This is a genomic window from Aggregatibacter segnis, from assembly GCF_003130075.1.
In the GTDB taxonomy this organism is placed as follows: Bacteria; Pseudomonadota; Gammaproteobacteria; order Enterobacterales; family Pasteurellaceae; genus Aggregatibacter; species Aggregatibacter segnis_A.
Window position 1 is genome coordinate 228,471 of the sequence record NZ_NRCW01000003.1, and the last position, 57,671, is coordinate 286,141.

56 protein-coding genes, 4 tRNA genes and 1 pseudogene (2 of these 61 cut by a window edge) are annotated in these 57,671 nt (G+C 42.7%); 41 read left to right on the top strand and 20 right to left on the bottom strand.

The window, feature by feature from the left end; genetic code table 11:
- From DK415_RS05010 to DK415_RS05040, 7 genes are all read right to left on the bottom strand, one after another.
- Positions 1–749, bottom strand: the 5' portion of a protein-coding gene (locus DK415_RS05010; RefSeq protein WP_109432718.1) for a class II glutamine amidotransferase. The gene continues 82 nt to the left of window position 1, outside the view; only the first 749 of its 831 coding nucleotides appear in the window; the start codon lies at positions 747–749; its stop codon lies beyond the left edge, outside the window.
- A gap of 200 nt (positions 750–949) precedes the next feature.
- Entirely contained in the window at positions 950–2,299 is a 1,350-nt protein-coding gene (gene gdhA, locus DK415_RS05015; protein ID WP_109432719.1) for an NADP-specific glutamate dehydrogenase, read from the bottom strand.
- Positions 2,300–2,572: 273 nt separating this feature from the next.
- The gene (argH, locus tag DK415_RS05020; protein ID WP_109432720.1) at positions 2,573–3,946 is read right to left on the bottom strand and encodes an argininosuccinate lyase; all 1,374 of its coding nucleotides are present in this window, start codon (positions 3,944–3,946) and stop codon (positions 2,573–2,575) included.
- Positions 3,947–4,060: 114 nt separating this feature from the next.
- A complete protein-coding gene (locus tag DK415_RS05025; protein ID WP_109432721.1) occupies positions 4,061–4,849 on the bottom strand; it encodes a glycosyltransferase family 32 protein in 789 nt (262 codons plus the stop codon).
- Between the two features lie 111 nt (positions 4,850–4,960).
- A tRNA-Val gene (locus DK415_RS05030) sits at positions 4,961–5,036 on the bottom strand.
- Positions 5,037–5,073: 37 nt separating this feature from the next.
- Positions 5,074–5,149, bottom strand: a tRNA-Val gene (locus DK415_RS05035).
- A 37-nt stretch (positions 5,150–5,186) separates the two neighbouring features.
- A tRNA-Val gene (locus DK415_RS05040) sits at positions 5,187–5,262 on the bottom strand.
- A gap of 172 nt (positions 5,263–5,434) precedes the next feature.
- Here DK415_RS05040 and gltX point away from each other — a divergent pair.
- From gltX to hemN, 10 genes are all read left to right on the top strand, one after another.
- Positions 5,435–6,880, top strand: a complete 1,446-nt coding sequence (gene gltX, locus DK415_RS05045) for a glutamate--tRNA ligase (RefSeq protein WP_109432722.1) — start codon at positions 5,435–5,437, stop codon at positions 6,878–6,880.
- A 78-nt stretch (positions 6,881–6,958) separates the two neighbouring features.
- Positions 6,959–7,034 (top strand) — tRNA-Ala (locus DK415_RS05050).
- Positions 7,035–7,307: 273 nt separating this feature from the next.
- A complete protein-coding gene (gene rppH, locus DK415_RS05055; RefSeq protein WP_109432723.1) occupies positions 7,308–7,916 on the top strand; it encodes an RNA pyrophosphohydrolase in 609 nt (202 codons plus the stop codon).
- A 2-nt stretch (positions 7,917–7,918) separates the two neighbouring features.
- A complete protein-coding gene (locus DK415_RS05060; RefSeq protein WP_109432724.1) occupies positions 7,919–8,716 on the top strand; it encodes a sulfite exporter TauE/SafE family protein in 798 nt (265 codons plus the stop codon).
- Between the two features lie 8 nt (positions 8,717–8,724).
- Positions 8,725–9,522 carry a prolipoprotein diacylglyceryl transferase gene (gene lgt, locus DK415_RS05065; protein ID WP_048750604.1) on the top strand — a complete coding sequence of 266 codons (798 nt, stop codon included), beginning with the start codon at positions 8,725–8,727 and terminating at the stop codon, positions 9,520–9,522.
- Entirely contained in the window at positions 9,519–10,370 is an 852-nt protein-coding gene (locus DK415_RS05070; RefSeq protein WP_109432725.1) for a thymidylate synthase, read from the top strand. The genes lgt and DK415_RS05070 overlap by 4 nt, the downstream gene beginning before the upstream one ends.
- Positions 10,371–10,433: 63 nt before the next feature.
- Positions 10,434–10,961 carry a tRNA adenosine(34) deaminase TadA gene (gene tadA / locus DK415_RS05075; protein WP_109432726.1) on the top strand — a complete coding sequence of 176 codons (528 nt, stop codon included), beginning with the start codon at positions 10,434–10,436 and terminating at the stop codon, positions 10,959–10,961.
- 99 nt (positions 10,962–11,060) lie between these two features.
- On the top strand, positions 11,061–11,621 hold the full coding sequence (yihI, locus tag DK415_RS05080; RefSeq protein ID WP_109432727.1) for a Der GTPase-activating protein YihI: 561 nt from the start codon (positions 11,061–11,063) through the stop codon (positions 11,619–11,621).
- A 13-nt stretch (positions 11,622–11,634) separates the two neighbouring features.
- Positions 11,635–12,069, top strand: coding sequence for a DUF2489 domain-containing protein (locus DK415_RS05085; RefSeq protein ID WP_109432728.1), 435 nt, complete (start codon positions 11,635–11,637; stop codon positions 12,067–12,069).
- A 16-nt stretch (positions 12,070–12,085) separates the two neighbouring features.
- Entirely contained in the window at positions 12,086–13,453 is a 1,368-nt protein-coding gene (gene hemN / locus DK415_RS05090; protein WP_109432729.1) for an oxygen-independent coproporphyrinogen III oxidase, read from the top strand.
- A gap of 106 nt (positions 13,454–13,559) precedes the next feature.
- Here hemN and DK415_RS05095 read toward each other — a convergent pair whose 3' ends face one another.
- Positions 13,560–14,003, bottom strand: coding sequence for a GNAT family N-acetyltransferase (locus DK415_RS05095; protein ID WP_109432730.1), 444 nt, complete (start codon positions 14,001–14,003; stop codon positions 13,560–13,562).
- Positions 14,004–14,177: 174 nt separating this feature from the next.
- Between DK415_RS05095 and tpiA the strand changes: the two genes are divergently transcribed.
- From tpiA to DK415_RS05160, 14 genes and pseudogenes are all read left to right on the top strand, one after another.
- Positions 14,178–14,969: a triose-phosphate isomerase gene (gene tpiA / locus DK415_RS05100; RefSeq protein ID WP_109432731.1), complete on the top strand. Its 792-nt coding sequence runs from the start codon at positions 14,178–14,180 to the stop codon at positions 14,967–14,969.
- A gap of 111 nt (positions 14,970–15,080) precedes the next feature.
- On the top strand, positions 15,081–15,938 hold the full coding sequence (gene menB, locus DK415_RS05105; protein WP_005701557.1) for a 1,4-dihydroxy-2-naphthoyl-CoA synthase: 858 nt from the start codon (positions 15,081–15,083) through the stop codon (positions 15,936–15,938).
- A 101-nt stretch (positions 15,939–16,039) separates the two neighbouring features.
- Positions 16,040–16,330, top strand: a pseudogene (locus tag DK415_RS09530) (nucleotidyltransferase domain-containing protein); the annotation flags it as partial.
- A 21-nt stretch (positions 16,331–16,351) separates the two neighbouring features.
- A complete protein-coding gene (gene menC, locus DK415_RS05110) occupies positions 16,352–17,353 on the top strand; it encodes an o-succinylbenzoate synthase (protein ID WP_109432778.1) in 1,002 nt (333 codons plus the stop codon).
- A 106-nt stretch (positions 17,354–17,459) separates the two neighbouring features.
- Positions 17,460–17,909, top strand: coding sequence for a type II 3-dehydroquinate dehydratase (gene aroQ / locus DK415_RS05115; RefSeq protein ID WP_109432732.1), 450 nt, complete (start codon positions 17,460–17,462; stop codon positions 17,907–17,909).
- Positions 17,910–18,056: 147 nt separating this feature from the next.
- Positions 18,057–18,506 carry an acetyl-CoA carboxylase biotin carboxyl carrier protein gene (gene accB, locus DK415_RS05120; protein ID WP_109432733.1) on the top strand — a complete coding sequence of 150 codons (450 nt, stop codon included), beginning with the start codon at positions 18,057–18,059 and terminating at the stop codon, positions 18,504–18,506.
- 41 nt (positions 18,507–18,547) lie between these two features.
- Positions 18,548–19,894: an acetyl-CoA carboxylase biotin carboxylase subunit gene (accC, locus tag DK415_RS05125; protein ID WP_109432734.1), complete on the top strand. Its 1,347-nt coding sequence runs from the start codon at positions 18,548–18,550 to the stop codon at positions 19,892–19,894.
- Positions 19,895–19,952: 58 nt separating this feature from the next.
- The gene (locus DK415_RS05130) at positions 19,953–20,228 is read left to right on the top strand and encodes a YhdT family protein (protein WP_048750614.1); all 276 of its coding nucleotides are present in this window, start codon (positions 19,953–19,955) and stop codon (positions 20,226–20,228) included.
- Positions 20,225–21,658 carry a sodium/pantothenate symporter gene (gene panF / locus DK415_RS05135; protein WP_109432735.1) on the top strand — a complete coding sequence of 478 codons (1,434 nt, stop codon included), beginning with the start codon at positions 20,225–20,227 and terminating at the stop codon, positions 21,656–21,658. The genes DK415_RS05130 and panF overlap by 4 nt, the downstream gene beginning before the upstream one ends.
- Positions 21,659–21,675: 17 nt before the next feature.
- Positions 21,676–22,560, top strand: a complete 885-nt coding sequence (prmA, locus tag DK415_RS05140) for a 50S ribosomal protein L11 methyltransferase (RefSeq protein WP_109432736.1) — start codon at positions 21,676–21,678, stop codon at positions 22,558–22,560.
- Positions 22,561–22,847: 287 nt separating this feature from the next.
- The gene (gene dusB / locus DK415_RS05145) at positions 22,848–23,810 is read left to right on the top strand and encodes a tRNA dihydrouridine synthase DusB (protein ID WP_109432737.1); all 963 of its coding nucleotides are present in this window, start codon (positions 22,848–22,850) and stop codon (positions 23,808–23,810) included.
- Between the two features lie 20 nt (positions 23,811–23,830).
- Positions 23,831–24,127 (top strand): DNA-binding transcriptional regulator Fis, encoded by a 297-nt coding sequence (gene fis, locus DK415_RS05150; protein WP_032997766.1) that lies wholly within the window; start codon positions 23,831–23,833, stop codon positions 24,125–24,127.
- Between the two features lie 159 nt (positions 24,128–24,286).
- On the top strand, positions 24,287–28,180 hold the full coding sequence (purL, locus tag DK415_RS05155; protein WP_162540471.1) for a phosphoribosylformylglycinamidine synthase: 3,894 nt from the start codon (positions 24,287–24,289) through the stop codon (positions 28,178–28,180).
- A 46-nt stretch (positions 28,181–28,226) separates the two neighbouring features.
- A complete protein-coding gene (locus DK415_RS05160; protein ID WP_162540472.1) occupies positions 28,227–30,074 on the top strand; it encodes an NACHT domain-containing protein in 1,848 nt (615 codons plus the stop codon).
- Here DK415_RS05160 and DK415_RS09460 read toward each other — a convergent pair.
- Positions 30,060–30,200: a hypothetical protein gene (locus DK415_RS09460; RefSeq protein WP_162540473.1), complete on the bottom strand. Its 141-nt coding sequence runs from the start codon at positions 30,198–30,200 to the stop codon at positions 30,060–30,062. The genes DK415_RS05160 and DK415_RS09460 overlap by 15 nt on opposite strands.
- A gap of 146 nt (positions 30,201–30,346) precedes the next feature.
- Here DK415_RS09460 and DK415_RS05165 point away from each other — a divergent pair, with 146 nt between their 5' ends.
- Entirely contained in the window at positions 30,347–30,898 is a 552-nt protein-coding gene (locus DK415_RS05165) for an REP-associated tyrosine transposase (RefSeq protein WP_109432740.1), read from the top strand.
- Positions 30,899–30,983: 85 nt separating this feature from the next.
- Here DK415_RS05165 and metK read toward each other — a convergent pair whose 3' ends face one another.
- From metK to DK415_RS05190, 5 genes are all read right to left on the bottom strand, one after another.
- Entirely contained in the window at positions 30,984–32,138 is a 1,155-nt protein-coding gene (metK, locus tag DK415_RS05170) for a methionine adenosyltransferase (protein ID WP_109432741.1), read from the bottom strand.
- Between the two features lie 201 nt (positions 32,139–32,339).
- Positions 32,340–32,609: a 30S ribosomal protein S15 gene (rpsO, locus tag DK415_RS05175; RefSeq protein ID WP_021615823.1), complete on the bottom strand. Its 270-nt coding sequence runs from the start codon at positions 32,607–32,609 to the stop codon at positions 32,340–32,342.
- A gap of 78 nt (positions 32,610–32,687) precedes the next feature.
- On the bottom strand, positions 32,688–33,452 hold the full coding sequence (gene menH, locus DK415_RS05180) for a 2-succinyl-6-hydroxy-2,4-cyclohexadiene-1-carboxylate synthase (protein WP_109432742.1): 765 nt from the start codon (positions 33,450–33,452) through the stop codon (positions 32,688–32,690).
- Between the two features lie 51 nt (positions 33,453–33,503).
- Positions 33,504–35,210, bottom strand: a complete 1,707-nt coding sequence (gene menD / locus DK415_RS05185) for a 2-succinyl-5-enolpyruvyl-6-hydroxy-3-cyclohexene-1-carboxylic-acid synthase (RefSeq protein WP_109432743.1) — start codon at positions 35,208–35,210, stop codon at positions 33,504–33,506.
- On the bottom strand, positions 35,201–36,508 hold the full coding sequence (locus DK415_RS05190; protein ID WP_109432744.1) for an isochorismate synthase: 1,308 nt from the start codon (positions 36,506–36,508) through the stop codon (positions 35,201–35,203). Before DK415_RS05190 ends, menD begins: the two co-directional genes overlap by 10 nt.
- Before the next feature lie 117 nt (positions 36,509–36,625).
- On the opposite strand from DK415_RS05190, the gene DK415_RS05195 reads away from it, so the two are divergent.
- Complete coding sequence (locus DK415_RS05195; protein ID WP_109432745.1) at positions 36,626–37,840, top strand: pyridoxal phosphate-dependent aminotransferase; 1,215 nt, start codon at positions 36,626–36,628, stop codon at positions 37,838–37,840.
- Positions 37,841–37,933: 93 nt separating this feature from the next.
- Here the strand turns inward: DK415_RS05195 and fadR are convergent, their stop codons facing one another.
- The gene (fadR, locus tag DK415_RS05200) at positions 37,934–38,659 is read right to left on the bottom strand and encodes a fatty acid metabolism transcriptional regulator FadR (RefSeq protein ID WP_109432746.1); all 726 of its coding nucleotides are present in this window, start codon (positions 38,657–38,659) and stop codon (positions 37,934–37,936) included.
- Between the two features lie 187 nt (positions 38,660–38,846).
- Between fadR and nhaB the strand changes: the two genes are divergently transcribed.
- Both nhaB and dsbB read left to right on the top strand, forming a co-directional pair.
- Positions 38,847–40,388, top strand: a complete 1,542-nt coding sequence (gene nhaB, locus DK415_RS05205; protein ID WP_109432747.1) for a Na(+)/H(+) antiporter NhaB — start codon at positions 38,847–38,849, stop codon at positions 40,386–40,388.
- Positions 40,389–40,412: 24 nt separating this feature from the next.
- On the top strand, positions 40,413–40,952 hold the full coding sequence (gene dsbB, locus DK415_RS05210; protein ID WP_109432748.1) for a disulfide bond formation protein DsbB: 540 nt from the start codon (positions 40,413–40,415) through the stop codon (positions 40,950–40,952).
- A gap of 60 nt (positions 40,953–41,012) precedes the next feature.
- Here the strand turns inward: dsbB and DK415_RS09505 are convergent, their stop codons facing one another.
- From DK415_RS09505 to folB, 3 genes are read right to left on the bottom strand one after another with little or no spacing between them, the layout of a single operon-like run.
- Positions 41,013–41,159 carry a hypothetical protein gene (locus DK415_RS09505; RefSeq protein WP_006717115.1) on the bottom strand — a complete coding sequence of 49 codons (147 nt, stop codon included), beginning with the start codon at positions 41,157–41,159 and terminating at the stop codon, positions 41,013–41,015.
- A complete protein-coding gene (gene mltF / locus DK415_RS05215) occupies positions 41,128–42,648 on the bottom strand; it encodes a membrane-bound lytic murein transglycosylase MltF (RefSeq protein ID WP_109432749.1) in 1,521 nt (506 codons plus the stop codon). The genes DK415_RS09505 and mltF overlap by 32 nt, the downstream gene beginning before the upstream one ends.
- Positions 42,649–42,671: 23 nt before the next feature.
- Positions 42,672–43,025, bottom strand: coding sequence for a dihydroneopterin aldolase (gene folB, locus DK415_RS05220; protein WP_109432750.1), 354 nt, complete (start codon positions 43,023–43,025; stop codon positions 42,672–42,674).
- A gap of 94 nt (positions 43,026–43,119) precedes the next feature.
- On the opposite strand from folB, the gene plsY reads away from it, so the two are divergent.
- On the top strand, positions 43,120–43,716 hold the full coding sequence (gene plsY / locus DK415_RS05225) for a glycerol-3-phosphate 1-O-acyltransferase PlsY (RefSeq protein ID WP_109432751.1): 597 nt from the start codon (positions 43,120–43,122) through the stop codon (positions 43,714–43,716).
- 67 nt (positions 43,717–43,783) lie between these two features.
- Here plsY and sodA read toward each other — a convergent pair whose 3' ends face one another.
- Together sodA and DK415_RS05235 are read right to left on the bottom strand one after the other, a co-directional pair.
- A complete protein-coding gene (gene sodA / locus DK415_RS05230; protein WP_109432752.1) occupies positions 43,784–44,428 on the bottom strand; it encodes a superoxide dismutase [Mn] in 645 nt (214 codons plus the stop codon).
- A gap of 145 nt (positions 44,429–44,573) precedes the next feature.
- Positions 44,574–46,838: an NADP-dependent malic enzyme gene (locus DK415_RS05235; RefSeq protein ID WP_109432753.1), complete on the bottom strand. Its 2,265-nt coding sequence runs from the start codon at positions 46,836–46,838 to the stop codon at positions 44,574–44,576.
- A 228-nt stretch (positions 46,839–47,066) separates the two neighbouring features.
- On the opposite strand from DK415_RS05235, the gene rsuA reads away from it, so the two are divergent.
- From rsuA to nrfA, 12 genes are all read left to right on the top strand, one after another.
- Positions 47,067–47,771, top strand: a complete 705-nt coding sequence (rsuA, locus tag DK415_RS05240) for a 16S rRNA pseudouridine(516) synthase RsuA (protein ID WP_109432754.1) — start codon at positions 47,067–47,069, stop codon at positions 47,769–47,771.
- A gap of 1 nt (position 47,772) precedes the next feature.
- A complete protein-coding gene (locus tag DK415_RS05245; protein ID WP_109432755.1) occupies positions 47,773–48,969 on the top strand; it encodes a Bcr/CflA family multidrug efflux MFS transporter in 1,197 nt (398 codons plus the stop codon).
- Between the two features lie 194 nt (positions 48,970–49,163).
- The gene (gene ccmA, locus DK415_RS05250; protein ID WP_109432779.1) at positions 49,164–49,799 is read left to right on the top strand and encodes a cytochrome c biogenesis heme-transporting ATPase CcmA; all 636 of its coding nucleotides are present in this window, start codon (positions 49,164–49,166) and stop codon (positions 49,797–49,799) included.
- A gap of 4 nt (positions 49,800–49,803) precedes the next feature.
- A complete protein-coding gene (gene ccmB, locus DK415_RS05255; RefSeq protein ID WP_006717132.1) occupies positions 49,804–50,469 on the top strand; it encodes a heme exporter protein CcmB in 666 nt (221 codons plus the stop codon).
- A gap of 10 nt (positions 50,470–50,479) precedes the next feature.
- On the top strand, positions 50,480–51,217 hold the full coding sequence (locus tag DK415_RS05260; protein WP_109432756.1) for a heme ABC transporter permease: 738 nt from the start codon (positions 50,480–50,482) through the stop codon (positions 51,215–51,217).
- A 17-nt stretch (positions 51,218–51,234) separates the two neighbouring features.
- A complete protein-coding gene (gene ccmD, locus DK415_RS05265) occupies positions 51,235–51,444 on the top strand; it encodes a heme exporter protein CcmD (protein ID WP_109432757.1) in 210 nt (69 codons plus the stop codon).
- Positions 51,441–51,959 (top strand): cytochrome c maturation protein CcmE, encoded by a 519-nt coding sequence (gene ccmE, locus DK415_RS05270; protein ID WP_109432758.1) that lies wholly within the window; start codon positions 51,441–51,443, stop codon positions 51,957–51,959. Before ccmD ends, ccmE begins: the two co-directional genes overlap by 4 nt.
- Positions 51,959–53,917, top strand: coding sequence for a heme lyase CcmF/NrfE family subunit (locus tag DK415_RS05275; RefSeq protein WP_109432759.1), 1,959 nt, complete (start codon positions 51,959–51,961; stop codon positions 53,915–53,917). The genes ccmE and DK415_RS05275 overlap by 1 nt, the downstream gene beginning before the upstream one ends.
- Positions 53,918–53,946: 29 nt before the next feature.
- Positions 53,947–54,495 (top strand): DsbE family thiol:disulfide interchange protein, encoded by a 549-nt coding sequence (locus tag DK415_RS05280; protein ID WP_109432760.1) that lies wholly within the window; start codon positions 53,947–53,949, stop codon positions 54,493–54,495.
- Positions 54,495–54,977, top strand: coding sequence for a cytochrome c-type biogenesis protein (locus tag DK415_RS05285; RefSeq protein WP_109432761.1), 483 nt, complete (start codon positions 54,495–54,497; stop codon positions 54,975–54,977). Before DK415_RS05280 ends, DK415_RS05285 begins: the two co-directional genes overlap by 1 nt.
- On the top strand, positions 54,974–55,894 hold the full coding sequence (ccmI, locus tag DK415_RS05290) for a c-type cytochrome biogenesis protein CcmI (protein ID WP_109432762.1): 921 nt from the start codon (positions 54,974–54,976) through the stop codon (positions 55,892–55,894). The genes DK415_RS05285 and ccmI overlap by 4 nt, the downstream gene beginning before the upstream one ends.
- Positions 55,895–56,370: 476 nt before the next feature.
- Positions 56,371–57,671, top strand: the 5' portion of a protein-coding gene (nrfA, locus tag DK415_RS05295; protein WP_204098399.1) for an ammonia-forming nitrite reductase cytochrome c552 subunit. Its footprint extends 223 nt past the window's final position; only the first 1,301 of its 1,524 coding nucleotides appear in the window; it begins with the start codon at positions 56,371–56,373; its stop codon lies beyond the right edge, outside the window.

A 57,671-nucleotide genomic window follows, 5' to 3' on the forward strand; every position in this document is an offset into this window, starting at 1 on the left:
CCGTTTTTGAAGAAGACAAATCCACCGTTTTCCATTTTTCTCCAGACTTCGTCTTTGGTGAGCGGTACGGTGGTAATGATCGTGACTTTATCGCCCTCTTTGGCGTATTCATTGAAGTCGATGACACCGTCATCATCAACACGTTGTGCTTTGCCAAATGGGGCTTTACGGGTGAGGTAGTGCAAATTGGTGGAACAACGGGCAATCATCCATTCGCCGTTAGACAGGATAAAATTGAAGGTGCCATGTTCTGCGAGTTTATTGCTGATATCTTGAACGGCTTGAAAAATTTCTTCTTCACTTGGCTTTTTGCGAAAGCGATTTTTTAATTGTTCTGCCATGTAACAGAAAGCAGTTTCTGAATCAGTGCTGCCGATAGGTTGACAGAAGGATTCGCTCATGTCGGGCAGTTCGGTTAAGTTGCCATTATGGGCAAGAACCCAATTTTCACCCCAGATCTCACGGATAAAGGGGTGGGTATTTTCAAGATTTACATCGCCTTGCGTCGCTTTACGAATATGCGAAATGACGTTGAGAGATTTGATGTGATATTGTTTCACGCAATCCGCGATAGGGGAAATGTGGCCCGGTTTATTGTCGCGGAAAATGCGTACACCTTTGCCTTCAAAAAAAGCGATACCAAATCCGTCAGAATGGGAATCAGTAAGTCCGGCACGATGACGAAATCCTTCAAATGAAAACACAATATCCGTCGGCGTATTGCAGTTCATTCCCAATAATTGGCACATAAATTTGTTTTAACCCTTGTGTAGAATAACCATAGAATAAGTGCAGATTTAACACCATAACTTCTCTAATTTCAATATTCCACCGACCTCATTTTTAGAACAAAATGTGCTGTCTCATAACAAAATTAGCTTAAAAAAATACCGCACTTTTTGTTGTTCTCAAAAGTGCGGTCGTTTTTCGAGGTGTTTTTTCGTGTCGATTAATACACGCCTTGTGCCAACATGGCATCAGCTACTTTAACGAAACCGGCGACGTTCGCACCCACCACATAGTTGATGTTACCTTGCGCATCGCTGCCGTATTTTTTACAGTTAGCATGAATGTCTAACATAATGCGATGCAATTTTGCATCCACCTCTTCTCTTGTCCAACTTAGACGTTGTGCGTTTTGCGACATTTCCAAACCGGAAGTGGCGACGCCACCTGCGTTTGCTGCTTTGCCCGGTCCAAATAATATGCCAGCTTCAATAAAGGCGTTGGTCGCTTCAATGGTGGTTGGCATATTGGCACCTTCGGCTACGACTTGCACGCCATTGGCAATCAAGGCTTGTGCATCGCTTAATGCTAATTCGTTTTGGGTGGCACATGGGAGTGCAATATCGACTTTTAAATGCCATGGTCGAGCGCCGGCGATATATTTCAATCCAAAGAGATCGGCGTAATCTTTTACACGACTGCGTTTGACATTTTTGATGTCCATTAAAGCGGCTAATTTTTCTTGGGTGAAGCCTTCTTCATCCACAACGGTGCCGGATGAGTCGGAACAGCTAATGACTTTAGCGCCTAGTTGCAGGGCTTTTTCAATCGCATATTGTGCCACGTTGCCGGAGCCGGAAACCGCGACGGTTTTGCCTTTCAAATCTTGACCTTTTTCTGCCAGCATAGCTTGGACGAAATAGACCAAACCATAACCGGTAGCTTCCGGACGAATTAAGCTTCCGCCGAAACTCAAGCCTTTGCCGGTAAAGACGCAGCCGGTTTGATTGGAAAGTTTTTTCATCATGCCGGTTAAATAACCTACTTCACGTGCGCCGACACCAATATCGCCTGCCGGCACATCTGTGTCCGGGCCGATGTGGCGATAAAGTTCAGTCATTAAGGCTTGGCAGAAGCGCATGACTTCCGCATCGCTTTTACCTTTCGGATCAAAGTCGGAACCGCCTTTGGCACCGCCCATTGGCAGCGTGGTTAAGGCATTTTTGAAGATTTGTTCAAAGCCTAAGAATTTTAAAATGGATTGGTTGACGGACGGGTGAAAGCGCATACCGCCTTTGAAAGGGCCGATAGCGCTGTTAAATTGAATGCGGAATGCGCGGTTGACTTGCACTTGGCCTTTGTCATCGGTCCATGCTACGCGGAATTGAATGATGCGTTCCGGTTCAACTAAACGTTCTAATAAGGCTTCAGCGCGGTATTTCGGGTTTTTCTCAAGGAATGGCCAAATGGAAGTTAATACTTCACGTACGGCTTGTAAAAACTCCGGTTGGTTTCCGTCACGTTGTTCGACTTTTGCTAAGAATTCTTCGAGTGAGGCAACTGCGTGAGACATAAGAATTTCTCCTGTGGATAGTATGTTGGTGTTTGCTTTATTTATTTTCGCTTGGCTATATTGCTAAGTCGGAATTACTATGCAACAGGAAATCATATGTTTTCAAATATTTTTATAAAAAATAATTAAATTATTTTGTGTTTTTAACTTATTTTATTTTTTATTTAAAAAATAAGTTTATTTATTAGATTGAATTTATTTTTTTTTGGGGGGTGAAAACAAAAGTGCGGTCATAAAAATAAGATTTTTTATGACCGCACTTTAGAAGAGATGTTAGGCGAATCTTGTTTTGGCTTCTGCAATGGCTTCCGCGATACGCAATGGAGACACTCCGCCTTTGGCGGCGCGTTTATCTAAGCAAGATTGTAAGGAAAGAATGTCGTATACATCGTCCGACACTTTTTCACAGAATTGACGAAATTCAGGAATCGTCAATTCTTCTAAGGCTTTGTGTTGCTTGATAGCATACACCACGGTTTCACCTACAATGTGATGGGAGTCGCGGAACGGTACGCCTTTGGCAACCAAATAATCGGCTAATTCCGTTGCGTTGGAATAGCCTTTCAGGGCAGATTCACGGGTGCGTTCCACGTTCACTTTGATGTCGTCTAATACTAATGACGCCATGTCTAAGCAATCTTGCCAAGTGTCCAATGCATCGAAAATGCCTTCTTTGTCTTCTTGCATGTCTTTGTTATAGGCTAATGGTAAGCCTTTTAAGGTCATTAACATCCCATTTAACGCACCGATAACCCGTCCCGCTTTGCCGCGAATTAATTCACATGCATCAGGGTTTTTCTTCTGTGGCATGAGGGAGGAACCGGAGGTTACGCGATCGGAGAGTTCCACAAAGTTAGATTCGCCGCTGTTGAAAATAATCATATCTTCGGCGAAACGGGATAAATGCACCATGCTCAGCGAGGCGGCAGAAAGTAGTTCGACGATATGATCGCGATCGGAGACGCTGTCTAAGCTGTTACGGGTTGCAAAAGCGAAATCCAAATCTTTGGCAAGTTGTTCGCGATCGATAGGATACGCCGTGCCGGCAAGGGCGCCACTGCCTAGCGGACAACTGTTCATGCGGCGGTAAGCATCGGCTAAACGCGAATAATCGCGATCCAACATTTCCACATAGGCCATGCACCAATGGGCAAAGGTAATTGGTTGGGCACGTTGTAGGTGCGTGTAGCCCGGCATCACGGCATCTTGGTTATTTTCTGCGGTAAGCACCAATTTGCGTTGTAACTCGCGAAGGGAATGTTGCAATTCGGCCACCCGCTCTTTACACCACATTTTGATGTCGAGCGCTACTTGGTCGTTACGGCTGCGACCGGTGTGCAGTTTTTTACCTAAATTGCCTACTTTGTTGATAAGTTTACTTTCCACCCAACTGTGAATGTCTTCGGCATCGTCTTGCAAAATCGCTTGCGGATTTGACCGCACTTCAATCAATAATTCGTTCAGTGCTTGTTCTAATTGTTGTTGTTCTTGTACGCTTAAAATATTGACGGAAACCAAGGCCTTCGACCAGCCGATGGAGCCCTCAATATCTTGCTCGGCAAGACGATAGTCAAAGCGTAATGAATCGTTAAAATTTTTAAAACGCTTGTCCGCGGCCTGCGTAAAGCGCCCACCCCAAAGTGCCATAGAATCCTCTGATTTGTGATTGGTGAAATTGGTTAAAAAATATATCACAGAAACAAAAAAGGCGATCAACAAAAAATTTGCTTTTTGTGACCGCACTTTTTGTATTATTAACAATTATTTTAATAAATCTTCGTTTTTAGCGTGAATCCATTTACCACGTTTTTTATCCATGTATTGAAAATACTCGTTAGCGAACGTGCCTTGGGCACAGGTAAATTTATCACGGCGCATATTTACGTCTTTGTTTTCCAGTGCTTTGTTTAACGTTTCCGGGCCGGTAAGAACAAATACCCCGCCGTCAACGCGACGATGTTCAATGTTGTCTACGATAATATCCAATGTTTCCTTTAAAAACGGATTGCCTTTGCGGCTGGCTAAGAAAAAATTGGTGTAACGCCCACGACGGGTGATGAGGACTTCGTCATCGTCCGGATCAATCATCGTATCTAAGCAGCCGACAAGATGACCATCGATATCCATATAAATACCGCCGTCTTGGTAGAGAGTGAATAAGCGCCAAAAATCCGCTTGTGCGGCACCGTCAGTCAGTTGGCTGTAAGCGGCAAATGTGCGTGGATCGGCATATTTTTCAATATACTCGCTACGCGCTTCAGTGCTGACATAGCGGTAATCGTAACTTAAGGAAAATAAGCGGTTGACCAAATAGTTGCAGTAAATTGGCAACGTCACTTTATTGCTGTAGTTGGTTTGCCAAATGACGCGATTAATTTTGCTTGGTTTGTCGGATTGGCGTTTGGCCGGGCTGAATTCAGGAATCGTAAAGCGCTTTTTGGGAAAAAGGGCGTGGAAAGGGTAGCTTAGGATTTTGACAATGTTCCCGGTTAAACGTAATAGACCGTTTGAAATTAAAAGTGCGGTCTGATTTTTTATTGTTTTTTGCATTAAATGAATCCGTTTATTCTGTTGAAAAACAGGCTGTACTTTATCACTTTACACAAAAATAATAAACGTCAGGAAGGCTTTGAAAGAGAAAACATTACATGGAAAGTAGAGTGGTGGGCGATACCGGTCTCGAACCAGTGACCCCCTCCTTGTAAGGGAGGTGCTCTCCCAACTGAGCTAATCGCCCACGTTAGAATCTTAAAATAGGGAAGTATGTAAAGAAGTGGTGGGCGATACCGGTCTCGAACCAGTGACCCCCTCCTTGTAAGGGAGGTGCTCTCCCAACTGAGCTAATCGCCCACGTTAGAATCTTAAAATAGGGAAGTATGTAAAGAAGTGGTGGGCGATACCGGTCTCGAACCAGTGACCCCCTCCTTGTAAGGGAGGTGCTCTCCCAACTGAGCTAATCGCCCTCAATGTTGTGAGCGTGCATTATAATTGCTCAATGATTTCAGTCAACAAATTTTTGCCAAAAATCCGTTGGTTGTTTTAAAAATAGGCATAAAAACAGATTTTTCCTTATGAATTCAAACAACTCGTAGTACAATACAGCACAATTATTTTTGCACAGAAAAAGGTTATAAAATGAAATTAGAAGCATTGTTTGATTTGGATCCAAACGTGAAGGTACGTACCCGTTTTGCACCAAGCCCAACCGGTTATTTACACGTTGGGGGCGCGCGTACCGCACTTTATTCCTGGTTATACGCTAAACACAATCACGGCGAATTTGTGTTGCGTATTGAAGATACCGATTTGGAACGTTCTACGCCGGAAGCCACTCAGGCGATTTTAGAAGCGATGGAATGGTTAGATTTGGCTTGGGAGCACGGCCCTTATTATCAAACTAAGCGTTTTGACCGTTATAACCAAGTTATTGATCAAATGATTGAACAGGGCTTGGCATACCGTTGTTACTGTACCAAAGAACGTTTGGAAACATTACGTCATACACAAGAACAAAACAAAGAAAAACCGCGCTATGACCGTCATTGTTTACACGATCACGCTGAACATTCTGCCGATGAACCGCATGTGGTGCGTTTTAAAAATCCAACTGAGGGTTCTGTGGTATTTGATGACGCGGTACGTGGACGCATTGAAATCAGCAACAGCGAATTGGATGACTTGATTATCCGCCGTACCGACGGTTCTCCGACCTATAACTTCTGCGTGGTGGTGGATGACTGGGATATGGGCATTACTCATGTTGTGCGCGGTGAAGACCATATTAATAATACCCCGCGTCAAATTAACATTTTGAAAGCCCTTGGTGCGCCGATTCCAGTGTATGCACATGTTTCCATGATTAACGGGGATGATGGACAAAAACTTTCCAAACGTCACGGCGCAGTGAGCGTGATGCAATATCGTGACGAAGGTTATTTGCCGGAAGCGCTTATCAACTATTTGGTGCGTTTGGGCTGGGGCCACGGTGATCAGGAAATTTTCACCCGCCAAGAAATGATTGATTTATTTGATTTACACTCTGTGAGTAAATCTGCCAGTGCCTTTAACACCGAAAAATTATTGTGGTTGAATCATCACTATATTCGCGAATTGCCAGCGGACTACGTCGCGAAACATTTAGCATGGCAATATCAGGATTTAGGCATTGACACGTCCAACGGGCCGGCATTAACGGAAATCATCGCCATGCTGGCGGATCGTTGTAAAACGTTACGTGAAATGGCGCTTGCCAGTCGTTATTTCTTTGAAGAGTTTGAATCTTTCGATGAAGCTGCGGTGAAAAAACATTTCAAAGCGGGCGCGGTAGAAGCTCTTGAAAAAGTAAAAGAAAAACTGACCGCACTTTCCACTTGGGATTTGCATTCTACTCACGAAGCCATTGAACAAACCGCTGCCGAATTAGAGGTTGGCATGGGTAAAGTGGGGATGCCGTTGCGTGTGGCCGTGACTGGCGCGGGGCAATCGCCGTCTATGGACGTCACCCTTGTGGGTATTGGACGTGATCGCGTATTAAATCGTATTCAACGATCCATTGATTTTATTAAGGCACAAAACGTTTAATATTTAATCTGATGGCAATGAATTAAAAATTTAATATTGACAGAGCAAGGGGCGGAATTTATCATAGCCGCCACTTACGGGGATATAGCTCAGTTGGGAGAGCGCTTGAATGGCATTCAAGAGGTCGTCGGTTCGATCCCGATTATCTCCACCAAATTTTAAACCTTATCAATAAAGTCAATTGATAAGGTTTTTTATTTTTTAGCGTTGTGCTTCATGCGTTATCAACGCAAATGCTATTAAGTTCTTGCATCTAAAGTTATCTCATCTAATGTGAAATTTATGCTTAAAAAGAGAATTTAAACATTTTCTGGGTTCTTTACATCCCCTTCTTTATTGTTAAATGAGTTGCCCGAAGGGGGAGTTTATGAAACAATTTGTCGCTATTCCAATTTAAAAAAATTAACTGAATTTTAAGGATACGATAGTGATCGATTTCGATGGCTACCGTCCGAATGTAGGCATTGTTATTTGCAACGACAAAGGGCAAGTGCTGTGGGCGAAAAGATACGGACAGAATTCCTGGCAATTTCCGCAAGGCGGGATTAATGATAGTGAAACGCCAGAACAAGCGATGTACCGAGAATTGTTTGAGGAAGTCGGATTAACACGCAAAGATGTGCGAGTGCTCTATGCCTCTAAGCATTGGCTGCGTTATAAATTGCCAAAACGACTGTTACGTTATGATTCCAAACCTATTTGTATCGGACAGAAACAGCGCTGGTTTTTATTGCAGTTAGTCAGTGATACTAAAAATATCAACATGCAATGCAGTAAAACACCGGAGTTTGATGGTTGGCGTTGGGTGAGTTTTTGGTACCCGGTGCGTCAAGTGGTTTCTTTCAAAAGAGATGTCTATCGTAAAGCAATGAAAGAGTTTGCTACGGTGTTATTTGATGAAAATAACAAAGACTTGTTATTGCGGGCAGACTCTAGCGCAGTAGAAGAGAAAAAGAATACCTTTTCAACCAAAAAACAAACCTATTCAAAGCATTCTAAACATTCTAAACATTCCTCACAGAAGTATAAGGGATAATTATGTTAACCTTTTTCCTATTTTGTTTGCTTGCCGGTTGTGTCGCCGGCTTTTTAGCCGGTTTATTCGGCATTGGTGGCGGCATGGTGATTGTGCCGATGATGGTTTATTTATTGCCAATTGTCGGTGTACCGGATTCGCTCTTAATGTCCACCGCACTTGGCACCTCCTTCGCGACTATCGTAGTTACCGCTTTTTCTTCCGCACAACGACACCACAAACTTGGCAATGTTGTTTGGTCCACCTTAAAGTATTTTGCCCCCGCATTAATGATTAGTGCCTTCATTTCAGGACAATACATCAGTAAATTGCCTCATGACATTTCCAGCAAGTTGTTTGCCTGCTTAGTTGTTTATTTAGCCGCTAAAATGATTTTGTCTATTAAGCCGAAAAACATCGACCCGAATAAAAAAATTACGCCTTTATCCTCGATTATTGGCGGTGCTTTGATTGGCATGGCATCAAGTGTTGCCGGTATTGGCGGTGGCGGATTTATTGTGCCGTTTTTAAATTCTCGCAACGTAGATATTAAAAAAGCTATCGGTACTTCGGCATTCTGCGGCATGTTGATGGGGATTGCGGGAATGTTAAGTTTTATGGTGAGCGGTTGGAATATGCAAGGTATGCCACCTTATTCAATCGGTTTCGTGTATTTCCCGGCTGTATTAGGCATCACAGTCACCTCATTTTTCACTTCTAAACTTGGTGCCAACGCAACGAATAAACTCCCAGTGCCGACTTTGAAAAAAGCCTTTGCCGCCTTTTTAATTGTGGTGGCGATTAATATGTTATTGAAATAAGGAACGTTATGAATTCAGATTACCTTGTATTACCGCATTTCGATCCGGCAATTTTTGAATTTGGTCCCATCGGTTTGCGCTGGTATGGATTAATGTATTTGCTTGGCTTTATTTTTGCTCGTTGGTTAGGTGTACGCCGTGCTCAACAAGCAAACAGCGGTTGGACAGTAGATCAAGTCGATTCTTTACTATTTAATGGTTTCATGGGCGTCTTTTTAGGCGGTCGAATTGGTGATGTCTTCTTTTATAATTTTGATCGTTTTTTACAGGATCCGCTGTATTTATTCCGAGTTTGGGAAGGCGGTATGTCTTTTCATGGTGGCTTAATTGGCGTGATTATTGCCATGGTCATTACTTCTAAAATACAAAAACGCAGCTTTTGGGCGACGGCAGATTTTGTTGCACCTCTCATTCCTTTCGGTTTAGGAATGGGGCGTCTTGGTAATTTCATTAATTTAGAATTATGGGGGCGTGCAACGGACGTGCCTTGGGCAATGATTTTTCCGACAGATCCGCTATTATTACCACGCCATCCATCTCAATTATATGAAGCTGTGTTAGAAGGTTTGGTGTTGTTCCTTATTTTGAATTGGTTTATTCGTAAACCACGTCCAATGGGATCGGTTGCCGGCCTCTTCCTCATCGGTTATGGCGTTTTCCGTTTTATGATTGAATATGTGCGCGAACCTGATGTAGAGCTGTTTCTTGATGTGATCACAAGAGGCCAACTTCTTTGTCTGCCAATGATGCTTGGCGGTGTTTTCATTATGCTTTGGGCATACAACAAAAGTGCGGTGAAAAAATGAAACAATATTTAGATTTGTGCCAACGCATTGTTAACGAAGGCGTTTGGGTAGAAAACGAACGTACCGGCAAACGTTGTTTGACCGTGATTAACGCCGGTTTGACTTATGATGTGGCAAACAACCAATTTCCGTTGATCACTACTCGTAAAAGCTATTGGAAAGCGGCTATTGCAGAATTTTTAGGCTATATTCGTGGTTATGACAATGCTGCCGACTTCCGCAATCTTGGCACCAAAACCTGGGATGCCAATGCCAATGAAAATCAGGCTTGGCTCAATAATCCGCACCGCAAAGGCACGGATGACATGGGGCGCGTGTATGGCGTGCAGGGCAGAAGCTGGCGCAAGCCAAATGGTGAACATCTCGATCAGTTGCGTAAAATCGTCAATAACCTCAGCAAAGGCATTGATGACCGCGGTGAGATTCTGACGTTCTATAATCCGGGTGAATTTGATTTGGGTTGTTTGCGTCCTTGCATGCACACGCATACGTTTTCTTTACTTGGTGACACGTTATATCTCACCAGTTATCAGCGCTCTTGCGATGTGCCGCTTGGTTTGAATTTTAACCAAATCCAAGTATTCACTTTCTTAGCATTAATGGCACAAATTACCGGTAAAAAAGCAGGGCAGGCATTCCATCACATTGTGAATGCACATATTTATGAAGACCAGTTGGCACTCATGCGTGATGTGCAATTAAAACGTGAGCCTTTCCCTTCACCGCAGTTGGAAATTAATCCGGACATTAAATCTTTAGAAGACCTGGAAACCTGGGTCACCATGGATGATTTCAAAGTCACGGGTTATCAATGCCACGAACCGATTAAATATCCGTTTTCCGTCTAACAAAGTGCGGTCGGTTTTAACAACGTTTTTAAAATCCACCGCACTTTTTATCTGAAGAACCTCATGACTGAATTGCAACATCAATTAGATGAACAATTTATGCGCCACGCCTTAACGCTGGCAGACAAAGCAGAAGCCTTGGGTGAAATTCCCGTGGGCGCTGTGTTAGTGAGCGAGGAGGGTGAAATTATTGGAGAGGGATGGAATTTATCGATCATTGATTCTGATCCCACTGCGCACGCTGAAATTGTCGCGTTGCGTCAAGGCGGGCAAACCTTACAAAATTATCGCTTGTTGAACACAACCTTATACGTCACGCTGGAACCTTGCACTATGTGCGCCGGGGCGATTTTGCACAGCCGTATTAAGCGCTTGGTGTTTGGCGCGGCAGACTATAAAACCGGTGCGGTAGGTTCCCGTTTTCATTTTTTTGATGATTATAAAATGAACCATGCCATCGAAATCACCGCTGGCGTGTTGCAACAGGAATGCAGTGAAAAACTCAGTGCGTTTTTTCAAAAACGCCGTGCGCAACAGAAAGAAGCGAAATTAGCGCAACAGTTGATGACTGAAGCGAAGTCTGATGATTAATAGTGCGGTCATTTTTTTCAGCATTTTTTAATATCCCTCGTTAAATTTCCTGCGGAATGATACAATCGCCGCTCAATTTTATTAGTCAAGAGATAAGTTATGTCCCGTCAGAAAAAGACCCGTCGCCTTACGGATATTATGCCAACCCGCAAATCCGATAAGAAACCGGAACAACCCCTTTCTGGTCGCAAAGCGACACGTTATGAACTGGATGCGAAAGCCCGTGAAGAGAAGAAAAAACGTAAACATAAAGGTTTGGGTTCCGGTTCTCGTCATAGTGCGCCGGAAAATAAAGCCGAGAATCAAGTAAAAGAAATTCAGGATCCACGAATCGGTAGCCGTAAAAAAGTGCCGTTGATGGTGGAATTTGTGAATAAACCGCAAAAGGCACCCGTTGCGCCTGTCGCAAAATCTGCGCCAAAAGCCACATTGGATCCAATGGTGGAATTAGAACAGTTAGAAAATAACGAATGTTTGAATCAGTTGTTGGATCAATTGGACGAAGGCAAAAAATTGTCCGCTGAAGATCAAAAATTTGTGGATGTGTGTTTGGCGCGTGTTGCGCAATTAATGGACGAATTAGGCATTGCGGATGATGAAGAAAATGACGAAGATTTATACCGCACTTTTGAACGAATCGACATCAACCAATTTAAATAAGTATCTTTAAATTATGTGGAAAACGTTTTTACTCATTGCAGCTGTCATCATCATTGCCGGTATGGTCGGTTATGCCGCGTATTTGTTGCTGGCGTTGCAAAAGCAGAAAAAAGCACTGTTGCAAGCACGCCGAAACCGTATTCATCGCATAAAAGAAAGCCTTGAAATTATTGCGAAAGCCATGTTGAACGGTGATTGTAATTTATCTGAAGGTGTATTGCGTTTGAAAATGCTACTCGAACCGGTGGGCATGAGTCTCAAACGCTATTCTGCCATGTGGCGATTGTATGAAACGGTCGAAGATATGCCGACCCATGAGGCTCGCAGAGAATTAAAAAAGAACGAAAGAATGCGTTTGGATTTACAGCGTGAAAGCACAGAAGCCGAGCTTGAAAGTAAGATTAAGTCAGAACTAAACCGACTTCTAACGGATATCCAAACATTATAAACGTGGGGAAAATTGAATGTCTGAGATCATTTGGGATTTAGCATTAATTCAAAAATATAATCAATCCGGTCCGCGCTACACATCCTATCCGACAGCGCTTGAGTTTAACGAACAGTATACGAATGAGGATTTTATTGCCGCGGCACAACGTTATCCAACACGTCCGTTGTCATTATATGTTCACATTCCGTTTTGCCACAAACTTTGTTATTTCTGCGCCTGTAATAAAGTCATTACGCGCCATCAGCACAAAGCCGACATTTACTTGGATTTTCTGGAACGAGAAATAAAAGAGCGGTCGAAATTATTTACAAATCGTGTGGCAACGCAAGTGCACTGGGGCGGTGGCACGCCAACGTATTTAACGGAAGCACAATCTGCCCGTTTAATGCAAATGTTGCGCGGCCATTTTAATATCGCCGATAACGCAGAAATCAGTATTGAAATGGATCCCCGTGAAATTGAGCTTTCGATGTTAGAACATTTGCGTAACATCGGGTTTAACCGCATCAGTATGGGCGTGCAAGATTTCAATAAAGACGTGCAGAAAGCGGTGAATCGCGAGCAGGATGAAACCTTTGTGAATGCGCTGTTGATGCGCGCTCGTGAGCTCGGTTTTCAGTCAACTAACCTAGATTTGATTTATGGTTTGCCATTCCAGAGTGTTGAGAGCTTTATGTTCACCTTGAAAAAAGTCATTGAACTCAACCCTGATCGATTGAGCGTATTTAACTATGCCCATTTGCCAAGCCGTTTCGCCGGACAAGCAAAAATAAAAGATTGGCAGTTACCGAAACCAGAGACGAAACTGGAAATTTTACAAAAAACCATCGAAACACTGGGCAGTGCAGGTTATAAGTTTATTGGTATGGATCATTTTGCCAAACCGGATGATGAACTTGCTATTGCACAGCAAAATGGCGTGTTGCACCGTAATTTCCAAGGCTATACGACGCAGGAAGAATGTGATTTGTTGGGGCTGGGTGTGTCGGCAATCAGCTTATTGGGGGATACCTATGCGCAAAATCAGAAGGATTTGAAGGAATATTATGCCGCGGTGGATACTAATGGCATTGCCTTGCATAAAGGTTTAGCCATGTCAGAAGAAGATTGTTTGCGTCGTGATGTCATTAAGCAATTGATTTGCAACTTTAAATTAGCGTATGCCCCATTAGAAAAACAGTACAATATTGATTTTAAACAACACTTTGCTGAAGATTTTGCCTTGCTAGCGCCTTTGGCTGCTGATGGTTTATTGGATATTGGTGAGGAGCAAATCATGGTTTCCGCAAAAGGACGTTTGTTGATTCGTAATATTTGTTTGTGTTTCGACACGTATTCACGCGCACAAGCAAAACAACAGCAATTTTCGCGGATTATTTAATTTGAAATGTCGGGGTAGGTTTTATGCCTATCTCTGCGCCTGTTTTCTAAAATAAAAAGTGCGGTTGAAATTCATCGGAAATTTCAACCGCACTTTTCGTTTATCATTACCCCACTAAATTCAATTCAAACACAGATTTTTTCGGGTTTAAGCGGAACCCCTCTTGCTCCAGCAAATGATGTTGCTGTCGATCTTGTTCTACTACTAATCGCGTGGATTGCGTGTAGCTGACGAATTCTTTAGCTTTGGCGATAAGTGCGGTGTAAATGTGGTTGGATTGATTGCCTTGGCGCACGAAAATGTCTGTTAATTGCCAGTAGCGCTGTAATTGTAGCGAAGAAAGTCGAGGGTAAAGTTGAATAAAACCGAGTGCTTGTTGGGATTGGTCGAGCGCAAGGAAAAAAATGCTTTCGCTAAAACGAATACGGTTGGAAAGAAAGGTGAGTGTACGTTCCGGGTTTTCCGTCATGCCCTGAGAAAGACGATATTCTTCAAATAGCGGTAGGAGTGTTTCCAGGTTCCATTGTTCAGCTTTAAAAATTTTAATCATGAGGCAATCGGTTATTTTTTGTTAAATTTATACAGTAGATTGTATCTTTTTAGCCCAAAAGAATCATCTGTTACAAAGAAAATTTTTTAGAACTGTGATTTTTTACCAAAAAAAGCAGGCGTTTTTTGTTATAGTAAGCGCAGTTTTTATTCAATCATATTAAGGAGAAATAAAATGGCTCGTCGTCCTTTAGTTATGGGTAACTGGAAATTAAACGGTAGCAAAGCCTTCACTCGTGAATTAATCACCGGCTTAAAAGAAGAATTGCACGGTGTTACCGGTTGTGATGTGGCAATTGCCCCACCGGTCATGTATTTGGGGGAAGCTGAAAAATTATTATCGGGTTGCGGTTGCAGCTGTGGCGGTCAAAATATCATCCAATTAGGCGCGCAAAACGTGGATGTGAACGTGAAAGGCGCTTTTACCGGTGATATCTCCACTGAAATGTTGAAAGATTTTGGCGCGAAATACATCATTATCGGTCACTCCGAGCGTCGTACTTATCACAAAGAAAGCGACGAATTCGTGGCGAAAAAATTTGGTGCATTAAAAGAAGCTGGCTTGGTGCCTGTGTTGTGTATCGGTGAATCCGAAGCGGAAAATGAAGCGGGTAAAACCGAAGAAGTTTGCGCACGCCAAATTGATGCGGTCATCAACCTGTTAGGCGTAGAAGCCTTCAACGGTGCGGTGATTGCGTATGAACCAATTTGGGCTATCGGTACCGGCAAATCTGCGACTCCGGCACAAGCGCAAGCTGTACACGCATTCATCCGTGGTCACATTGCGAAAAAATCTCAAGCGATTGCTGATCAAGTGATCATTCAATACGGCGGTTCTGTTAACGATGCTAACGCGGCAGAATTATTCACCCAACCGGATATTGACGGTGCATTAGTGGGTGGCGCGTCCTTAAAAGCTCCTGCCTTTGCGGTGATCGTGAAAGCAGCGGCAAAAGCGAAAAACTAATTTCATTTTGTCCTTGAGGGTCGGTGAATACCGACCCTTTTCGTTTTCAGATTTCAGAAACTTCCGCTATAATGACCGCACTTTTTTAACCTTAAATTAAAGGAATTTCTCATGCAAAATCCAAAAGATGATGTTTTATATGCGCCGGTTGAGTGGGTTGACCACAGTGCGGGTTACACCGACATTCGTTATCACAAATCCACCGACGGCATTGCCAAAATCACCATCAATCGTCCGGAAGTGCGCAATGCTTTCCGTCCGCAAACTGTGAAAGAAATGATTACCGCTTTTGCCGATGCCCGTTTTGACGAAAAAATCGGTGTTATCGTGCTAACCGGTGAAGGTGAAAAAGCCTTCTGTTCCGGCGGTGACCAGAAAGTCCGTGGCGATTACGGCGGCTATAAAGACGACAGCGGCGTGCATCATCTCAACGTGTTGGATTTCCAACGTGATATTCGTACTTGCCCGAAACCGGTGGTGGCGATGGTGGCAGGTTATGCCATTGGTGGTGGCCACGTGTTACACATGATGTGTGATCTTACCATTTCCGCAGACAACGCCATTTACGGCCAAACCGGCCCGAAAGTAGGTTCTTTTGATGGCGGTTGGGGCGCAAGCTACATGGCACGTATCGTTGGTCAGAAAAAAGCGCGCGAAATTTGGTTCTTATGCCGTCAATATAATGCACAAGAAGCCTTAGACATGGGCTTAGTGAACACAGTAGTGCCTTACGCTGAGTTAGAAAAAGAAACCGTACGTTGGTGCCGTGAAATGCTACGCAACAGCCCAATTGCCTTGCGTTGCTTGAAAGCAGCATTAAATGCCGACTGCGACGGTCAATCCGGTCTTCAAGAACTTGCCGGTAACGCCACCATGTTGTTCTACATGACGGAAGAAGGCCAAGAAGGTCGCAATGCCTTCAATGAAAAACGCGCGCCGGACTTCGGTAAATTTAAGCGCAATCCTTAAGATAAAAAGTGCGGTCGATTTAAAAACATTTTTAAAAACGACCGCACTTTTGTTATTGAAAGCAAAATAATTTCTTTTCTGTAATTGTATAGGTAAAGGCGATGGATTTCGGTTTAACAGAAACAATCATTAAAAACATCGGTTGGCATTTACGCCATTTCCCTCAGGTTGAAACAGCAATTTTATTTGGCTCACGCGGGAAGGGCAATTTTCGTGAAGACTCGGACATTAATTTAGCTTTAAAAGGCGATGGCATTACTGATGAAATGTTACACGACATTCAGCAAACCCTGTCGCAAACTACCCTTCCGTATAAATTCGATTTAGTCATTCATGACAAGATTACCGATCCGGCTTTACTGGAACATATTCAGCGGGTTGGCAAAATTTTCTATGAAAAGAAAAATTGCGCCATTCAACATCGTCGCTATCAACTTTTCCGTTATTCCATTCCGGTGGATTCGCAACTGATTTTGCGTAATCGCTTTTTGAAAAAGCGCGAAGGCCTTTTGGTGAAAGTGTGCTGTGGGCAAAATGAAGGTTGGGGCGAAATTGCGCCATTGCCGGAGTTTAGCCATGAAACCTTAGACCAAGCGCAAGCCCAAGCCATCGAATGGCTGGAAAAATGGGATCAATCCCGCAGTTGTAACGTGAAATTAGATTTGACGGATGATTTGTATCCTTCTGTGGCGTTCGGGCTCAGTTGTGCATTGATGGAAATGAAAGGTCGCTTGGACGATGAAGGCAATTATCAAACGGCACCTTTATGTTATGGCGACCCGGATGAGCTTTATGAACCGCTGGATCAAATGCAGGGTGAAAAAGTGGCGAAAGTGAAAGTGGGCATGTATGAAGCCAATCGTGATGGCCTTATTGCTGATATGCTGTTAGAAGCTATTCCTGATTTACAATTACGGCTAGATGCTAACCGCAGTTGGACACCCGCTAAAGCGCAAATGTTTGCCAAATATGTGAAACCGGAACACCGTGCGCGTATTCAATTTATTGAAGAACCTTGCAAAACCCGTGAGGAAAGTCGCCAATTTGCGGCAGAAACCGGCATTAATATTGCCTGGGATGAAAGCGTACGCGAGCCTGATTTTCGTGTGGAAAAAGAACCGCACTTGGCTGCGATTGTGATTAAACCGACATTGGTGGGATCTATTGAGCGTTGTGCCGAGTTGATTGCTCAGGCGCACGCGTTAGGTATGAAAGCGGTTATCAGTTCCAGCATTGAAAGTAGCTTCGGTTTAACCCAACTGGCGCGTATGGCAAAACAATATACGCCAAATGTCACACCTGGATTAGACACGTTAGATTTAATGGATTATCAAGTCGTCAGAACCTGGCCAGGGTCGGAATTACCTGTCGTTGGCTTGGATTCGGAATTCATTACCGAAGTTATTTTAGATTAAAAGTGCGGTCGTTTTTTTCTGCTATTTTTTACTGGGATGTTTTTACAGATTAGACCAGCCAAAAGCGAAAAATCATTATAATGCGCGCAATAAAAAGGAATGTGATATGTCATCAAAATACAACATTTTGCTGTTAAATGGCCCGAACTTGAATATGTTGGGTGTGCGTGAGCCAGGTCATTACGGGCATTTATCCTTAGCGGAAATTGAACGGCATTTGCAACAACAAGCGGCAAATCAGCAAGTTGCACTGGATTGTTTTCAAGCCAATAGCGAAGAAAAATTAATTGAGAAAATTCACCAAAGCTTTCAAAAAGTGGATTTTATTATCATCAATCCCGCGGCCTATACCCACACCAGCGTGGCGTTGCGTGATGCGTTACTTGCTGTTGGCATTCCTTTCGTTGAAGTGCATTTATCCAATATTCATAAGCGAGAACCGTTTCGTCATCATTCCTATTTTAGTGATGTGGCGGAAAGTGTGATTTGTGGCTGTGGTGCGCAGGGGTATGATTTCGCATTACAGTTTGCCGTAAATTATCTTTCAAAAAAGTGAAGATCGGCGAAATTTAGCAAAAAATCGCAGAATTTTATCGCCAAAATAATGATTTTGAGGTAATCTCTCGGGCGAAAATTTATCTTAATCCATACCGTGCTTTTTTCAAAAGTGCGGTGAAAATCTAGCATATTTTAGGAAAAAACTATGGACATTCGTAAAATTAAAAAACTGATTGAATTAGTGGAAGAATCCGGTATTACGGAACTCGAAGTTTCAGAAGAAGAGGGTTCTGTACGTATTAGTCGTGCCACTGTTGCTGCGCCGGCAAATGTTCAGTATTCCATTCCGGCAGCCGCACCGGCTCCTGTTGCACCAGTTGCCGCGCCTGCCGCCCCTGCTGCTGCACCTGAAGAAGTTGCTGGTCATAAGATCCGCTCTCCGATGGTAGGAACGTTCTATCGTAGTCCAAGCCCTGAAGCGAAAGCGTTTGTTGAAGTGGGTCAAACCGTAAAAGTAGGCGATGCACTTTGCATCGTTGAAGCGATGAAAATGATGAACCGTATTGAAGCGGATAAAGCAGGTGTAGTAAAAGCTATTTTGGTAAATGATGGTGAGCCTGTCGAATTTGATGAGCCGCTGATTATTATCGAATAATTAACATAGCACACCATAATTTAAACAAGAATGGATTTATTATGTTAGAAAAAGTTGTTATCGCCAATCGTGGTGAAATTGCACTGCGAATTTTGCGCGCCTGCAAAGAATTGGGCATTAAAACCGTTGCGGTTCATTCCACTGCCGACCGTGAGTTAAAACACGTTCTGCTTGCAGATGAAACCGTGTGTATCGGTCCTGCTCAATCTGCAAAAAGTTATTTAAATATTCCGGCAATTATTGCTGCAGCTGAAGTGACCGGCGCTGATGCTATTCACCCGGGCTATGGTTTTCTTTCCGAAAATGCGGATTTCGCCGAACAGGTAGAAAGCTCCGGTTTCACGTTTATCGGACCGACTGCCGATGTGATTCGTTTGATGGGCGACAAAGTGTCCGCGATTAACGCCATGAAAAAAGCCGGTGTGCCTTGCGTACCGGGTTCTGATGGCCCATTAACCTCTGACATCGCGAAAAACAAAGAAATCGCGAAACGTATTGGCTATCCGATCATTATCAAAGCCTCCGGTGGCGGCGGTGGTCGTGGTATGCGTGTAGTTCGTAGCGAAGATGCGTTGGAAGAATCTATTGCCATGACGAAAGCGGAAGCGAAAGCCGCTTTCAACAACGACATGGTTTACATGGAAAAATATTTGGAAAACCCACGTCATGTGGAAATCCAAGTATTAGCGGACACCCACGGCAATGCGGTTTACTTGGCAGAGCGTGACTGTTCTATGCAACGTCGCCACCAAAAAGTGGTGGAAGAAGCACCTGCACCGGGCATTACCGAAGAAGTACGTCGCGATATCGGTTCCCGTTGTGCTAAGGCTTGTGTGGAAATTGGCTATCGTGGTGCAGGTACATTTGAATTCTTATATGAAAACGGTGAGTTCTATTTCATTGAAATGAATACCCGTATTCAAGTGGAACATCCTGTGACGGAAATGATTACCGGTGTGGACTTGGTGAAAGAGCAATTGCGCATTGCTGCAGGTTTGCCGATTTCTTTCAAACAAGAAGACATTAAAGTCAAAGGCCATGCGATGGAATGTCGTATCAACGCGGAAGATCCAAAAACCTTCTTGCCTTCACCGGGTAAAGTGGCGCATTTACATTCCCCGGGTGGTTTAGGCGTGCGTTGGGATTCTCATGTTTACGCAGGTTACACGGTTCCTCCGCATTATGATTCCATGATTGCGAAATTGATTACTTACGGCGATACCCGTGAAGTGGCGATTCGTCGTATGCAAAATGCCTTATCAGAAACCATCATTGACGGTATTAAAACGAATATTCCGTTGCATGATCTGATTTTAGCAGACGAAAACTTCCAAAAAGGTGGCACAAATATCCACTATTTGGAGAAAAAATTAGGTATGCACGAATAAAACGTAGCATTAATAGAAAAAGTGGATCTCAATCCACTTTTTTATTTAGGAATGATATATGGACTTACAACAACGTTATAAACAAGCGACCAAAGAAGCCCGTTGGGCATTGGGCTTAACTTTGCTTTATGTGATTGGTTGGTGCTTATGTGCTTACTTGCCAAAAGGTACACAAGGCCCAATAGGTTTTCCTCTGTGGTTTGAACTGGCCTGTATTTACCTGCCGATTCTGTTTATTGTGGTCGCGTATTGGCTGATTAAAATTGTGTTTCAGGATATTCCGCTGGATGTGGAAGAGAAAAAACAACATTCGACAACGGAGCGTCACCAATGAACCTAGGGATTATTTTTCCGCTCATCATTTATTTAGCCTTTGTCTTTGGTGCAGCGATTTATGCTTATGTCAAACGTCAGAAAGGCGGGGATTTTCTTTCCGAATACTATGTTGGCAACCGTTCTATGACAGGCTTCGTGCTTGCCATGACGACTGCCTCCACCTATGCCAGTGCGAGTTCTTTTATCGGTGGCCCTGGTGCGGCGTATAAATACGGCTTAGGCTGGGTCTTGCTTGCCATGATTCAAGTACCTGCCGTGTGGTTGGCACTTGGTGCGTTAGGGAAAAAATTTGCTTTGCTTTCCCGTGAGACGAATGCGTTGACCATCAACGATTTATTACTTTATCGCTATAAAAACAAATATTTGGTATGGATTGCCTGTGTTGCGTTGTTGATCGCGTTTTTTGCGGCGATGACCGTGCAATTTATCGGCGGTGCTCGTTTATTGGAAACGACTATCGGCATTCCTTACACTCAAGCCTTGTTAATTTTCGCCTTAACCGTGGGGATTTATACCTTCATCGGTGGCTTCCGCGCAGTGGTGTTGACAGATACAATCCAAGGTACCGTGATGATTCTTGGCACGATTGTGTTATTGGTCGGCGTGATTTATCAGGTGGGTGGTGTCGAAAGTGCGGTCAAAAAATTAACTGAAATTGACCCAAGTCTCGTTAGCCCGTACGGTCCGAATGAGATGTTGGATTTCCAATTTATGGCATCTTTTTGGATTTTGGTTTGTTTCGGTGTGGTCGGCTTGCCGCACACGGCAGTGCGTTGTATGGCGTTTAAAGACAGCAAAGCTCTGCATAACGGCATGCTTATTGGCACGATCGTGTTAACTATTATCATGTTCGGTATGCACTTGGCTGGCGTATTGGGGCGCGCCATCGTGCCGGATTTGACAGTATCAGATAAGGTGATTCCAAGCCTGATGTTGCAAGTGTTGCCACCGATTGTGGCAGGGATTTTCCTTGCAGCACCAATGTCAGCGATTATGTCCACGGTGGATGCGCAGCTGATTCAATCGTCTTCTATTTTTGTGAAAGACTTGTATTTGGCTGCAAAACCTCAGGCGGTACAAAACCAAAAACGGATTGGTCGAATCTCCTCAATCATTACGTTAATTTTGACCGCACTTTTAATTTTTGCGTCTCTGAATCCGCCGGATATGATTATTTGGCTGAACCTGTTTGCCTTTGGTGGACTTGAAGCTGCATTTTTGTGGGTCATCGTTCTCGGACTTTACTGGGATAAAGCCAATGCTTATGGTGCGGTTAGCTCCATGTTGGTCGGCTTGGTTTCGTTTATTTTATTTACCCAATTTGGCATTAAACTCTTTGGCTTCAACCCGATTGTGCCGTCTCTCGTCTTTGGCTTAGCGGCATTTTTGATTGGGAATAAAATCGGCGAGAAGCGCTATTCATCATAAAACATATAGGAATAAACATGGCTTGGATTCAAATTCGCCTAAACAGTACTAACGAAAAGGCAGAGCAAATCAGTGATTTTTTAGAAGAAATTGGCTCGGTTTCCGTTACTTTTATGGACAGCCAAGATACGCCGATTTTTGAACCGTTACCGGGAGAAACCCGCTTGTGGGGCAACACCGATGTGATTGCTTTGTTTGATGCAGAAACCGATATGAATGTGGTGGTGGATGCACTTAAACAGGCAAACCATTTAGAGGAACATACTGCCTATAAAATCGAACAAATCGAAGACAAAGACTGGGAGCGTGAGTGGATGGATAATTTCCATCCAATGCAATTTGGTCAGCGTTTGTGGATTTGCCCAAGCTGGCGTGATGTGCCGGATCCGAATGCCGTGAACGTGATGCTTGATCCGGGCTTGGCGTTTGGTACAGGGACACACCCGACCACAGCGCTTTGTTTGGAATGGCTTGATAGTTTAGATTTAAAAGATAAAACGGTGATCGACTTTGGTTGTGGTTCCGGCATTTTGGCCATTGCGGCATTGAAGTTGGGGGCAAAAAGTGCGGTCGGTATTGATATCGATCCTCAAGCGATTTTAGCCAGCCGCAACAATGCGGAACAAAATGGTGTCGCGGATCGCTTGCAACTGTTTTTATCCGATGCAAAACCGTCGGACTTGAAAGCCGATGTGGTGGTGGCGAATATTTTGGCAGGGCCGTTAAAAGAGCTTTACCCGGTGATTAGCCAGTTAGTGAAACCAAATGGGGATTTGGGTTTATCAGGTATTTTGGCGACACAAGCGCAATCCGTGTGTGATGCCTACGCCGAGCGTTTTACACTGGAGCCGGTGGCAGAGCGCGAAGAGTGGTGTCGAATTACCGGTAAGTTAAAGGTATAACGCACAATAAGCCTCAAAGTATAATAGAAAAGTGCGGTGGAAAAATATCATGTTTTTTCACCGCACTTTTTGTTTTACGGCACTCAATAAACGAGATAATTTACCTATCAAAGTCAATTCTTTTGTGGCAAATTTTTGCAGAAATTTGGCAAATTGAATTGGATCTAAAAAAATTATAATTTGTATAAAAATTACCCTTTGCAAACGCATTAAAAGTGCGTATGATAGCGCACCTTGTCGGTTGGCAGCCGAGTTTGGTCAAGTTGTAGGAAAGTTGCGGAGTCATAATGCGCATTGGTCATTATCAATTAAAAAATCGCATTTTATTGGCACCTATGGCGGGAATTACCGATCAACCTTTCCGTAAAATCTGCGCCCATTACGGGGCGGGTTTAACCTTTTCAGAAATGATGTCAACCAATCCGCAAGTGTGGCATACCGAAAAATCGAAATTGCGCTTAGCGCACCACCAAGATGCCGGTATCAATGCCGTACAAATTGCGGGTTCCGATCCCGACGAAATGGCGCAAGCCGCTCAAGTGAACGTGGAATACGGCGCTCAAATTATTGATATAAATATGGGCTGTCCGGCGAAAAAGGTGAATCGTAAAATGGCGGGATCCGCCCTTTTGCAATATCCCGACTTAGTTCAACAGATTCTTGAGGCCATCGTGAAATCTGTCAATGTTCCGGTAACGTTGAAGATTCGCACCGGTTGGGATACGGAAAATCGAAATTGTGTCGAGATTGCTAAAATCGCAGAGCAAAGTGGCATTCAAGCGTTAACCGTGCATGGTCGCACGCGCGCCTGTAAATTTGAGGGCGTTGCGGAATATGACTCGATTAGAGCGGTAAAACAAGCTGTTTCCATTCCGGTGATTGCCAATGGCGATATGATTTCCCCACAACAAGCCAAATTTGTGCTCGATTATACGGGGGCAGATGGCGTAATGATCGGCCGAGGGGCATTAGGCCGACCTTGGGTGTTTCAAACCATGGTGGGGTTGGTGGAACACAATTCGATCGTGACCGAACCAAGTTTAGAAGAAAAGTGCGGTGTAATTTTACAACATATCCGTGAGCTGCATCAGTTTTACGGTGATGAAAAAGGTTACCGAATCGCACGTAAGCATATCGCTTGGTATTTACAGGATATTCAACCCAATTCTGTTTTCAAACAAGATTTTAATGCGATCACGTCTGCGTCAGCGCAGTTAGACGCATTAGAACAATTTTTTCGTTTAATTTGATTTAATTAATGGATAGAACAATGTTAGAACAACGTAATCCGGCGGAAGCATTAACTGTTTCTGTGCTGAATTCTCAATCTCAAGTAACCAACAAGCCATTACGCGACTCTGTAAAACAGGCTTTAAAAAATTACTTATCCCAATTAGACGGTCAAGATGTCAACGATCTTTATGAGTTGGTATTGGCAGAAGTTGAACATCCAATGTTGGATATGGTTATGCAATATACCCGTGGTAACCAAACTCGCGCGGCGACAATGCTGGGCATTAACCGTGGTACATTGCGTAAAAAATTAAAAAAATACGGTATGGGTTAGTTTTTAGCTCATTTTTCATTCTCGCCCTTGTCCTTATGACAAGGGCTTTTTTATTGTTTTTTCCTATTTGTTTTTCTTGCGCAAACGTTTTCGTTTCTCCCGATTTCCTTTATAATAGCCCGCAATTTTTGTTTCAATTCAACCTTAAAGGTAATCCTCATGTTTCAAACTTTCCGTGGCTCACCTGCCCTTTCCGAATTCCGTATTAATGGCTTAATGCAAAAATTCCAACAGCAACAATTACCGGTAAAATCCGTGTATGCGGAGTATGTGCATTTTGTGGCACTAAACGCCGCCCTTTCTGCTGAACAGGAAGCCAAACTGAAAGCCTTGTTACATTACGGACCAACCCTTGCCGAACATGAAGCGAAAGGGGAAAGTTTTATTGTGATTCCGCGTGTCGGTACCATTTCTTCTTGGTCGTCTAAAGCCACCGACATCGTCCACAACTGCGGCTTAAACGAAGTGGAACGTATTGAGCGTGGTTTGGCATATTACTTTGAATTGACACAGCCGTTAGATGAAAAAACAACGGAAAAACTGACCGCACTTTTACATGACCGCATGATGGAAACCGTGGTCCGCAAGGCAGACGAGGCAGAAGTGTTATTCCGTCAACAAGAACCAAAACCGTTCAAAACCGTGGATATTTTAAACGGCGGACGCCGTGCTTTAGAAAGTGCCAACGTGGAACTCGGCTTGGCATTGGCGGAAGATGAAATCGATTATTTGATGGAAAATTTCACCGCACTTGGACGCAACCCGCACGACATAGAGCTTTATATGTTCGCGCAAGCCAACTCGGAACATTGCCGCCACAAAATTTTCAATGCCGACTGGATTATCGATGGCAAAAAACAGGATAAATCCCTGTTCAAAATGATCAAAAATACCTTTGAGAAAACACCTGATTTCGTACTTTCCGCGTATAAAGACAACGCGGCTGTGATGGAAGGTTCCAAAGCGGGACGTTTCTTCCCGGATCAAGACGGCATTTACCGTTATCACAATGAAGACACTCACATTTTGATGAAAGTGGAAACCCACAACCACCCAACCGCTATTTCCCCGTTCCCGGGTGCGGCTACCGGCTCCGGTGGCGAAATCCGTGACGAAGGCGCGACCGGTCGTGGCGCAAAACCTAAAGCGGGTTTGGTGGGCTTCTCTGTGTCTAACTTATGTATTCCAAACTTTGAACAACCTTGGGAAGCACGGCTTTCCAAACCAAACCGTATTGCTTCCGCCTTAGACATTATGTTGGAAGGCCCTTTGGGTGGCGCGGCGTTTAACAACGAATTTGGTCGCCCTGCATTGCTCGGCTATTTCCGTACTTACGAACAAAAAGTGAATAGCTTCAATGGCGAAGAAGTGCGTGGCTACCACAAACCGATCATGTTGGCGGGCGGTATCGGCAACATTCGTGCCGAACACGTGCAAAAAGGCGACATCCCGGTGGGCGCAAAACTGGTTGTGCTTGGTGGCCCGGCAATGAATATTGGTTTGGGCGGTGGTGCAGCGTCTTCGATGGCATCCGGCAAATCTAAAGAAAACTTGGATTTTGCCTCCGTACAACGGGACAACCCAGAAATGGAACGTCGTTGCCAAGAAGTGATCGACCGTTGCTGGCATCTGGGCGATGACAACCCGATTGCCTTTATTCACGACGTAGGCGCGGGCGGTTTATCCAACGCCATGCCGGAATTGGTGCATGACGGCGGCCGTGGCGGTAAATTTGAACTCCGCAAAATCTTAAGCGACGAACGCGAAATGAGCCCGTTGGAAATTTGGTGTAACGAATCGCAAGAGCGTTATGTGCTTGCTATTCACCCGGAAAAACTACCGCACTTTGAGGAACTGTGCCGCCGTGAACGCGCGCCTTATGCGGTGATCGGTGAAGCCACGGAAGAAGAACATTTAACCTTACACGACGAGCATTTCAACAACAATCCGATCGATTTACCAATGGGCGTGTTGCTCGGCAAAACCCCGAAAATGACCCGCGATGTGCAAACGGCAAGCGTTAACGGCGAACCGCTCGAACAAAGCCAAATTCAATTAAAAGAGGCGTTACATCGTGTGCTTCGTTTGCCTGCGGTGGCAGAAAAAACCTTCTTAATCACCATCGGTGACCGCACGGTGACCGGCATGGTGGCACGTGATCAAATGATCGGCCCGTGGCAAGTGCCGGTGGGTGACTGCGCGGTGACTACAGCGACATTAGACAGCTACTACGGCGAAGCTATGTCTATGGGTGAACGCACGCCGGTGGCATTGCTTGATTTCGCTGCGTCTGCCCGTTTAGCCGTGGCAGAATCCATTACCAACATTGCCGCCACGAACATCGGCGACATTAAACGCATTAAATTGTCTGCCAACTGGATGTCCGCCGCAGGCCACAAAGGCGAAGACGCCGGCTTATACGCGGCGGTGAAAGCCGTGGGCGAGGAGCTTTGCCCGCAATTAGGCTTAACCATTCCGGTGGGCAAAGACTCCATGTCCATGAAAACCACTTGGCAGGAAAATGGCGAGCAAAAAAGCGTGACTTCACCGCTTTCTTTGATTATCAGCGCCTTTGCTCGTGTGGAAGACGTGCGTAAAACCGTCACCCCACAATTACGCACCGACAAAGGACAATCCCGCTTGTTGTTAGTGGATTTGGGCGAAGGCAACAACCGCTTGGGCGCTACGGCGTTAGCGCAGGTGTATGCGCAACTTGGCGACAAACCGGCGGATGTGGTCAACGCTGACACATTGAAAAATTTCTTTAACGCCATGCAGGACTTGGTGGCGCAAGAAAAATTATTGGCATACCACGACCGCTCCGACGGCGGGTTAATCGTCACCTTGGCGGAAATGGCATTTGCCGGCCATTGTGGCGTAGCTGTGGATATCAGCGCCTTGGGTGACAACGACTTAGCGGTGTTATTTAACGAAGAATTGGGCGCTGTGATTCAAGTGCGCGACAGCGATTTGAGTCTAGTGCGTGATGTTTTCGCTAAACACAATGTGTTGCATTTGGTGAAAGAATTGGGCGCCGTGACTGAAGACGACGAAATTGAAATCACCCGCGGCAACAAAGTGTTGCTCAATGAAAAACGTTCTGACTTGCGCGGTATTTGGGCGGAATTGACCCATCAAATGCAACGTTTACGGGACAACCCGGAATGTGCCGACCAAGAATTTGCCGCAAAGAAAAATCCGCAGGACAAAGGTTTCTCCGCCCGCTTAACTTACGACCCGAGCGAAGACATTGCGGCGCCTTATATTGCGACCGGAAAACGTCCAAAAGTGGCGGTGTTGCGTGAGCAAGGGGTAAACAGCCATGTTGAAATGGCAGCGGCATTTGATCGCGCAGGCTTTGAGGCTATCGACGTTCACATGAGTGACTTGCACAATCGCCGTTATGATTTGCAACACTTCAATGCCTTAGTGGCATGCGGCGGCTTCTCTTACGGTGACGTGCTCGGCGCCGGTGGCGGTTGGGCGAAATCCATTTTATTTAACCCGCACTTACGGGATCAATTCAGCCAATTCTTTGAGCGTGAAGATACGCTCGCACTTGGCGTTTGTAACGGCTGCCAAATGCTTTCCACCTTGGCGGAAATCATCCCGGGGACGGAAAACTGGCCGCGTTTCGTGCGTAATAAATCCGAACGTTTCGAAGCCCGTGCCGCCTTGGTTCGCATTAATGAAAGCAACTCCCTGTGGTTCCAAGGCATGGCAGGTTCCCACATGCCAATTGCCGTTTCCCATGGTGAGGGCAGAGTGGAATTCAAAACGCCCGCAGATCTGACCGCACTTCAAGCACAAAACTTGATCGTGGCGCAATACGTCGACAACAATCTCAACCCGACAGAAGTGTACCCGGCAAACCCGAACGGATCCGCCCTCGGCATCACCGCCCTTTCCAACACTAATGGGCGTGTCGCCATCATGATGCCACACCCGGAACGTGTTTTCCGTACCGTGAGCAACTCATGGCATCCGGAAGAGTGGGGAGAAGATGGGGCTTGGATGCGGCTGTTTAGGAATGCGAGGGTGGTTTTGGGATAATATAATTTACGGTTACTTTTAGATTAATTATATGCATAGGTGTAATATGATAGATTCTACAACGGTTGTAGCTATTGGGAAAACCGTGATTAATTCAATTCCAGAGTCTCTCAAAGAAGATATTCTGAATAATGTAGGTCTCAAATGGAACCAGTATACAGCAAAAGAGTTGTTATCAAATTATTTAGATAATAGATACGAATCATTATCTAAAATGAAAACTTTGCTTTATAAAAATCCTGTATTAATATCCGATTTTTATATACCTATACCAGTTAAATTAGGTGAATATAACATTAAAGAAACTAGTATAGTTAAGGTTATTTTAGAAAATAAAAAAGTCATTATTTCAGGTGGAGCTGGCTTAGGTAAGTCAGTTTTTTGTAAAAGTATATTTTTAAATATAGCAACTAATAACTATGGTATTTATCCTATATTTATTGAGTTAAGAGATTTGAATATTTCAGATCAAAGTTTAATAGAATATATTTGTAATAATATTTCTTATAATTCAAAAAAATTAAAGGAGTCCGTATTAGAAAGGATGATTAATGCAGGAAACTTAATATTAATATTAGATGGTTTTGATGAGTTAAACTTTAACTTGAGAGGTAAATATACTAAAGAAATATTGTTTCTATCTGATAAATATAAGAATCTTAAAATATTAGTTTCTAGCAGACCAGACATTTCTTTTAAGTCATGGAATAATTTTATAGAGATGTCTATGGGGGGATTAAATAGAAAATTAGCTATAAAATTAATAAGTAAATTAGAATATGATGAGGATATAAAGAAAAAGTTTATTTCCAAATTAAGATCAGATTTTTATGATCTTCATGAAAGTTTTGTTATAAATCCTTTATTATTAACAATGATGTTTTTAACTTTTGAGGAATATGCTGAAATTCCAAATAGAATACATCTTTTTTATGAGCACGCATTTAGAACTTTATATCATAGACATGATGCATTAAAAAGCTTATTCAAAAGAGATTCAAAAACAAAATTAGATATTAGTGAGTTTTCTAAGATATCTTCTTATTTTTGTTTATATACGCATGTAAAGCAAGAATCAGTCTTAAATGAAAGGAATATTATTGATATTATTGAGAAAAGCATACACCATTATGGTATTAATATAAAGCCTGAGGATTTCTTATCAGACTTAATGCATAACTTATGTTTAATTCAGCGAGATGGATTAGATTTTGTATTCACTCATAGGTCATTTCAAGAGTATTTTTGTGCTTTATACCTTCTGAACTATAATAATAGTGATTATAGATATGCTATTTTTAATCAGGTTGCTATGGCAAACGAAAATAAGGTAATTAATATATTATATGATATGAATCCTTATTTGGTTGAAAATTACTGGATAAAGGAAAAGATTAGAGAGTTATTATCTGTAAATATTAATGAGTATGAAGATAAGAAGAATAAAATTGAAAGGGTTATTAATATCGTTTTTATAAAAGAAAGTAGTTCTGAACCTGGTAAATATTACCTTATGTATAACTGCAAATCTACAGAGGATGGATATAATAATAGTGGTTTTAATAAAAAAATATGGGATTTCTATTATGAGGAAATATCCCCTTCTAAAAGGGAAGTTCATTATTTGATAAATTCTATGCTAATACTAACTAGTAATGAGATTAATGATATTTTTGATGGTTGTTATATATTAGATGATAAAATTGAATTCTTAGGAACATTAAAAGAGTTATGCAATAAATTATCAGATATTGCGTATAAGAATCTCATTAATTATTTATATGAAGAACTTATTGTTAATTCAAGATCTATTTTAGAAAAAATATCATCCTTTATAGATGAAAAAAATACTAATTCTAATCGAGATATTAGTGAGTTATTAGCTCAAAGATAGCCCCCATGATAGCGCAAGCGTCCACGCTTGTGCTTTTTTCATTTTAGTTACAGGCACAAGCGTGGACGCTTGCGCCATCGTAGCTCCATCTGTAATGCCATCGTAATCTAATTGTAATTCCATCATAATGTCATCATAGCTCAATAGCTTTTTGATTTTTTGCTTCAGTAATTTATTTTTTTGCGATCTTCTTCAAAAATCTGAGTTAAATTTAGAGTGAATTTAGTCATGCCTACTATTTTGCTTATTGGATAGTTTCAGAAGGTAGGAAGATGAGTAGAAAGTATAAATTTAATGATAAGAATGGCGTTTATTTTATTAGCTTTGCAACCGTATATTGGGTTGATGTCTTTATTCGTGATTGTTATTTTGAAACAATGATGAGTGCATTGAATTATTGTCGTGAAAATAAGGAGATGAAGATCTATGGTTACTGTATTATGCCAAGTCATGTACATTTATTATTTCAGATAGAAGAGAAAAATCCTTCTGATGTCATTCGAGATTTAAAAACATTTACCTCTAAAGCACTACTGAAACAAATTGCAGAAAATCCTCAAGAAAGCCGCAAAGAATGGCTACTGTGGATGTTCCGGCGAGCAGCTAAAAAGTATAGTCATGTAAAGCAATACCAATTCTGGCAACACCACAACCAACCCATCGAAATTCATTCCGATAAATTTTTTGACGAAAAGCTAGATTATATTCATCAAAATCCGGTGGTGAGTGGGTTTGTGTCTGAGCCGCAGGATTGGAAATATAGCTGTGCGAAAAATTATTGGCAGGCGGTTGATCCTGTTTTAGACATTGATGTTCTTAGCTAAAAGTGCGGTCAAAAATTTCTTTGTTTCTAGTTAAACAAAAAAGGATAAGCCTTTCGACTTATCCTCTTTTCATTTCCATTTAAGCTTATTTTAATCCTGCTGCTGCGCGTAACTCTGCGGCGCGGTCGATTTTTTCCCAAGGGAATTGTTCGCGACCGAAGTGGCCGTAAGCCGCGGTTTGGCGGTAAATCGGTTGGATTAAATCTAACATTTTAATTAAGCCGTACGGACGCAAATCAAAGAATTCACGCACGAGGCTGACCAACAATTCATTGGCTACTTTGCCTGTGCCGAAGGTTTCGATCATGATGGATGTCGGTTCGGCAACGCCGATAGCGTAGGAAAGTTGGATTTCACAACGATCAGCAAGGCCGGCGGCAACGATATTTTTCGCCACATAACGGGCAGCGTAGGCGGCAGAACGGTCAACTTTTGATGGGTCTTTACCGGAGAATGCACCGCCACCGTGACGGGCTGCGCCGCCGTAAGTATCCACGATAATTTTACGGCCGGTTAAACCACAGTCCCCCATTGGGCCACCGATAACGAAACGGCCGGTTGGGTTGATGAAATATTTGGTGTCTTTGGATAACCAGTGTGCTGGCAATACCGGTTTGATGATTTCTTCCATCACGCCTTCATGCAAATCTTTTTGGCTGACGGTTTCAGCGTGTTGGGTGGAAAGCACCACGGCATCAATGCCGACAATTTTATGATCTTCATATTTGAAGGTTAATTGGCTTTTTGCATCCGGACGCAACCAGTCTAATTTGCCGCTTTTACGCACTTGCGCTTGGCGTTCCATCAAACGGTGGGCATAAGTGATGGCAGCCGGCATGAATACATCGGTTTCATTGGTGGCGTAACCGAACATAATGCCTTGGTCGCCCGCGCCTTGATCTAACGGATTTTCCCGATCCACGCCTTGGTTGATGTCGGCAGATTGTTTGCCGATGGCGTTTAACACGGCGCAAGAATGGCCGTCAAAGCCCATTTCAGAGCTGGTGTAACCGATGTCGCAAATGACTTCACGGGCTAAATTTTCAATATCGACCCAAGCAGAGGTGGTGATTTCGCCACCCACCAATGCCATCCCGGTTTTCACATAGGTTTCACAGGCAACGCGGGCTTTTGGGTCTTGTTTAAGAATTTCATCTAATACCGCATCAGAAATTTGATCGGCGATTTTATCCGGATGTCCTTCAGAAACGGATTCGGATGTAAATAAATATTGGCTCATTGTTTCTCCGGCATAATTTTATACAGAATAAATGTAAGGTTATTTGGAAGTATTTCCATCTGGACGGCTATAATACGCTTTTAGGCTAAAAATGCAACTTGTCAAAGGGATTTTGTCTATTTGCTATTAATAACGGCATCGGTAAAAAAGAAAAAACCCTCAACAAACGCTGAGGGTTTTCGATTAACACAACTAAAAAGATTAGCGACGTAAACCTAAACGAGCGATTAAGCTGCTGTAAAGTTCAAGATTAGTACGTTTTAAGTAATCTAAAAGTTTACGACGACGGGAAACCATGCGTAATAAACCGCGGCGACCGTGGTGGTCTTTTTTGTGTTCAGCAAAGTGTGCTTGTAAGTGGTTGATTTGTGCGGTTAATAAAGCGATTTGAACTTCGGAAGAACCGGTGTCTTTACCATCGCGACCAAATTCAGCAACGATTTTTGCTTTTTGTTCAGTACTTAGAGACATAATAACTCCTAATATGAAGTGGTTAATGATACATCGTTCGCCGATCTCTAATTCAGCGACGACAAAGGAGTGCAGATTTTAGCCATTGCGCGCCGAAAAAGCAACGAATTTATCTTGTAATAACGTATTTAATTGGGTTGCAAATGCTGTTGGATTTTCTTGATGCGCATTATGTCCTGCCTGTGGAATCAGTGTCAGGTTCAACTGATTGTCTAATGCTATTTGTTTGAATTTATGATCCCGTTCGCCGCAGAAATAATAGAGCGGATAAGGACTGTTTTTGAGGTAAGGACGTAAATCCGGTTGTTTAGCAAGGGAGGTCGCCAACAGCATTTGGGCGATATTATCGCCACAGTTGGCTTGGCGTTTTTCGATCAACGCCTTGCGTTGCTCTTCCATTAAATGGGCGAAGACGGGCTGTTGATACCAATCATTCAGCACGGAAGTCGCGGTTTCATGGCGAAAACGTTGCGCCCAAAATACATCATTTTCCCACCGTACTTTTTTGTCCGCATCATTCGTCAATCCAAGATTGCCGCCTTCAATAATCAGCCCTTGTAGGTTGTATTTGTCTTGTTGACTGCAAAGGGCGTAATACAGCGCAATTCTGCCACCGAGGGAATAGCCCACTAAAAAATACGGGTGATTTCCTACCGCACTTTGGATGTGTTGTGCCACGTAAGCGCAGGTATCATCAAAATCCTGTACAGGGTGATTTTTCGCGCCGCCGTGGAAAGGCAAATCCAAGGCAACGCAATGAAAGTGCGGTAGATTTTCCGTGAGTTTTTGCCAGTCGGCTTGGGTGCCGAGTAAGCCGTGTAAAAAAATGAGGTAAGGTTTCATCACATGAAAAAAGCAAACTAACGTGAGATAGTTTGCTTTTGATCTTTCCGTTTATTCACCGACAACCGCATAACTGATTTGGTCGATGAGGCGTTTGTAAATGGTGCTACCATCATTCGGTGCCACTTTAATTTCGATGATAGTGGCTTCGCGGCGTGAATAGGCTTGTTTTAGCACGGAGCTTAAATCCGCCCAGGTATAAGGACGGGCATATTTTAAATCGAACATGGACGCCACTTGGGAAAACTCGGTGTGGTGCGGCATGCGATAGAACTTATCTTTCACTTCAGCATCCACCGGCAACATATCAAAAATCGCCCCACCGTTGTTGTTGATGATAAATAAAATCGTTGGTTGGGTAAGTTTTTTGAACAATGCCAACGAGTTTAAATCATAAAGCGCAGAGGTATCACCCACTAAGGCAACGACCGGTTGATTAGAACCGATACCGATGCCGGCAATGGTGGCAAGTAAACCGTCAATACCGCTTGCGCCACGATTAGTATGAATCGGGTAGCCTTCCGGCAATTTGGTGAGCGCATCCACTAAACGCACAAATAAGCTGTTACCGAGGAAAAGGGTGCCATTGTTCGGCAGTAAACGTTCAATGTGGTGGGCTAAGGAAGCTTCATTTAAATTGCCACCCACTTGCTGCTCAATAAAGGTGGCACAGAATTTGGATAACGCCAAGGCTTCCAGTAACCACGGTTTTTGTCTTAACGGTGGATGGGCGCGTAACCAATGATGAATTTTGGCAACAAAACGGGTGTGGGAATGATGGTAAGGATCCACCGCTTGTGGGTTTTCATCCACAATCCAATATTCATTTTTAAATTCGGCTAAAAACTGGTTAATGCGTTTACTGATAAAACGGTTGCCAAGCTGAATGACAATATCTGCCTGCAACATTTTTTGTTTCACCGTTTGATTTGCAAGCCAAATATCCGCATAAGGCAAACTGGCTTCCACGCCGGATTGAATATCGGTCAGCAACACCCAGCCCATGGTATTTGCCCAAGAAGCAATGCCCATGGCTTGTTCTGCCGGCATTCTGCCCGCCACAATAATTCCGCGTTTGGTGCGCCATTGATCCCAGTGTTCGTGAATCAATACTTCTTGATGTGGCGCAGGGTAGGTCGTCCAACTTTTATTTTGGCTTAGCCAACGTTGAACGGGCGCTAACCAAGGATGAACATCAATTTCTTCTGCATTAGCATCATATAAAGGCTCGGCGAAAGGCACATTAATGTGTATTACACCGGCTTCTTCCGCTTGTTTATGACAGGCGTGCTCAATTTTTGAAATCAACCAACTTGCGGCATAATCTTGACTTGGACGCGGAAGATTCAAATTGGCAAGCGGATAATCGGCAAACATATTTTCTTGCAAAATCGCCTGATTCGCACCACACTCTAAGAGTTCAGGTGGGCGATCCGCAGTCAGCGCAATCAGATTGACATGGCTTTGACGGGCTTCAATGATTGCCGGGTATAAATTGGCGGCAGCCGTGCCGGACGTCACGATAACGGCAACAGGTTTTTTGGTGGATTTTGCGATGCCAAGGGCAAAAAAACCTAAACCGCGTTCATCAAAATGTGTATGGCAAAGGGCACGATTGGCATTTTGTAAACGCACGGCTTCCAATGTCAGTGGGGTCGAACGCGAACCGGGCGCGATACAAAAGTGGGTTACGCCTTGACGCACAAGGGTTTCCAAGATCACTTTCGACCAACAACGATTAAAGACGCTTACTGACATTTTTGCTCTCCGTTTTCAGATTTCGTTATTTTTAATAATGAGATTAATCCCGCGGCTTTACGCTCGATTTCTTGCCATTCTAGCAAGGGAACTGAGCCCTCAACAATACCGGCACCGGCAAACACATGAATTTTGTCTGCTTCAACAAAGGCAGAACGAATCGCCACACAAAACTCGGCTTGTTGTTGATTAAAAAAGCCTAATGTGCCGGCATACCAACTGCGATCGTAATGTTCAATTTGTTGTAACAATGCTTTGGCTTTTTGTTGTGGTAATCCGGCAACTGCGGCCGTTGGATGAATTGCTTGCAAGCAGTTTAAGTCGGTACAGTTATCGGTTAAAAGTGCGGTGATTTCTCGGCGTAAATGTTGTACTTGACGAAGTTGTTTGATGCCGAGGTTGCCTACTTCAATGTGTTGAGTAAAAGGGGCTAAATTGGCACAAATCCCATCCGCCACCAATTGGTTTTCATGAATGTTTTTCTTGTCGTTAAGTAACCAATCGGCTTGTTTACGATTGGTTTCATGATCCTCGCTCATGGGCGCGGTGCCTGCGAGGGCTTCTGTTTTTAAATGGCGCTCATGACGTGCATACAACCGTTCCGGCGAAGAACCAAGGAAACTGCTTTTGTCATCTTGCGCGAAAAGAAAGTGGTAGCAGCCTTTATTGTAAATTTCACTTTGCGCTAAAAAATCCTTGGCATTGAGCGGTTGATTGAGGGTAAAGGTGCTTTTATTGGCCAACACTAATTTGGTGACCGATTTTTCATGAATTTGCGCCAGAGCCTTTTCTACCCAATTTGCCCATTGTGTTGGATTTGCTTGTTGTTCAATCAAATCAGCGTGGGTTTGAAGCGGTAAAAGTGCGGTCGTTTTTTCAAATGTTTTTAAAACTTGCAACGCCTTGTCTTTATGGTGAATAAAATCATCTAGGTCAATAAAAACGGTGACTTGAATCTGATTGTCGCGCTGTTCTAACACTAACTGTGGCAGAAAAAAGGTGGTTTGCCCGTAAAATTGAATGCCGCCGAAAAGAGGCAAATTGTGTTGATTCACGAAATCTTGCGCTGCATCTAAGTGTTGAAATGTACGAACGACGCCAAGCGTGGCAAAGCATTGTGTTGTTTGCTGTAATTGAAAATAGAATTGCGGATAGTGCGGTTGTGCTTTTAGCCAACTTAATAAATCAACATCGCATTCGGCTTGTGCTGAACAGGCCGCAATGTGATGAGGTTGATTTAATTGTAATGCATTAATTTGATTGATTAATTGCGTTTTAAGTGATTGCAAACTATCCATTTTGAAAAAGCATTGTCTTTAACAGGAAAATAAGTTAAAAATGAACCGCAATTCTACCGCACTTTACGGGAATTTTTCACAAAATATTTCATTTCTTAATTACTCAAGGTCAAAACTATGGAACGCTTTCCCAAATCAGATAAATTAGAGCACGTTTGTTACGATATTCGCGGACCCGTGCACAAAGAGGCACTACGCCTTGAAGAAGAAGGGCATAAAATTTTAAAACTGAATATCGGTAACCCCGCGCCTTTTGGTTTTGAAGCGCCTGATGAAATTCTCGTTGATGTCTTACGTAATCTGCCTTCAGCCCAAGGTTATTGTGATTCCAAAGGGCTTTATTCTGCCCGCAAAGCCATTGTGCAATATTATCAATCGAAAGATATTCGTAGCGTCACAGTAAATGATGTTTACATCGGAAACGGTGTGTCAGAGTTGATTACGATGGCGATGCAAGCACTGTTGAATGACGGTGATGAAGTGTTAATCCCTATGCCGGATTATCCATTATGGACTGCCGCGGCAACGTTGGCGGGCGGTAAAGCGGTGCATTATTTGTGTGATGAACAGGCAGATTGGTTCCCGGATGTAGAAGACATTAAAAGCAAAGTCACCTCACGTACGAAAGCGATTGTGATTATTAATCCGAATAACCCGACGGGGGCGGTTTACAGCAAAGAATTGCTGTTAGATATCGTTGAAGTGGCACGTCAGAATAATTTAATTATTTTTGCCGATGAGATTTACGACAAAATTTTATACGATGGTGCGGTACACCACCATATCGCCGCATTAGCGCCTGATTTATTAACGGTCACATTTAACGGCTTATCCAAAGCTTATCGTGTAGCTGGTTTCCGCCAAGGTTGGATGATTTTAAATGGGCCCAAAAAACACGCCAAAGGTTACATTGAAGGCTTAGATATGTTGGCGTCTATGCGTTTGTGTGCCAACGTGCCGATGCAACATGCGATTCAGACCGCACTTGGTGGCTATCAAAGCATTAACGAATTCATTTTGCCAGGCGGACGCTTGTTGGAACAACGCAATAAAGCCTATGAATTACTCAACCAAATTCCGGGAATTAGTTGTACGAAGCCGATGGGGGCGTTGTATATGTTCCCGAAAATCGACATCAAAAAATTTAATATGTATGACGATGAAAAAATGGTGTTTGATTTATTGGCGCAGGAAAAAGTGTTATTGGTGCACGGTCGCGGTTTTAACTGGCATTCACCGGATCACTTCCGCATTGTAACATTGCCGTATGTTCATCAAATTGAAGAAGCTTTGGGCAAATTTGCGCGGTTCTTGTCGCATTACCATCAGTAATGACTTCCCGAAGAAAAAGCCCCGAATATCCATTCGGGGCTTTTTGTTTAGCATAAAGTGCGGTCATTTTTTCGGAAGATTTTTAATTCAGTATTATTCACTAAAATTTTCCGGTAAAAATGCCTGCATATTGGACCACATGACACCACTTTCTTTTCCGTATTGCAACACGCAAGGGGCTACTTCATCAATAGCCTCGCGTTGGCAAATATCTTGAAGTTTAGTGTAAAAGCGTTTGGCAAGTGCGCGAGCTTCCGGATTTTGGAAATAAAATAAGCCGATGCGGGAATATAAGCTTTTGAAGCTATTTAAAATTAAGCCATAAACTGGATTGTCTGAGGCAAATGCCAAATTGCGGAATACATCGTAGTCAAACTTTGTGTAATCTTCAGCCGTATCTTGCAAGTTATTGAGCGGTTGCAAAATACCGAGTGATTGTTCCCGCGCGCGTTTAAAGGCTTTGGGAATGTAAATCATTGAAATGTCAGTACGCGCTGAGCGCATGTTGGCAATAAGCGAAGGCAATCTTGTGCCATCGAGCTGAATCATGGTCTCTAGAATATTAAGACCGGAGGTTTCCCAAATATCATTGACTTTTGTTGGTTTACCATGTTGGATGCTGAGCCAACCATCACGAGCTAAGCGTTGTAATACTTCACGCAACGTTGTTCTGGTAACACCGATTTTATCGGCAAGTTCACGTTCGGCAGGTAAATCAGAACCTGGGGGAAAATAATTATTCCAAATGCTTTTTACAATATATTCTTCAGCTAAAGCGGCAGGACTTTGTGCCTTCAGAAGAGTCGAGTCATTATGCATAATTGTTCAGTATAAATAGAGGGTAAATTCGCCGTTATTATCGTAGAAACGCCTATACATTACAATTAGATAATTATTTTTTAAATTCATTGACAATATTTGCGATTTTTGACAGAGTTGAACGCGGAATTGCCTCCAATAGCGTAGGTTAAAATATTGTTAATTAAAAGAATTAAGGTCAATTTGTATGGACAATTATCAACAGGCGTTTCTAAAAAACTTTTTGGGCTCGAGTCCGGACTGGTACAAAATAACGATTGTCGCCTTTCTTGTTATTAACCCTATCTTATTTTCAATTTCGCCTTTCTGGGCTGGGTGGTTATTAGTCATTGAATTTATTTTCACCTTGGCGATGGCACTAAAATGCTATCCGTTACAACCCGGCGGGTTACTTGCTATTGAAGCGATTTTTATTGGTATGACAACACCAGAGCACATTAAAGCAGAAGTGTTGGCTAACTTTGAAGTGATTTTGCTATTGATGTTTATGGTGGCAGGTATTTACTTCATGAAGCAGTTATTGTTGTTTGTGTTCACTAAACTGCTTCTTAACATCCATTCTAAATTAGTGCTTTCCTTGGCGTTTTGCTTCAGTGCAGCTTTTTTATCGGCATTTTTGGATGCGTTAACTGTGGTTGCGGTAATCATCAGCGTTGCAATGGGATTTTATGGCGTATACCACAAAGTCGCTTCCGGTGGCACATTCTATGATTCTACCGATATTACGAATGACGAGAAAATCGGTTCTCACCATGAAACCTTAGAAGAATTCCGCGCCTTTTTACGTAGCTTAATGATGCATGCCGGGGTTGGTACTGCATTGGGTGGTGTTATGACGATGGTTGGTGAACCGCAGAATTTGATTATCGCAGACCAAGCTGGTTGGAATTTTGTTGAGTTTTTCCTTCGTATGGCGCCGGTGACTGTTCCTGTATTTATTTTTGGCTTGCTAACTTGTGTTGCGTTAGAGAAATTTCATTTGTTTGGGTACGGTGCAAAATTACCGCAAAAGGTATGGGAAGTATTGGCTGATTTTGATCGCGCCAATATGAAAAAAATGAGTAAACAAGAACGTCTGAAACTCATCGTGCAGGCAATAGTCGGTATTTGGTTGATTATCGGTTTAGCATTTCATTTAGCTTCCGTAGGGTTGATCGGGTTAAGTATTATCATTTTATGTACTGCATTTTGTGGTATCACAAGTGAGCATACCTTAGGTAAGGCTTTCCAAGAGTCTTTGCCATTTACCGCACTTTTAGTGGTGTTCTTTACGATTGTTGCAGTGATTATCGACCAAAAACTTTTTGCACCGATCGTGCATTATGTTTTGTCTGCGGAAGAAAGTACTCAACTCACATTATTCTATGCTTTCAACGGTATCCTTTCTGCTATTTCCGATAACGTATTTGTGGCAACAGTCTATATTAACGAAGCAAAAAATGCGTTGGCAGCGAATATTATTCCACCGCATCAGTTTGAATTATTAGCTGTGGCGATTAATACGGGAACTAACTTGCCTTCCGTCGCAACACCAAACGGACAAGCGGCTTTCTTATTCTTATTAACATCATCGCTTGCGCCACTTATTAACCTCTCCTACGGTAGAATGGTTTACATGGCATTACCTTACACCATTGTGTTATCGTTGGTAGGTTTCTTGGCTGTGGAATATATTTTGCCGCCAATGACAATTTGGTTGGCGAATTTAGGCCTAATCATGCCGATTTAACATTTTTTAGGGAGAAAGAGTGCTATGCTAAAATTTTTCAAAACACTTTCCGTACAACGTAGCGGTTGGTTGTTATTGATGATCTCAGCATTAGTGTTGGAAGGGATTGCACTTTATTTCCAATATGGCATGGAATTACAACCTTGCGTAATGTGCGTTTATGAAAGAGTGGCGTTATTTGGAGTAGCCTTTGCAGGACTTTTCGGTTTAATCGCACCACGTTTTTTAATCGTTCGTTTATTGGCGCTATTAATTGGTTTTGTCAGCGTGGTTAAAGGGCTGTTGCTTTCTCTCAAACATGTAGACTACCAACTTCATCCGGCGCCTTGGAACCAGTGTTCTTATTTGCCGGAATTTCCACAAACTCTACCGTTGGATAAATGGTTTCCAGTGCTATTTCAACCTACTGGCTCTTGTGAGGATGTGGCTTGGTCATTCCTTGGCTTTTCAATGGCGCAATGGATTGTAGTCATGTTTGCCATTTATTTGCTTGTGTTGTTAGTTGTTTTAATTAGCCAATTCAAGCGTCTTGATACGAGAGGGAGAAGACGTTTATTCAAGTAACGTTTTCTATTGAATAGATGTAAAAAATGGTGTTGTATAAAACAACACCATTTTTTTATTTCATATATCTTGCACCACGAATTGTAACGCATGGCGGGCAAACAATTTCGCTTTACGTTGTTTTAAATGCTTTAAACGCAAAGTACGTGCTTGTTGTTGATGAATGAATTTTTTCTTAGTTGGTTTGAGAAATCTTTTCTTGTGCATGGATGTTTTCCTCTGTTTGTCGATTTTCATGTTGTTTATTTTCATTCAAATCAGAATGGTCTTTCTCTGCATTTTTGATCTCATTATCAGATTCTTGCGTTAATTTCTCACTTTGATTTTGCTGAACGCGATAATAATTCACAATGCTATTCATGTAACGACGAATATTTTCGATGTATTGAAATGCTTCATAGCCTCTTGCATAGCCGTATTTAAGGTTTGAATAGTAACGTTTTTCGGCTAATAAAGGTAAATTCTTTTTGACATCAAGCCAGTTATCCGGATTTCCACCCAAGTTTTTAGTGAGGCGACGAGCATCCAGTAAATGACCTAACCCCATGTTATACGCTGCCAGCGCAAACCAAATTCTTTCTTCCTCATTGATGCTAGTTGGTATCTGTTCAAGCAGCCAATGTAAATATTCTGAACCGGCTTTGATACTTTGCTCGGGATCGGTTCGATCCTGAATTTTCATATGTTCAGCGGTATCTTTCGTCAGCATCATGATGCCTCTAACACCTGTTGGTGAGGTGGCATCTGGGTTCCAATGGGATTCCTGATAGGCGATTGCCGCTAATAAGCGCCAGTCCAAATCACCTTTATGCTTAGTAAAGAGCGGTTCAAATTTTGGAAGAATTGTTTCTATTGCATTTAAATAAGATTTTGCGTCAACATAGTCAAAGTCGCGAAAATGGCTAAAATATTTTTCTTCAATATTGGCAATTAAGCCGGAATCTATAGCGCCATTCATGAAATCTAATAAAGCTGATTGCAATTCATTGGATGCGTTATTCGCTAAATACCAATGCACGCTCATTTCATCGGTTAAGTCAAAAGCCACAGCAATTTGTGGCTTAATATGTTGTGCAGCTGAAATATCTAAAGAATTGGCAACTGTATAGTCAATTTTGCCATCAGCAACTTGTAACAACAGTTCTTCTTGCGTTTGTTTTTTATCTACCACCCAGGTTAGATGGGAATTTTTTAGTTTGGCCTCTTTCAGGATGTGTTCCAATTCTGCATTATCCGGAATGACGAGTTGGCTATTAATTTGCGCTAGCGAACGTGGCCGATTTTCACCTTTTCGATAAGCAATTTGCCAAGAAGCAGAATAATATGACGGTCCTAATTGGAAATGTTCAACTTTATTGGGCTGATAAAAAAGATTGGCCGCCGCAATATCAATAGCATGATCATTTAAGGCGGTGAAAAGTTCTTCACTGTTGTTTAACGGTTTGATTTCTAACTCAACCTTCAAATAATCCGCAAACGCTTTACTGAGTTCGTATTCTAAACCGGATTGCCCTTCTGCATTGATAAAGTAAGAAATAGGATTGTTAATGGTTCCTACAATTAATTTGCCACGACTTTGAATGGCGTGATAAGGATTTTCTTCCGAAGACATGATTTGTCGCCATGGAAATACCATATCTAACGCCCATAAGAGCAAGCATACGCCTGCAATAATGCGTAAAAATAAACCTTTCAAATGATCTCTTTCTCTAAAAAATATTAGCGATTCCGCTCAATAATGACACCAACGTTATTGGCTTGTGCAACAGCTTTTGGTTTACTCAATTTGAGTCGAAGTCGACTAATGTTAAATTGACGTTGTAATTGATCAGCCACTTCATTAGCAACCCGTTCGATTAAAAAGAATGGCTTGGATTGCACGTAATCAATGATAAATTGGCTGATTTCGGCATAATTTAACGTGTATTGAACATCATCAGTGAGTGCAGCCTGATGCGTATCCCAAGCCATTTCGACATCAAAGATCAGTTTTTGTTTAATTTGTTGTTCCCAATCATAAACGCCAATTTGCGCAAATACACTCAATCCTTCAATAAAAATGAGATCTTTCATGATGTTCCTATCGTTATCGCTTAAATTTTTGTGGGCTTATACTATCAACTTTGGGTACAATAGACGAACAATTTTTCCACTCCAAGGAAGTCCTATGAGCCTTTTCGCCCTTTTCTACATGTTATTGAGCTATTTACTTGGTTCTATTTCTAGCGCGATTTTATTATGCCGTATTGCCGGCTTACCGGATCCAAGAAAGGCAGGATCGAATAATCCTGGCGCAACAAATGTATTGCGTATTGGTGGACGTTGGATTGCGCTTGGAGTTTTAATTTGTGACATCTTAAAAGGTATGTTGCCGGTTTGGCTCGGTTACTCTTTAGGCTTAACCCAATTTGAATTAGGCATGGTGGCGTTAGGGGCATGTTTAGGGCATATTTTTCCTATTTTCTTCAAGTTTAAAGGAGGAAAGGGAGTAGCAACAGCTTTCGGAGCCATTGCACCAATTGGTTGGGGGGTATTATTTTCTACATTGGGAACTTGGGTTTTCGTCTTCCTCATTAGCGGTTATTCCTCCCTTAGCGCAGTAATTAGCGCATTGTTGGTGCCACTCTATGTTTGGTGGTTTAAACCGGAGTTTACCTTCCCTGTTGCTTTAGTTTGTTGTCTTCTCATTTACCGTCACCATGAGAACATTCAACGTTTATGGCGCGGAGAAGAAGATAAAATGTGGAATAAGTTTAAAAAGTAGCAGTGAAAACCAAGAATAAAAAAGTGCGGTCATTTTTGACCGCACTTTTTCTTTTTATAAGCCTTAATTAGTGGTGAGCACCGGCTAATGCTTTTTCAAAACGTTCGTTAGCAAAATCCCAGTTCAAGACATTCCAGAATTCTTTGATGTAGTCCGGACGGCGGTTTTGGAATTTCAAATAGTAAGCGTGCTCCCAAACGTCTAAACCGAAGATTGGTGTGCCTGAACAGCCGGCAAATTCTTTACCCATAACTGGGTTGTCTTGGTTTGCTGTAGAAACCACGGCAAGTTTACCGTTTTCCAATACTAGCCATGCCCAACCGGAACCGAAACGGGTCGCTGCTGCTTTTTCAAATTCCGCTTTGAAGTTTTCGACAGAACCAAAGTCACGTTCGATGGCATCTTTTAGTGCGCCTTGTAAAGTAGTACCTTTTTTCAAACTTTTCCAGAATAAGCTGTGGTTTAAGTGACCGCCTGCATTGTTGCGTAACGCCGGGCGTTTTTCAGGTGCAACTTCATGTAAGTGCGCCAATAATTTACCTGGGCAACCGCCGGCAAGCTCTTGTAATTCTGGGGAGTTTTCTAACACAGCGTTCGCGTTGTTAACATAGGCTTGGTGATGTTTAGTATGGTGGATTTCCATGGTTTGCGCATCGAAATGGGGTTCTAATGCGTCATAGGCATAACCTAATTCAGGTAAAGTATAAGCCATAATTTTTTCCTTTTGTTAGAGTAAATTCATGTTTAAAAAACGGGAAAATGATAGCACAAAAATTGATTAAGATCATTAAATGCTAGGGTTGATGCATAAAAAAGAAGATGGCAACTAGCCATCTTCTTTATTTTTTGTTAGGCCATTATTGTGCTTTTACCGCAGCAATTGCCACCATATTAATAATACGGCGAACAGAAGCGACTGACGTTAAAATATGCGCTGATTTTTTCAAGCCCATTAAGATTGGTCCAACGGTTGTCGGTGTTGCCGTGCCTTGTAATAGATTTAAGCTGATACGCGCAGCTTCCATATTTGGCATCACTAGCACGTTTGCCGCGCCTTTGAGTGGGCTGTCCGGCATCACGTCATCACGGAGCTGTTGTGATAAGGCAACGTCACAGTGCATTTCGCCGTCAATGGAGAGTTCCGGCGCTCTTTCTTTCACTAAACGTAAAACGTTACGCATTTTGACCGCACTTGGGGTGTTATTGCTACCGTAATTGGAATGTGAAATTAAGGCAATTTGCGGTTCGATACCAAACAGGCTGACTTCTTTCGCTGTCATGAGCGTAATTTCTGCCAATTCTTCCGCTGTCGGATCGTTGTTCACGAAGGTATCGGCAAGAAATAAGTTGCCTGCCGGTAGCACCAAACCGTTAACGGTAGCGGCCGTATGGACGCCTTCTTGCAAACCAATGACGTTTTTGAGGGTTTTTAAATGATCAGCATAATGTCCTACTAAACCACACAACATGGCGTCGGCATGACCTAAATGTAACAATACGGCACCGATGGCGGTTGGGTTGTTAAACATTTCACGTTTGGCAATACTTGGTGTGACGCCAGAGCGTTTGAGCATGTCATAGTAAGTTTTACAGCATTCTTGATAACGTGCGTCATTTTCGATGTTAATTAGCTCGAAATCACGCCCTGCCTGAATATGCAAACCGAGTTTTTTAATGCGTTGTTCAATCACGCTTGGGCGACCGAGTAAAATCGGATAAGCGATGCCTAAGGTCGAGATTTCTTGAACTGCGTGTAAAATTCGGGTTTCTTCACCGTCGGTTAATAACACACGTTTCTTGTTTTGTTTTGCTTGCGCAAATACCGGTTTCATAAACAAGTTGGTTTTATAAACGAACTGGGTGAGTTGCTCGATGTAAGCATCAAAATCTTTAATTGGACGGGTTGCGACACCGGAATCCATCGCGGCTTTTGCCACGGCTGGTGCGATACGCACGATTAAACGCGGATCGAATGGTTTTGGAATAATGTATTCCGGACCGAAAGACAATTCGCTGTCACCGTAAGCGGAGGTAACGACATCGCTTTGCTCTGCCAAGGCTAAATCAGCAATAGCACGGACCGCGGCAAGTTTCATTTCTTCGTTAATGGTGGTGGCGCTGACATCCAATGCACCACGGAAAATGAACGGGAAGCAAAGTACGTTGTTGACTTGGTTTGGGTAGTCGGAACGACCGGTACATACAATGGCATCCGGGCGGGCTTCTTTTGCCAATGGTGGCAGAATTTCCGGTTCAGGGTTGGCGAGTGCCAAAATCAACGGATGTGCCGCCATGGTTTTAACCATTTCTTGCGTTAACGTGCCGGCAGCAGAACAGCCTAAGAAAATATCCGCGTTCGGAATGACTTCCGCTAACGTACGCTTGCCGTTATCGTCAATCGCATACAGTTTTTTGGTTTCATCCATGCGATCATCACGGTTTTTATAGATTACGCCTTTGGAGTCACACACGGTGATATTTTCTTGTTTCATACCGAGGGAAACTAATAAGTTTAAGCACGCAATCGATGCCGCACCGGCACCGGAGGCAACCAGTTTCACATTTTCAATTTTTTTATCAACAATGCGTAAGCCGTTGAGCACTGCGGCGGCAGAAATAATTGCGGTGCCGTGTTGGTCATCGTGGAAGACAGGGATTTTCATTCTTTCACGTAATTTACGTTCAATATAAAAACACTCCGGTGCTTTAATGTCTTCTAAGTTAATGCCGCCGAAGGTGGGTTCAAGAGACGCAATAATATCGATGAGTTTGTCTGGGTCGTGTTCATTTACTTCAATATCGAATACGTTGACACCGGCGAATTTTTTAAACAATACGCCTTTCCCTTCCATCACAGGTTTACCTGCTAAAGCCCCAATATTCCCTAAACCAAGCACTGCCGTACCGTTCGAAATTACCGCCACCAAGTTGCCACGAGAGGTATATTTATAGGAGTCCGCCGGATCTGCCTGAATGGCTAAACAAGGTGCCGCAACACCGGGGGAATAAGCCAAGGCTAAGTCGCGTTGGGTGGCAAGCGATTTGGTTGGTGTCACTTCAATTTTTCCCGGAATTGGGAATTTGTGGAAATCTAATGCCGCTTTTTTAAGTTGTTCATCCATAAAAATATCCTCTTTTGAATAAATTCAGTTAGAAAAAAGTACCCCGCATTATAATTAAAATAGAAAAGAATTCTGTGACATTTCACACATTATTAACAATTTGTCGGAAGTATGAAATGTTGGTCTATGGTGTTTTAATAAAGTGCGGTTATTTCTTGTCGTGTTTTTCCATGGGCGAAGGGCGAAAATTAGCGCTATAATGCGCGAGGATTTTTATAAGGAATTTCTATGCGCTTAGATAAATTTTTAGCGGAAACAACCGGTTTAACCCGTTCACAGGCGGCAAAAGTGTTGCGTCAAAGTGCGGTCACGATTAACGGTAAAATTGAAAAGAGCGGGGCGGCGAAAGTGAGCTCTGATGATGAAATTTATTATGATGGTGAGCGTTTAACTTGGGTGGAAAATGGGCAATACATTATGTTGCACAAACCACAAGGTTACATTTGCTCCCATGAAGATGGCGATCATCCGACGATTTATCAATTTTTTGATTATCCTTTATCTACCCGTTTGCACAGTGCCGGGCGGCTGGATGTGGATACCACAGGTTTGGTGCTGTTGACAGATGATGGACAGTGGTCTCACCGTATTACATCACCAAAACACCATTACCCGAAAACCTATTTGGTGACCTTGGCAGATCCCGTTGAAGCGAATTATGCGCAGGCTTGTGCCGAGGGCATTTTATTGCGTGGGGAAAAGGACCCGACCAAACCGGCTGAGTTAGAAATTTTAGATGATTACAATGTCAATTTGACGATCAGCGAAGGCCGTTATCATCAAGTAAAACGGATGTTTGCCGCCTTGGGAAATAAGGTCGTCGGGTTGCATCGCTGGAAAATCGGCAATTTGACGCTAGATGATGATTTAGGCGAAGGGGAATTTCGTCATCTCACTGAGGAAGAAATCGCTTATTTTATAGGAGAGGTATAGTTTGAGTTCAAGCAAAGTCGTTAAAACAAATTTTATTTTCGTTGTTGCTTTAGGCATTTTATCTATGTTGCCGCCGTTGGGCGTAGACATGTATTTGCCGGCATTTTTAACTATTGCGCAAGATTTTGGTGTGACCAATGATCAAGTGCAACATACGTTAACGTCTTTTGCTTATGGTTTAGCGCTTGGGCAATTATTCTGGGGTCCGTTCGGTGATAGTTTCGGGCGAAAGCCGATTATTTTGTTAGGCGTGGCGGTTGCCGCTGTTGCCGCCTTAATTCTGACTCAAATACATTCGATTGGAAATTTCACCGCACTTCGTTTCGTGCAGGGGTTCTTTGGTGCCGCACCGGTCGTGTTGGTGGGCGCCTTATTACGGGATTTATTTGATAAAAATGAATTATCCAAAATGATGTCAACCATCAGCTTGGTATTTATGGTTGCGCCATTATTAGCACCGATTATTGGCGGTTATATTGTGTACTTTTTCCACTGGCATGCCATTTTTTATGTTATTGCCTTTATGGGTTTTTTGAGCATTTTATTGGTTTTCTTCGTGATTCCCGAAACACATCATCACGATAAACGTATTCCTTTACGCTTGAATGTCATTGCTCGAAACTTCATGGCATTGTGGAAACAAAAACAAGTATTGGGTTACATGTTTGCCACCTCTTTTGCTTTCGGTGGTTTGTTTGCTTTCGTGACAGCAGGCTCCATTGTCTATATCGGCATTTATGGTATTAAACCGGAAAATTTTGGTTATTTTTTCATGCTGAATATTGGCATTATGACATTCAGTTCCTTTCTGAACGGGCGTTTAGTTGGTAAATTCGGGGCGGAAACCATGTTGCGTTATGGGCTTGGTGTTCAATTTTTCGCCGGTGTTTGGTTGATGGGTGTCATCCTATTTGATTTAGGGTTTTGGCCAATGGCATTAGGTATTGCCGTATTTGTTGGGCAAAACCCGTTGATCTCTTCTAATTCCATGGCGTCTATTTTAGAAAAATTCCCTAATGCGGCAGGTTCGGCAAATTCGATGGTGGGCAGCGTTCGTTTTGGTATTGGCGCCGGTATTGGCTCGTTAATTGCGTTAATGCCTACAGACAGTGCATTGCCCATGTTATTAACGATGGGCGCCTGTTCGCTTGTATCCGTTCTTTTCTATATTTTTTTAACGGCGAAAAACCTTAAATAATCACCCGGCCACATTCGGTCGAATGTGGCTTAAATTCATTGATGATACCTATTCTCATTCTTGATAAAGACGTAAACTTGTTCTAAGTCAAAAAGTGGTTAAACTACCACTAAATGGTTATGTTATTTAACCCTGCCATTTAATTTCCTTATGATAGAATGCCCCGCAAAAATAAGTCTGTGAAACAATCTGTTATGGTAAATCAATTAATTCTCGAAAATCTCGCTTGCCAACGTGGCGATAAAGTCCTTTTTCAACACTTGAATTTACAAATTCAGGCAGGAGATTTTGTGCAAATTGAAGGGCATAACGGCATTGGTAAAACCAGTTTGCTACGCATTGTTGCAGGCCTTGCTTCACCACTGGAAGGAAAAGTGCGGTGGAATTCTGAAGAGATTACTAAACAGCGTGAAGTTTTCCATTATGATTTGTTGTATTTGGGGCATCAGAGCGGCATTAAGCCTGAATTGACTGCTTGGGAAAATTTGCGCTTTTATCAGCAAATCGGGCATTGCCGTCAGGGGGATGATTTGTTGTGGGAGGTATTACAAACGGTCGGTTTGCTCGGTCGAGAAGATATTCCTGCTGCACAACTTTCTGCCGGACAGCAAAAACGTATTGCGTTGGCTCGTTTGTGGTTATCAAAAGCGCCGTTATGGATTTTAGATGAGCCATTTAACGCTATCGATAAAAAAGGGGTGGCGGTTTTAACTGCACTTTTTGAGCAACACGCACAAAATGGCGGTATTGTGATCTTAACCAGCCATCAGGAAGTGCCGAGTGCTCGGTTGAAAAAAATCAATTTAGAACAGTTTAAGTGTACAGAGTGACGGCATGATCTTTTGGAATATTATTAAACGCGAATTACAAATTGCCATGCGCAAACAGGCGGAGATTCTTAATCCGTTGTGGTTTTTTCTTATTGTAATTACTTTGTTTCCATTGGTGATTGGGCCTGATCCGAAACTGCTTTCCCGTATCGCGCCCGGTGTGGCTTGGGTGGCGGCGTTGTTGTCTGCGTTGTTGTCGTTTGAACGTTTGTTTCGTGATGATTTTATTGACGGTTCCTTAGAACAGGTCATGTTGACGTCTCAGCCATTGGTATTAACCGCGTTGGCGAAAGTGCTGGCGCATTGGTTGTTAACAGGTTTGCCATTAATTTTATTGTCGCCTATTGCAGCATTATTGCTGTCATTGGAAATATCAATTTGGTGGGCCCTAGTTCTGACACTATTATTAGGCACACCGGTGTTGAGCTGTCTTGGTGCTATTGGTGTGGCGCTTACGGTGGGGTTGCGTAAGGGCGGTGTGCTGTTGAGTTTGTTGGTTGTGCCGCTGTTTATTCCAGTGCTTATTTTTTCCGCGTCGGTGTTAGATGCCGCCGGATTAAATTTACCTTACGGCGGGCAATTAGCCATTCTTGGTGCGATTTTAGCCGCTGTAGTAACATTATCTCCTTTTGCCATTGCAACGGCATTACGGATTAGTTTAGATCAATAGAGGATAGTTTATGTGGAAGTGGTTGCATCCTTATGCAAAATCGGAAACTCAATATCAATTATGCGGTAAGTTTAGTCCTTATTTTGCGGGTCTGACGGCGCTGTTATTAGTCGTCGGTATCGTGTGGGGTATCGCATTTGCGCCTGCGGATTATCAACAGGGCAATAGCTTCCGCATCATGTATGTACATGTGCCGACAGCAATTTGGTCCATGGGGGTTTATGGCTCCATGGCGGTTGCGGCATTAGTTGCACTTGTGTGGCAAATTAAGCAGGCACAATTGGCAATGATTGCTATGGCGCCTATTGGGGCATTATTTACTTTCTTGGCGTTGGTGACAGGTGCCATTTGGGGAAAACCAATGTGGGGTGCTTGGTGGGTATGGGATGCCCGTTTAACCGCTGAATTAATTCTGTTTTTCTTATATTTAGGCGTGTTGGCATTGTATTCCGCTTTTCAAGATCGCAATGTCGGCGCAAAAGCCGCTTCTGTCTTGTGCCTTGTTGGTGTGGTGAATTTGCCGATCATTCACTTTTCGGTGGAATGGTGGAATACCTTACATCAAGGTGCAAGTATCACAAAATTAGAACGACCATCTATTGCTACACCAATGTTGCTGCCGTTGATTTTATGTATCTTTGGTTTCATGACGTTATCCATTTGGTTGACGTTGGTGCGTTACCGCAACGAATTATTGAAAGAAGATGCTAAACGCCCGTGGGTAAAAGCATTGGCTGAAAAATTTTAGGTTGAATTGGGGGAATTATGTTTTTTGAATCTTGGAGTGAATTACTGAATATGGGAGGCTACGGTTTTTATGTGTGGCTTTCTTATGGTCTGAGTTTATTGGCGATTGTGGTGCTTATCGTGCAAAGCCTTGCAGGCAAAAGTGCGGTGCTAAAATCTATCAAACGTGAACAACAACGTGAAGCCCGTTTACAACAAATGAAACAACAAAAAGGAGATACGCTATGAACCCGAGACGTAAATCTCGTTTATCCGTGGTCTTATTCGTACTGTTAGGTGTTGCGGTGGCTTCTGCTTTAGTGTTATACGCGTTACGCCAAAATATCGACCTGTTCTATACACCATCAGAAGTGGTTTACGGTAAAAATGATAATGCCGATCAAAAACCGGAAGTTGGACAACGTATTCGTGTCGGTGGCATGGTTGTTGCCGGTACGGTAGAACGTGATCCAAAAAGCTTAAAAGTCCGTTTTGATTTGAATGATATTGGTCCATCTATCAGCGTTGAATATGAAGGTATCCTGCCTGATTTATTCCGTGAAGGTCAAGGCATTGTTGCACAAGGCATCTTAAAAGAGCCAACCCTGTTAGAGGCGAGTGAAGTGTTAGCGAAACATGATGAAAATTATGTGCCGCCGGATTTAGAAAAACAAATGCAAAAAGTTCATAAGCCGATGGGTGTTTCTGATCTGAAAGGTGAGAGTGAGCGCGATCGTCAAGAAAAAATGAAAGAAGGTCAGTAATGATTGCAGAATTAGGAAATTATGCTTTAGCGCTAAGCTTAGCAATCGCCATTTTATTGGCGATTTTCCCTTTATGGGGTGCTGAAAAAGGGAGTGTACAAATGATGTCTTTGGCGCGTCCAATGACATATGGTTTGTTTGTCGTGTTAACTTTTTCTTTTGGGGCCTTATTTTATTTGTTCGCTGTTAACGATTTCAGCGTGCAATATGTGGTGAATAACTCCAACACGACATTGCCGATTTACTATCGTTTATCTGCGGTATGGGGTTCCCACGAAGGCTCGTTATTATTATGGATTTGGTTGCTGTCTTTATGGAGCGCAGCGGTCGCGTTATTTAGCAAACACTTACCACAAGAAGCCACCGCTCGCGTGCTTGGTATTATGGGGATTATCAGTATCGGTTTCTTGCTTTTCGTGTTATTTACCTCTAATCCATTTAACCGCACTTTCCCTGAATTTCCGGTGGATGGCAAAGAACTTAACCCGTTATTGCAGGATGTAGGATTGATTTTCCATCCGCCATTGTTATACATGGGATATGTAGGCTTTTCTGTCGCCTTTGCTTTCGCCATCGCATCGTTGATGACCGGTAAACTTGATACCGCTTGGGCTCGTTGGTCACGTCCTTGGACGATGGCCGCTTGGGTGTTCTTAACACTAGGTATCGTGCTTGGTTCTTGGTGGGCATATTATGAACTCGGTTGGGGCGGCTGGTGGTTCTGGGATCCGGTAGAAAATGCCTCCTTCATGCCTTGGTTGGCGGGAACGGCGTTATTGCATTCTTTAGCAGTAACGGAAAAACGCGGTTCTTTTAAAGCCTGGACCGTGTTACTTGCAATTTCTGCGTTCTCCTTGTGTTTGCTTGGCACATTCTTGGTTCGTTCCGGTATTTTGGTTTCTGTGCATGCCTTTGCCTCTGATCCAACCCGTGGTTTATATGTCTTAGCTTATTTAATCGTGGTGATTGGTGGCTCACTGACCTTATATGCTTACAAAGGAAGCCAAATTCGTTCACGTGACAATGCGGAGCGTTATTCCCGTGAAAGCCTGTTGTTGTTAAATAATATTTTATTAATGACCGCACTTTGTGTCGTATTGTTGGGAACATTGTTGCCTCTTGTACATAAACAATTAGGTTTAGGCTCCATTTCTATTGGTGCGCCGTTCTTTGATCAAATGTTCCTGATTATTATGACACCGTTTGCTTTGCTGTTAGGTATTGGTCCGCTTGTGAAGTGGCGTCGTGACCAATTCTCTGCAATTCGCACGCCGGTGATTGTCAGCTTGATTATCATGCTTATTGCCGGTTTTGCACTGCCTTATTTATTGCAAGACAAACTCACCGTCAGTGCTGTATTAGGCACCATGATGGCAGTGATTATCGTATTGCTTAGTCTTTATGAAATGCATCAACGGGCTACCCATCGAGAAAGTTTCTTGAAAGGGGTTAGAAAATTATCCCGTTCCCACTGGGGCATGGTATTGGCGCATTTAGGGGTGGCGATGACCGTTTGGGGAATTGCGTTCAGTCAAAACTACAGTGTTGAACGTGATGTCCGCATGAGTGTGGGAGATACCGTACAAATTGCTGATTATGATTTCACCTTCAAAGGCATTAGCGATGCTAACGGGCCTAACTATATCGGTGGAAAAGCACAAATTGATATCACCTATCATGGTAAACCGGAAGCGACATTATTTGCTGAAAAACGTCTTTATACCGTAAGCAAAATGCCGATGACTGAAGCGGCTATTGACTGGGGCTTTACCCGTGATTTATATGTGGCATTAGGTGAAAAATTAGAGAATAACGCCTGGGCATTACGCTTATATTATAAACCGTTTATTCGTTGGATTTGGCTAGGTGGATTGTTTATGGCGCTGGGCGGTTTATTGTGTATGTTTGACCGTCGTTATCGCTTTAGCAAAATTTTAAGCAGTGAAAATGCGCAATAAATCTTCATTGGCGTAATAGAGTATTGATAATGAATAAAAAATTATATTTACCTTTAATCATTTTTTTAGGTTTAGCGACGGCATTTCTGGTGCAGTTGCAACGCAATTCACAAGGCGATGATCCGAAAACATTAGAATCTGCGCTAGTGGGTAAACCTGTTCCGGCAAAAACGTTACCGAATTTGCTTTCAGATAAAACCTATGATGAATCCTTGTTTAAGCAAGGCAAACCCGTTTTACTCAATGTATGGGCGACCTGGTGTCCTACTTGTTATGCCGAACACCAATATCTGAACCAATTGGCGAAACAAGGGGTGACGATCATTGGTTTGGACTATAAAGATAACAACGAGAAAGCGATGAAATGGCTGAAGGATCTTGGTAATCCTTATCAGGTCGTGTTGAAAGATGAAAAAGGGTCTTTTGCTTTAGATTTAGGGGTGTATGGTGCGCCGGAAACCTTTATTGTTGATGGCAATGGCGTGATTCATTATCGCTATGCCGGTGATGTAAACGAAAAAGTTTGGCAGGAAACCTTGCAGCCGATTTATCAAAAATTAGGCGGAGGGAAAGAGTAATGATAAAAACACTTTTATTTTCTACCGCACTTTTGTTTAGCGTTAGTGCTTCTGCAGCGATTGATGCATTGAATTTCAGTTCACCGCAACAGGAAGATGATTATCACGCGTTAACGCAGGAATTACGCTGTCCGCAATGTCAGAATAACAACATTGCCGATTCCAACGCAGTGATCGCGGTGGATATGCGTGGCAAAGTGTTTGAGTTATTGCAAGAAGGCAAATCCAAACAAGATGTTGTGCAGTACATGGTGGATCGCTACGGTAATTTTGTCACTTATGATCCGCCGTTAACACCCGTTACGATGATTCTTTGGTGTGCGCCGATTCTTTTCATTTTACTTGGCGTTTTGGTGCTTTTCCGTCGCAAACATTCGCAAGGTGGGAGAGTAAGTCAGACAGCGGAAAACGCCAACAATGTGTTAACCGAAGAACAACAAAACCGTTTGAATACGTTATTAAACAAGGAGAATGATAGATGAATTTATGGTTAAGCATTCTCATCTTAACGTTGGTGGCAGCGTTAATTTGTTTTTTCCCGTTGTTATTAAAAGCCAAAAAAAGTACGTCAGTAAAACGCGATGATCTCAATAAAGCCTTTTATTTCGAGCGTTTAAAAGAGCTGGAACGAGATGAAAATCAAGGCTTATTAGAAAATACCGAACAGCTTAAATTAGAATTACAACAATCCCTTTTGGAGGATATTCCTCAGCAGGCTGAAAGTACTTTTCTCAGTGAGAAAAATTACGGCAAGTTATGGTTTGTCTCAGGTTTCTTAGCATTAGCAATTTTGTCCGGTGCCGCATATTTTGCAGTGGGTTCTTGGCAATCAGAAATCATGTTAGAAAAAACGGCAGAAAAACTACCGTACTTTTATGAGCGCATAAAAAGTGAGAGCACCAACCCGCTAGATGAAGCAGAAATGCAACAATTTGCGACCGCACTTCGAGTTGATTTACAGAAAAATCCAAACAACGCGAAAAATTGGTGGTTATTAGGGCAACTTGGTATGAATTTGCAACAACCAAGAATGGCGTTGGATAGTTTTGCTCGTGCGAATAAGTTAGAACCTGATAATAACCAGTATAAGCTCGGGTATGCTCGTGTTTTAATGTTTTCTGAAGACACGACGGACAAGTTAAAAGGCAATAATTTATTACGCGAAGTGATTCGTGAGGATCATAGCAATATTGAAGCCTTAAGCTTGTTGGCGTTTAGTTATTTTGAAACGGAAGATTACAAAATGGCGGCCGTCACATGGGCAATGATGTTAAAACTGTTACCGAAAGATGACCCTAGAGCACCAATTATTGAGCGTAGCATTCGTTCTGCGCGTGATGCGTTAGAAGGTCAGGAAAAAGAGAAACATCAGCAAGTGACACCAAATAAGGAAAATTAAATTGATTTAATTTTTAGAAAAAATAGCGCTGTTTTTGACCGCACTTATTTTTTAAAAGGCTAAATTCTTTTCGGAATTTAGCCTTTTTGTTTCGTTCAAGTAAATGTAGCATAGGGTATTAAATTTAATACCTCTTTATAGTTATATGTGAAGTGGCGGTTTTAGAGTGGGCATTTGATTGAATACCTATAAATAAGTATCTTTGAGGTTTGGATATATCGATAATGATGCTACAAAAATAAACAAAATTAAGTCCTAAATTTTAAAAATTGATCAAGAACAAGAAAAGTGCAAATATCCATAGAAAAAACATGATTATTTCGCTATTTTACCGCTGATTTTAAGTCGTTATGTCTTCTATCATATTGTTATTAATGATAAAAATTCTCATTACTAATGAGCTGATAACAGATGTTTTTGTAACCTTCTATTAATTTTAATAGAAGCCATTTAATAACCTTATTGGAGTGATTATCGTGAACGCATTGAGAAAAAGCCTACTCGTAGCAGCTTCTTTTGCAGCTTTCGGCGTATGTAATTCGGCGATGGCGGAATTAGTGTACAAACCGGTTGAGCAACCTGTCGAAGCACCTAACCCGAACGTAAAAATTGAAGCAGTGAATGAGAAATTTGCTGAAAAATATCCTAGCCAATTCAATTCGTGGAAAGCGACTGAAAAAGGCGACAAAATCATCTATGCTGATGAACAAGACCCTCGTTTAATCGTGTTATGGGGGGGCTATTCTTTCGCAAAAGAATATAACGCACCTCGTGGTCACGTTTATGCAGTAGAAGATTTACGTAATATTTTACGTACTGGTGCGCCCAAAAATGCAAATGATGGCCCACAACCAATGGCATGTTGGACTTGTAAAGGTCCAGACGTTCCACGTTTAATCGCGGAATGGGGTGAAGATGGTTACTTTGGTGCCAAATGGGCTAAAGGTGGACCAGAAGTGGTCAACTCGATCGGTTGTGCAGACTGTCACGATACTACATCAAAAGACTTTGCCGAAGGCAAACCAGCATTACGTATTGCTCGTCCACACGTTCTTCGTGCATTAGATCACTTAAATAATGCACTTCAAGCAAAAGCAAAAGCTGAAGGTAAAGAACAAGCTAACTTAAGCTTTAACACAGCTGCTCGCACTGAAAAACGTGCTGAAATCTGTGCAAACTGTCACGTTGAATACTACTTCGCGGGCGACTTAAAACAAGTAACCTTCCCGTGGAACAACGGTCAAACTGTTGATGATATCGAAAAATACTACGATGATATCGGCTTCAGTGACTGGACTCACTCTCTTTCTAAAGCACAAATGTTAAAAGCGCAACACCCTGACTTTGAAATTTGGTCTTTAGGTATGCACGGTAAAAACGGCGTAACTTGTATCGACTGTCACATGCCTAAAGTACAAGGTAAAGACGGTAAAGTTTACACCGACCACCAAATCCAAAACCCATTCGATGCATTTGATACCACTTGTGCAAACTGTCACGATCAAAGCAAAGAAAAACTTAAAGACATCGTTGCTTCACGTAAAAAAGAAGTGAAAGATGTAATGGGTCGTTTAGAAGATCAAGTTGTTCGTGCTCACTTTGAAGCGAAAGCGGCATGGGATGCAGGTGCAACTAAAGAAGAAATGGAACCTGCTTTAATGGATATCCGTCACGCTCAATGGCGTTGGGACTACTCTGCAGCAAGCCACGGTGGCCACATGCACGCACCTGATGTAATGCTTCGCGTATTAGGTTCCGGTTTAGACAAAGCAGCGGA

Bases quoted from the DNA above. Each gene is read 5' to 3' on its own strand.
- gdhA (WP_109432719.1), bottom strand. From the start codon at position 2,299: ATGTCTCACGCAGTTGCCTCACTCGAAGAATTCTTAGCAAAAGTCGAA.
- argH (WP_109432720.1), bottom strand. From the start codon at position 3,946: ATGGCACTTTGGGGTGGGCGCTTTACGCAGGCCGCGGACAAGCGTTTT.
- DK415_RS05025 (WP_109432721.1), bottom strand. From the start codon at position 4,849: ATGCAAAAAACAATAAAAAATCAGACCGCACTTTTAATTTCAAACGGT.
- gltX (WP_109432722.1), top strand. From the start codon at position 5,435: ATGAAATTAGAAGCATTGTTTGATTTGGATCCAAACGTGAAGGTACGT.
- DK415_RS05060 (WP_109432724.1), top strand. From the start codon at position 7,919: ATGTTAACCTTTTTCCTATTTTGTTTGCTTGCCGGTTGTGTCGCCGGC.
- lgt (WP_048750604.1), top strand. From the start codon at position 8,725: ATGAATTCAGATTACCTTGTATTACCGCATTTCGATCCGGCAATTTTT.
- DK415_RS05070 (WP_109432725.1), top strand. From the start codon at position 9,519: ATGAAACAATATTTAGATTTGTGCCAACGCATTGTTAACGAAGGCGTT.
- tadA (WP_109432726.1), top strand. From the start codon at position 10,434: ATGACTGAATTGCAACATCAATTAGATGAACAATTTATGCGCCACGCC.
- yihI (WP_109432727.1), top strand. From the start codon at position 11,061: ATGTCCCGTCAGAAAAAGACCCGTCGCCTTACGGATATTATGCCAACC.
- DK415_RS05085 (WP_109432728.1), top strand. From the start codon at position 11,635: ATGTGGAAAACGTTTTTACTCATTGCAGCTGTCATCATCATTGCCGGT.
- hemN (WP_109432729.1), top strand. From the start codon at position 12,086: ATGTCTGAGATCATTTGGGATTTAGCATTAATTCAAAAATATAATCAA.
- DK415_RS05095 (WP_109432730.1), bottom strand. From the start codon at position 14,003: ATGATTAAAATTTTTAAAGCTGAACAATGGAACCTGGAAACACTCCTA.
- tpiA (WP_109432731.1), top strand. From the start codon at position 14,178: ATGGCTCGTCGTCCTTTAGTTATGGGTAACTGGAAATTAAACGGTAGC.
- menB (WP_005701557.1), top strand. From the start codon at position 15,081: ATGCAAAATCCAAAAGATGATGTTTTATATGCGCCGGTTGAGTGGGTT.
- aroQ (WP_109432732.1), top strand. From the start codon at position 17,460: ATGTCATCAAAATACAACATTTTGCTGTTAAATGGCCCGAACTTGAAT.
- accB (WP_109432733.1), top strand. From the start codon at position 18,057: ATGGACATTCGTAAAATTAAAAAACTGATTGAATTAGTGGAAGAATCC.
- accC (WP_109432734.1), top strand. From the start codon at position 18,548: ATGTTAGAAAAAGTTGTTATCGCCAATCGTGGTGAAATTGCACTGCGA.
- DK415_RS05130 (WP_048750614.1), top strand. From the start codon at position 19,953: ATGGACTTACAACAACGTTATAAACAAGCGACCAAAGAAGCCCGTTGG.
- panF (WP_109432735.1), top strand. From the start codon at position 20,225: ATGAACCTAGGGATTATTTTTCCGCTCATCATTTATTTAGCCTTTGTC.
- prmA (WP_109432736.1), top strand. From the start codon at position 21,676: ATGGCTTGGATTCAAATTCGCCTAAACAGTACTAACGAAAAGGCAGAG.
- dusB (WP_109432737.1), top strand. From the start codon at position 22,848: ATGCGCATTGGTCATTATCAATTAAAAAATCGCATTTTATTGGCACCT.
- fis (WP_032997766.1), top strand. From the start codon at position 23,831: ATGTTAGAACAACGTAATCCGGCGGAAGCATTAACTGTTTCTGTGCTG.
- purL (WP_162540471.1), top strand. From the start codon at position 24,287: ATGTTTCAAACTTTCCGTGGCTCACCTGCCCTTTCCGAATTCCGTATT.
- DK415_RS05160 (WP_162540472.1), top strand. From the start codon at position 28,227: ATGATAGATTCTACAACGGTTGTAGCTATTGGGAAAACCGTGATTAAT.
- DK415_RS09460 (WP_162540473.1), bottom strand. From the start codon at position 30,200: ATGATGGAATTACAATTAGATTACGATGGCATTACAGATGGAGCTACG.
- DK415_RS05165 (WP_109432740.1), top strand. From the start codon at position 30,347: ATGAGTAGAAAGTATAAATTTAATGATAAGAATGGCGTTTATTTTATT.
- metK (WP_109432741.1), bottom strand. From the start codon at position 32,138: ATGAGCCAATATTTATTTACATCCGAATCCGTTTCTGAAGGACATCCG.
- rpsO (WP_021615823.1), bottom strand. From the start codon at position 32,609: ATGTCTCTAAGTACTGAACAAAAAGCAAAAATCGTTGCTGAATTTGGT.
- menH (WP_109432742.1), bottom strand. From the start codon at position 33,452: ATGAAACCTTACCTCATTTTTTTACACGGCTTACTCGGCACCCAAGCC.
- menD (WP_109432743.1), bottom strand. From the start codon at position 35,210: ATGTCAGTAAGCGTCTTTAATCGTTGTTGGTCGAAAGTGATCTTGGAA.
- DK415_RS05190 (WP_109432744.1), bottom strand. From the start codon at position 36,508: ATGGATAGTTTGCAATCACTTAAAACGCAATTAATCAATCAAATTAAT.
- DK415_RS05195 (WP_109432745.1), top strand. From the start codon at position 36,626: ATGGAACGCTTTCCCAAATCAGATAAATTAGAGCACGTTTGTTACGAT.
- fadR (WP_109432746.1), bottom strand. From the start codon at position 38,659: ATGCATAATGACTCGACTCTTCTGAAGGCACAAAGTCCTGCCGCTTTA.
- nhaB (WP_109432747.1), top strand. From the start codon at position 38,847: ATGGACAATTATCAACAGGCGTTTCTAAAAAACTTTTTGGGCTCGAGT.
- dsbB (WP_109432748.1), top strand. From the start codon at position 40,413: ATGCTAAAATTTTTCAAAACACTTTCCGTACAACGTAGCGGTTGGTTG.
- DK415_RS09505 (WP_006717115.1), bottom strand. From the start codon at position 41,159: ATGCACAAGAAAAGATTTCTCAAACCAACTAAGAAAAAATTCATTCAT.
- folB (WP_109432750.1), bottom strand. From the start codon at position 43,025: ATGAAAGATCTCATTTTTATTGAAGGATTGAGTGTATTTGCGCAAATT.
- plsY (WP_109432751.1), top strand. From the start codon at position 43,120: ATGAGCCTTTTCGCCCTTTTCTACATGTTATTGAGCTATTTACTTGGT.
- sodA (WP_109432752.1), bottom strand. From the start codon at position 44,428: ATGGCTTATACTTTACCTGAATTAGGTTATGCCTATGACGCATTAGAA.
- DK415_RS05235 (WP_109432753.1), bottom strand. From the start codon at position 46,838: ATGGATGAACAACTTAAAAAAGCGGCATTAGATTTCCACAAATTCCCA.
- rsuA (WP_109432754.1), top strand. From the start codon at position 47,067: ATGCGCTTAGATAAATTTTTAGCGGAAACAACCGGTTTAACCCGTTCA.
- ccmA (WP_109432779.1), top strand. From the start codon at position 49,164: ATGGTAAATCAATTAATTCTCGAAAATCTCGCTTGCCAACGTGGCGAT.
- ccmB (WP_006717132.1), top strand. From the start codon at position 49,804: ATGATCTTTTGGAATATTATTAAACGCGAATTACAAATTGCCATGCGC.
- DK415_RS05260 (WP_109432756.1), top strand. From the start codon at position 50,480: ATGTGGAAGTGGTTGCATCCTTATGCAAAATCGGAAACTCAATATCAA.
- ccmD (WP_109432757.1), top strand. From the start codon at position 51,235: ATGTTTTTTGAATCTTGGAGTGAATTACTGAATATGGGAGGCTACGGT.
- ccmE (WP_109432758.1), top strand. From the start codon at position 51,441: ATGAACCCGAGACGTAAATCTCGTTTATCCGTGGTCTTATTCGTACTG.
- DK415_RS05275 (WP_109432759.1), top strand. From the start codon at position 51,959: ATGATTGCAGAATTAGGAAATTATGCTTTAGCGCTAAGCTTAGCAATC.
- DK415_RS05280 (WP_109432760.1), top strand. From the start codon at position 53,947: ATGAATAAAAAATTATATTTACCTTTAATCATTTTTTTAGGTTTAGCG.
- DK415_RS05285 (WP_109432761.1), top strand. From the start codon at position 54,495: ATGATAAAAACACTTTTATTTTCTACCGCACTTTTGTTTAGCGTTAGT.
- ccmI (WP_109432762.1), top strand. From the start codon at position 54,974: ATGAATTTATGGTTAAGCATTCTCATCTTAACGTTGGTGGCAGCGTTA.